Source organism: Bacteroides sp. Phil13 (assembly GCF_001940965.1).
GTDB lineage: Bacteria > Bacteroidota > Bacteroidia > Bacteroidales > Bacteroidaceae > Bacteroides > Bacteroides intestinalis.
On the sequence record NZ_MSHA01000040.1, the window covers coordinates 12,419 to 70,089 of the forward strand.

The 57,671-nt window shown below is 43.1% G+C and carries 41 protein-coding genes and 2 pseudogenes (1 of these 43 cut by a window edge); 16 read left to right on the plus strand and 27 right to left on the minus strand.

What is annotated here, in order from left to right; translation table 11 throughout:
• A partial coding sequence (locus BWI44_RS06860; RefSeq protein WP_286812461.1) for a phage integrase SAM-like domain and Arm DNA-binding domain-containing protein occupies positions 1–647 on the minus strand: 647 nt, incomplete at its 3' end.
• Between the two features lie 328 nt (positions 648–975).
• Between BWI44_RS06860 and BWI44_RS06865 the strand changes: the two are divergent.
• A pseudogene (locus BWI44_RS06865) lies at positions 976–1,443 on the plus strand (site-specific integrase); the annotation flags it as partial.
• A 353-nt stretch (positions 1,444–1,796) separates the two neighbouring features.
• On the opposite strand, the gene BWI44_RS06870 reads toward BWI44_RS06865, so the two are convergent.
• The 4 genes from BWI44_RS06870 to BWI44_RS06885 form a co-directional block, all read right to left on the minus strand.
• Positions 1,797–2,432, minus strand: a complete 636-nt coding sequence (locus BWI44_RS06870; RefSeq protein WP_195209475.1) for a DUF5710 domain-containing protein — start codon at positions 2,430–2,432, stop codon at positions 1,797–1,799.
• 204 nt (positions 2,433–2,636) lie between these two features.
• Positions 2,637–2,930, minus strand: a complete 294-nt coding sequence (locus tag BWI44_RS06875; RefSeq protein ID WP_005800254.1) for a helix-turn-helix domain-containing protein — start codon at positions 2,928–2,930, stop codon at positions 2,637–2,639.
• Positions 2,931–2,979: 49 nt separating this feature from the next.
• Entirely contained in the window at positions 2,980–3,273 is a 294-nt protein-coding gene (locus BWI44_RS06880; RefSeq protein WP_195209476.1) for a DUF3876 domain-containing protein, read from the minus strand.
• On the minus strand, positions 3,260–3,574 hold the full coding sequence (locus tag BWI44_RS06885) for a helix-turn-helix domain-containing protein (protein ID WP_195209477.1): 315 nt from the start codon (positions 3,572–3,574) through the stop codon (positions 3,260–3,262). Before BWI44_RS06885 ends, BWI44_RS06880 begins: the two co-directional genes overlap by 14 nt.
• Before the next feature lie 220 nt (positions 3,575–3,794).
• Here BWI44_RS06885 and BWI44_RS06890 point away from each other — a divergent pair, with 220 nt between their 5' ends.
• Together BWI44_RS06890 and BWI44_RS06895 are read left to right on the plus strand one after the other, a co-directional pair.
• A complete protein-coding gene (locus tag BWI44_RS06890) occupies positions 3,795–4,364 on the plus strand; it encodes a Crp/Fnr family transcriptional regulator (protein ID WP_195209478.1) in 570 nt (189 codons plus the stop codon).
• A gap of 100 nt (positions 4,365–4,464) precedes the next feature.
• The gene (locus BWI44_RS06895) at positions 4,465–4,818 is read left to right on the plus strand and encodes a cupin domain-containing protein (RefSeq protein ID WP_195209479.1); all 354 of its coding nucleotides are present in this window, start codon (positions 4,465–4,467) and stop codon (positions 4,816–4,818) included.
• Positions 4,819–4,849: 31 nt separating this feature from the next.
• Here BWI44_RS06895 and BWI44_RS06900 read toward each other — a convergent pair whose 3' ends face one another.
• On the minus strand, positions 4,850–5,185 hold the full coding sequence (locus BWI44_RS06900; RefSeq protein WP_165017848.1) for a winged helix-turn-helix transcriptional regulator: 336 nt from the start codon (positions 5,183–5,185) through the stop codon (positions 4,850–4,852).
• 127 nt (positions 5,186–5,312) lie between these two features.
• Here BWI44_RS06900 and BWI44_RS06905 point away from each other — a divergent pair, with 127 nt between their 5' ends.
• From BWI44_RS06905 to BWI44_RS06940, 8 genes are all read left to right on the plus strand, one after another.
• Positions 5,313–5,894, plus strand: coding sequence for a cysteine hydrolase family protein (locus BWI44_RS06905; protein WP_195209480.1), 582 nt, complete (start codon positions 5,313–5,315; stop codon positions 5,892–5,894).
• A 78-nt stretch (positions 5,895–5,972) separates the two neighbouring features.
• Complete coding sequence (locus tag BWI44_RS06910; protein ID WP_081030727.1) at positions 5,973–6,212, plus strand: hypothetical protein; 240 nt, start codon at positions 5,973–5,975, stop codon at positions 6,210–6,212.
• Positions 6,166–6,585, plus strand: coding sequence for an RteC domain-containing protein (locus tag BWI44_RS06915; protein WP_353744907.1), 420 nt, complete (start codon positions 6,166–6,168; stop codon positions 6,583–6,585). Before BWI44_RS06910 ends, BWI44_RS06915 begins: the two co-directional genes overlap by 47 nt.
• A gap of 128 nt (positions 6,586–6,713) precedes the next feature.
• The gene (locus tag BWI44_RS06920; protein WP_057282202.1) at positions 6,714–7,046 is read left to right on the plus strand and encodes a helix-turn-helix domain-containing protein; all 333 of its coding nucleotides are present in this window, start codon (positions 6,714–6,716) and stop codon (positions 7,044–7,046) included.
• 284 nt (positions 7,047–7,330) lie between these two features.
• On the plus strand, positions 7,331–7,915 hold the full coding sequence (locus BWI44_RS06925; RefSeq protein ID WP_005679708.1) for a BfmA/BtgA family mobilization protein: 585 nt from the start codon (positions 7,331–7,333) through the stop codon (positions 7,913–7,915).
• Between the two features lie 4 nt (positions 7,916–7,919).
• Positions 7,920–8,798 carry a DUF5712 family protein gene (locus BWI44_RS06930; RefSeq protein WP_195209482.1) on the plus strand — a complete coding sequence of 293 codons (879 nt, stop codon included), beginning with the start codon at positions 7,920–7,922 and terminating at the stop codon, positions 8,796–8,798.
• A gap of 211 nt (positions 8,799–9,009) precedes the next feature.
• On the plus strand, positions 9,010–10,263 hold the full coding sequence (locus BWI44_RS06935) for a DNA methyltransferase (protein ID WP_005679710.1): 1,254 nt from the start codon (positions 9,010–9,012) through the stop codon (positions 10,261–10,263).
• A 13-nt stretch (positions 10,264–10,276) separates the two neighbouring features.
• Complete coding sequence (locus BWI44_RS06940) at positions 10,277–12,061, plus strand: DGQHR domain-containing protein (RefSeq protein WP_005679712.1); 1,785 nt, start codon at positions 10,277–10,279, stop codon at positions 12,059–12,061.
• A gap of 459 nt (positions 12,062–12,520) precedes the next feature.
• On the opposite strand, the gene BWI44_RS22355 is transcribed toward BWI44_RS06940, so the two are convergent.
• The 4 genes from BWI44_RS22355 to BWI44_RS06950 form a co-directional block, all read right to left on the minus strand.
• Positions 12,521–13,036 (minus strand): DUF723 domain-containing protein, encoded by a 516-nt coding sequence (locus tag BWI44_RS22355; RefSeq protein ID WP_502688828.1) that lies wholly within the window; start codon positions 13,034–13,036, stop codon positions 12,521–12,523.
• Positions 13,037–13,406: 370 nt separating this feature from the next.
• The gene (locus BWI44_RS22360; protein WP_007667403.1) at positions 13,407–13,943 is read right to left on the minus strand and encodes a zinc-ribbon domain-containing protein; all 537 of its coding nucleotides are present in this window, start codon (positions 13,941–13,943) and stop codon (positions 13,407–13,409) included.
• 52 nt (positions 13,944–13,995) lie between these two features.
• Positions 13,996–14,295, minus strand: a complete 300-nt coding sequence (locus BWI44_RS06945) for a HipA domain-containing protein (protein WP_007667404.1) — start codon at positions 14,293–14,295, stop codon at positions 13,996–13,998.
• Positions 14,296–15,648 carry an MATE family efflux transporter gene (locus BWI44_RS06950; protein WP_007667405.1) on the minus strand — a complete coding sequence of 451 codons (1,353 nt, stop codon included), beginning with the start codon at positions 15,646–15,648 and terminating at the stop codon, positions 14,296–14,298.
• A 186-nt stretch (positions 15,649–15,834) separates the two neighbouring features.
• Between BWI44_RS06950 and BWI44_RS06955 the strand changes: the two genes are divergently transcribed.
• Positions 15,835–16,611: a glucose 1-dehydrogenase gene (locus BWI44_RS06955; RefSeq protein WP_007667406.1), complete on the plus strand. Its 777-nt coding sequence runs from the start codon at positions 15,835–15,837 to the stop codon at positions 16,609–16,611.
• An 86-nt stretch (positions 16,612–16,697) separates the two neighbouring features.
• Here BWI44_RS06955 and rsgA read toward each other — a convergent pair whose 3' ends face one another.
• From rsgA to BWI44_RS06970, 3 genes and pseudogenes are all read right to left on the minus strand, one after another.
• Entirely contained in the window at positions 16,698–17,753 is a 1,056-nt protein-coding gene (rsgA, locus tag BWI44_RS06960) for a ribosome small subunit-dependent GTPase A (protein WP_195209483.1), read from the minus strand.
• Complete coding sequence (locus BWI44_RS06965) at positions 17,750–18,562, minus strand: class I SAM-dependent methyltransferase (protein WP_195209484.1); 813 nt, start codon at positions 18,560–18,562, stop codon at positions 17,750–17,752. Before BWI44_RS06965 ends, rsgA begins: the two co-directional genes overlap by 4 nt.
• A gap of 206 nt (positions 18,563–18,768) precedes the next feature.
• A pseudogene (locus BWI44_RS06970) lies at positions 18,769–19,395 on the minus strand (HU family DNA-binding protein).
• Positions 19,396–20,536: 1,141 nt separating this feature from the next.
• Between BWI44_RS06970 and BWI44_RS06975 the strand changes: the two are divergent.
• The 3 genes from BWI44_RS06975 to BWI44_RS06985 all read left to right on the plus strand — a co-directional run bounded on the left by BWI44_RS06975 (position 20,537) and on the right by BWI44_RS06985 (position 23,372).
• On the plus strand, positions 20,537–21,472 hold the full coding sequence (locus BWI44_RS06975) for a DMT family transporter (protein WP_195209485.1): 936 nt from the start codon (positions 20,537–20,539) through the stop codon (positions 21,470–21,472).
• Positions 21,473–21,798: 326 nt separating this feature from the next.
• The gene (locus tag BWI44_RS06980; protein ID WP_021967517.1) at positions 21,799–22,638 is read left to right on the plus strand and encodes an RteC domain-containing protein; all 840 of its coding nucleotides are present in this window, start codon (positions 21,799–21,801) and stop codon (positions 22,636–22,638) included.
• A gap of 110 nt (positions 22,639–22,748) precedes the next feature.
• Positions 22,749–23,372 (plus strand): DUF1062 domain-containing protein, encoded by a 624-nt coding sequence (locus tag BWI44_RS06985; RefSeq protein WP_007667422.1) that lies wholly within the window; start codon positions 22,749–22,751, stop codon positions 23,370–23,372.
• On the opposite strand, the gene BWI44_RS06990 is transcribed toward BWI44_RS06985, so the two are convergent.
• The 7 genes from BWI44_RS06990 to BWI44_RS07020 all read right to left on the minus strand — a co-directional run bounded on the left by BWI44_RS06990 (position 23,331) and on the right by BWI44_RS07020 (position 38,135).
• Positions 23,331–23,951, minus strand: a complete 621-nt coding sequence (locus BWI44_RS06990; protein WP_007667423.1) for a CatB-related O-acetyltransferase — start codon at positions 23,949–23,951, stop codon at positions 23,331–23,333. The genes BWI44_RS06985 and BWI44_RS06990 overlap by 42 nt on opposite strands.
• Positions 23,952–24,127: 176 nt before the next feature.
• Positions 24,128–26,488, minus strand: a complete 2,361-nt coding sequence (locus BWI44_RS06995) for a glycoside hydrolase family 3 N-terminal domain-containing protein (protein WP_195209486.1) — start codon at positions 26,486–26,488, stop codon at positions 24,128–24,130.
• 9 nt (positions 26,489–26,497) lie between these two features.
• Entirely contained in the window at positions 26,498–28,759 is a 2,262-nt protein-coding gene (locus tag BWI44_RS07000; protein WP_195209487.1) for a GH92 family glycosyl hydrolase, read from the minus strand.
• 54 nt (positions 28,760–28,813) lie between these two features.
• Complete coding sequence (locus BWI44_RS07005) at positions 28,814–32,476, minus strand: heparinase II/III domain-containing protein (RefSeq protein WP_195209488.1); 3,663 nt, start codon at positions 32,474–32,476, stop codon at positions 28,814–28,816.
• A 12-nt stretch (positions 32,477–32,488) separates the two neighbouring features.
• On the minus strand, positions 32,489–33,886 hold the full coding sequence (locus BWI44_RS07010) for a sialate O-acetylesterase (protein ID WP_195209489.1): 1,398 nt from the start codon (positions 33,884–33,886) through the stop codon (positions 32,489–32,491).
• A gap of 3 nt (positions 33,887–33,889) precedes the next feature.
• Positions 33,890–35,182 (minus strand): glycoside hydrolase family 99 protein, encoded by a 1,293-nt coding sequence (locus BWI44_RS07015; RefSeq protein ID WP_138292761.1) that lies wholly within the window; start codon positions 35,180–35,182, stop codon positions 33,890–33,892.
• A 52-nt stretch (positions 35,183–35,234) separates the two neighbouring features.
• Positions 35,235–38,135 (minus strand): glycoside hydrolase family 2 protein, encoded by a 2,901-nt coding sequence (locus tag BWI44_RS07020; protein ID WP_138292762.1) that lies wholly within the window; start codon positions 38,133–38,135, stop codon positions 35,235–35,237.
• Between the two features lie 226 nt (positions 38,136–38,361).
• Here BWI44_RS07020 and BWI44_RS07025 point away from each other — a divergent pair, with 226 nt between their 5' ends.
• Positions 38,362–39,840, plus strand: coding sequence for a sialate O-acetylesterase (locus BWI44_RS07025; protein WP_044155165.1), 1,479 nt, complete (start codon positions 38,362–38,364; stop codon positions 39,838–39,840).
• 335 nt (positions 39,841–40,175) lie between these two features.
• Here BWI44_RS07025 and BWI44_RS07030 read toward each other — a convergent pair whose 3' ends face one another.
• From BWI44_RS07030 to BWI44_RS07060, 7 genes are all read right to left on the minus strand, one after another.
• Positions 40,176–42,998: a glycosyl hydrolase family 28-related protein gene (locus BWI44_RS07030; protein WP_286812549.1), complete on the minus strand. Its 2,823-nt coding sequence runs from the start codon at positions 42,996–42,998 to the stop codon at positions 40,176–40,178.
• Entirely contained in the window at positions 42,982–46,392 is a 3,411-nt protein-coding gene (locus tag BWI44_RS07035; RefSeq protein ID WP_286812555.1) for a PA14 domain-containing protein, read from the minus strand. The genes BWI44_RS07030 and BWI44_RS07035 overlap by 17 nt, the downstream gene beginning before the upstream one ends.
• Before the next feature lie 568 nt (positions 46,393–46,960).
• On the minus strand, positions 46,961–49,555 hold the full coding sequence (gene xyl3A / locus BWI44_RS07040; RefSeq protein WP_021968425.1) for a xylan 1,4-beta-xylosidase: 2,595 nt from the start codon (positions 49,553–49,555) through the stop codon (positions 46,961–46,963).
• A gap of 15 nt (positions 49,556–49,570) precedes the next feature.
• A complete protein-coding gene (locus tag BWI44_RS07045; protein WP_138292765.1) occupies positions 49,571–51,187 on the minus strand; it encodes a DUF5010 domain-containing protein in 1,617 nt (538 codons plus the stop codon).
• Positions 51,188–51,199: 12 nt separating this feature from the next.
• Entirely contained in the window at positions 51,200–54,892 is a 3,693-nt protein-coding gene (locus BWI44_RS07050; RefSeq protein ID WP_138292766.1) for a glycoside hydrolase family 2 protein, read from the minus strand.
• Between the two features lie 266 nt (positions 54,893–55,158).
• The gene (locus BWI44_RS07055; protein WP_229036208.1) at positions 55,159–55,899 is read right to left on the minus strand and encodes a DUF3823 domain-containing protein; all 741 of its coding nucleotides are present in this window, start codon (positions 55,897–55,899) and stop codon (positions 55,159–55,161) included.
• Positions 55,900–55,920: 21 nt separating this feature from the next.
• Positions 55,921–57,671: the 3' portion of a RagB/SusD family nutrient uptake outer membrane protein gene (locus tag BWI44_RS07060; protein WP_286812571.1), read on the minus strand. The gene runs 313 nt beyond the window's last position; the window shows 1,751 of its 2,064 coding nt (coding positions 314–2,064); its start codon lies beyond the right edge, outside the window; it ends in the stop codon at positions 55,921–55,923.

Here is a 57,671-nt window from a genome sequence, read left to right on the forward strand (position 1 = left end):
GCATAGCCTTTGAACGGGCTGAAAGGGATGATGCCGCGGAACACGGCAAGCATCATCACGCTTTTCAGGCGGTTGATATGTCCGAGGATGGTTCTGGGCATGAAACGCCTTGTCGTGCGCATATACATATCAAACGCTTCGATAAAGTTTTCATCCAGCTGCTTGACAGGCATATCCGACACATGGTATCTCTCTTTCAGGAACTCACCGAGTATCCGGCAGGTGTTCCGGTACTGGTAGAACGTGCTTGCCGCCCTGTTCACCCCTACACGCAGGGCATAGTCGCTGTTATGCTCCGCATAGAGCTTCATGATGGTATCCTGTGTTTCAGCCTGACCTTGAAACACGTTTCTGACTTCCTCTGCTGTCACGACATCCTGCATGTCGGAAAGCTCGTTGAACCGCTTTTGCAACAATAGCAGTACCCGTTCAATCTCCCTGTTTGCCATTGTCGCCACCTTGCTTTTGCCCGTGCAGCGTTGGGCTGTGGCGTTCCACAACCGCACATTGATTTTGAACTTGCACGCAAATTGTGCGATGGAATTGACCTTTCCCTTGATGGATATTCTGCCCATGAGTGGAGAAAAGCCGTCCTTGTCCTGTCCGCCGCGCTTGATGTAGAGCAGCACTTTCATTTCTGTTTTCATGCGTTACTTTTTTGATTGCAATTTTACTCATACTTCGCCAGTCGAATGATATGAGAATCAGGCAGAACGGCGCAATCAAAACCGGACGGGCTAAATCTGCCGGAAATGAGGATGTTTCCCGGATGGAAAGTCATACTCTCTGACTGTTTAACCCTTGATTGACTGCATCTGAATGAAATGAAAACAGGTAATGACTTGGTAGCTGAACAGGTTCGTTATTCCACCTGTCTTTGCTGTTTACCCAACTGTGCAAACCAACGCAATTTTGCTGTATTACAACGCATTGACGTTTGTTTGCTATATTCCTCTATTGGTCGCATTGATAGTTTTCTATCTTTTTACTGGCTTGGCGTTCAGTGATGTGAAAGATTTATCACCCGAACACTTGGTAAAAGACAACAAAGGGGAACTTTGGATAAGGAAGAACCGCCAAAAGACCAAAATCATGTGTAACATTCCTGTGTTACCTGTGGCAGCTTCCATACTTGATAAATATAAGGATGTGGCAGAGTGTACCGGAAAACTTTTACCTGTATTGTGTAATCAACGCATGAACGGTTATTTGAAGGAGATTGCCGATGTGTGCGGAATTCATAAAAATCTTAGCACACATACCGCCCGTCATAGCTATGCTACAAGCATTTGCCTTGCAAATGGCGTAAGTATGGAGAATGTTGCTAAGATGTTAGGTCATGCAGATACAAGTGTGACTAAACACTATGCACGAGTACTGGATCAGAATATTTTCAAGGATATGCAAAAAGTAAATAGCTGTCTGTCGGAATTGGCTATATAATTGAGGCAGTAGCCAATATAGAAAAAGGATTGGGAAGAATGAATTTCATTTTCTCAATCCTTTTCTTTTATTGTAAGTTTTTCAAAACTTAATATGAAGCATTGACAAAGGTAAGTTCCGTATTCAGTCCGTTCAAGTCCGATCCTTCGGTTTAGATGAAAATCTTCCTCTCACTATGTTCGAGCGTATTTTCATCTAAAGACTTGCACAGACTAAATACTTCACTGGAAAAGTCAATGATTCAAATTAAATTCCGAAAAACAATGTTTTCTAAATCTTCTGCAAAAGAAACATTTCCTATTAAATTCAAAACAAGATATACAACAAAAAAACATATGATAAGGATATGGCTATTACCACTGCGTTTTCGGACAATACCTTAAAATATCTTTTTCATTACTTGCCCAAGAATAAGATGCAGTTATTGGTAAATCAAATTTATATGGAAACTCTATTAGAGTTATAGCTTTGTAACCATCCATATCAATAGGAGAGAACTCTCCACCGGGTTCATTATGCATGAAAAAGTCACCTTGCAGAGCATTACAATGCTCACAATGATTCGCCCAATACTTTCCATTAACAGTTTTAGAAAATCCCAGTTTAAAAGTAGGAAAACGTGAACATACAATATCTAAAATTTCTTTCTCAATATAACCAGGCATATAGAAAAAAGAAAAATAATCTTGGAGATACCATTCTTGTAATGCCTCATCGTCATCTGAATATTCATATATCCAAAATTTATTAGATGCAAAAGCTATCACGTCAATCATACTGCCACACTTCCAACAAGTTTTTTGAGTTACCCCTATCCAGAAAGGTGCTTTTGCAATTATTGATACCTTATCTGTGTCAATCCATTGAGAAAATAAATTGATGTCTTTATAATCGGGAACAAACCATGTCTTATTATCTTTATCCCAAAAAGCACCTTTTTCTTTTGCCAAATCTTTTTCGGAATAAGGCACATTTATTTTTAGCGGCATAATTTACATTTTAAATTTAACTTTCATATAAAAGACTCATGCTTACAAAAATAAGAAATTAATAAGATATACATCAAATTAAATTTTAAAATCTAACTAAACAAGATTGAGATTCAAGTGCTTTTAGGTTGCAAAGGTCTAATTTCTACTATAATAAAAAAATGCATCTTTTGAAGATAGTGGAATTCATACTCTTTTAGATAGCTATTCTTTCCAACTTTCAAAGTAATGCTTTTGGAGCAGCTTATCAATATCGCTCTGGCGATAGATGATTTTACCTTTTATCTGGATAAAGGGGATTAGCCCTGTATCTCGCCACTCTTGCAGGGTTCGCAAACTGACATTCAGTTTCTTGGAAACTTCATTATTAGAAAGAAAGCGTTCCCCGTTCAGGTGGGGCTTGTAGTGCTTGACAATAGATTCAATGCCATTCAGCATCAAATCAAGTGAAGAAATAAATTCTTTGACTTGTGGGGTATCTTTATTTATTAGTTCCATGATTGAAAGATTATTTTATTGAAATATTGATTTCAAGATAGCTAGATAGCTAGTTACGCAGATAGTCACCCAGTGATGAAATGCTAAGTACGTCTTTTGCTGAATCATAATCTATATAAATCCGTTTGGATGCAGTGGCAATAAAATACTGGCTACCATCTTGCTGTATCTCATAAGTAGCGGGTGAAGCCTGTTTAGTGGTTTCTGATACATATATAATAGAAAGATGATACTCTTTATCGTTCCGGTAGATAATAACCGTAGGATTCAGATTAACACTTTCCCATGTGCCGACAATGGAAAACAGATTGAAGGGCGGGTAATCTTCTTTAGTTCTTTTCATAAGGCGTGGTTTGTTTGGATAATTGATTTTGTGTTTCACTGTCAGCAATAATTCTTTCAATATCGGAAGACTTATAATAAATCTTGCTGCGGATTTGAGAATAAGCCAGCCGTCCACTACTTCTATAATATTGTAGCGTTCGCTTGCTAAAGCCCAACAACAGGCACACTTCCTGACTATCCAACCAGTTTTCTACTTTCTGGCTATGAGTGCTGCACAAACTTTCTATTCGTTTGGCAAACTCGGTGAACCGTTCGCAGACATACGAAAAGGTTCTCTTTTCAATGGTTACTACTTCCATACTTTTAATTTTTAATGGTTTATAAAACGTGTTGATTCTATTTTCATCGGCAAATGAAAGAAGAATCAAGAGTAGTTTTCAAAACTGTCCAGAAGTGTCTGATAAAGGCATGATTAGGCATATTCTATGCTCTAAAATAGCCTGAATATGGTTTAATTAGAGCCTCACATTTTTCTAATACAATATTATGCCTACTTTTGTAGAACTAATAAGGAACATCATGGACATAAAGAAATTGATAATAGAAGAAATTGAGTTATCAAATAGCTCTTATGAGAGATTGATAGAAGTAACAGAAAGATTATCGTTAAAAAAGAAAGATTTTCTTTTGCAGCAGGGTAAAGTGTGCACTTTTATAGGTTTCGTTGAAAAGGGAACACTTCGCTCTTATATAGAAAAAGATGGTGAAGAATATACTAGTGATTTTTATACAGATGGCTCTTTTACAACATCCTATAGAAGTTTTCTAACCAAAGAACCAAGTATAGGAAGCATACAGGCATTAGAGAGTTCTCTCATACTGAGTTTATCCAAATCTAACTACGAACTTTTGTTACAGGAATCTAATGAGTGGTATAAGCTAGGAAAGTATATTGCAGATACACTCTTTATCAGAAAGTGCCGTAAAGAGTCATCACTACTGATGGATAGTGCATTGGATAGGTATAAATTGCTTTTACGAACGTGTCCGCATATTGAACAGCATGTATCACAATATCATATTGCATCTTATCTTGGTATTAAGCCAGAATCTTTGAGCAGGCTTAAATCTCTTAACATAGGTCAATGACATAATTACCTCATTCACCCTAATTTTGCAGCAAAACAAAGAAATCATGAATAAAGTATTGATATTCGTTTTATTTTTATCACTAAATAGCTGCATTTGTATGAAAAAGAGTACAGTAACTAGAACTGATCTTCTGACAGTTCATTTACATGATAAACAGAGTTTATCAAAAGTCGAAATTAAGAAGATTGTAATACCTCAAAAGGGGAAAGCAGATTATCATCTTCACTCTTGCCCAGTTGTGGGTTATGTAGTTTCGGGAACTTTATTATTTCAAATAGAGGGACAAAGTTCATATCTAATAAAAGCAGGTGAAGCTTTTTACGAGCCTAAAAATCAACCTATTTTACATTTTGATAATGCATCAGATTCAACCCCTCTAATATTTGTAGCTTATTACCTATTAGAAGGTGATGAAGATTTGATTACATTGCTACCACATAAGAAAGAATAAGAAAGCCATTCTATACTCCTGAAAATGAGAATTATTCCAGTGAGTCATCTGCCATTTTTTTATATCCCCAATCAACCAAATATTGAATAAAAGGAATAAGTTCCTTACCTGTTTCAGTTAATGAGTATTCTACTTTTGGTGGTACTTGGGGATACATTTTGCGATGAATCAAATTGTCTGTTTCCAGTTCTTTTAAAGTCTGTGTTAGCATTTTCGTGCTTATATCTGACATTTCACGGCTAAGTTCACCATAACGCAAAACCAAATGTTTAGACAGAGCCCAAAGAATTCGTCCCTTATACTTTCCACCTATTCTTTGGAAAGCATAATCAAGGACGCAAACCTCTTTTTTAGTATTCTTATTCATTTTATTTCAGACGTATTGAACTGATTATCTACATTAGATACATTTTAGTATGTACCATACAATTCTGTACATACTTGATACAAAGGTAGTAAACATTTAATTTTGCAGAAACATTAAGCAGAAATATATGAAAACAAAAATTGCATTACTCCTCATTGATATTCAAAATGACTATTTTGAAGGAGGATTGAATCCATTAGTTGGAAGTTCCGAAGCTGGATTAAAAGCACAAGTAATCTTGCAACACTTTAGATTACAGTCTTTACCCATAATACATATACAACATATTTCTACCAAACAGGGTGCAACATTTTTTCTTCCCAACACTAAAGGAGCGAAAATACATGAAAATGTTGCACCGCTGAAAGAAGAGAATGTTATTATTAAACATACCCCTAATAGTTTTCATCGGACTATATTAGATAATTTATTACGCTCTCAGGATATTACAGATTTAGTTATCTGTGGAATGATGACGCAAATGTGTGTGGATGCAACAGTAAGAGCGGCTAAAGACCTCGGTTATAACTGCATAATAATATCCGATGCTTGTGCAACAAAAAACTTAGAGTTTCAAGATCAAATAATAAAAGCAAAAGACGTACACGCAGCTTTTCTGTCTTCGCTCAACCATTACTATTCAACTATCATTACAACAAAAGAATATATAAATCACCTAACAAACAAGGAGAAAGATGAAAACGATTAGTTTATTTATGCTCACAGTTGTATTTTCACACCCTATTTTTAGCAAAAAACAAAGTAGGACACTTTTTATTAATCAGATATGAATAACATTCTTAAATTGAGATTTTTTCGACTATTGTCGGAATACTCACAGCAGCAAGCACCTGTATTAGATTTTACAGAAGCTATCGAAGAATTGGCTAAACATTTAGCTGATATTAGTATGAATGAACAAGATTATAGCATTTTGTTACGCTATTTTTCTTTTGGACTAAACAGGCTCAAATCGTACCGTGTACAATTTGGGCAAGGGGAAAATTGCACCATTACTACTTATTGATGAAGCAATAGAACTTATAAAAACTGAAATCCGTATCTTGAATCTACGAATTCAATACCCTGAACAATTTCAGAAGCACAAGAAGACACAACCTTTTTCTACTTTCTATTTAACAGACGAAACCACACTAATCAACATAATGGAATTAGTTAGTGGTCTATTCCTATCCAAACGAATCATATACAAGAACGGTACACCTGTACCATTATCTGTTATCACAAAATCTTTTGAAGAACTATTCAATATTAAATTAGGCGATTGTTATAAGAAACATGAAAGTGTAATTTCCCGTAAGCCTACTAAATTAACTGAATTTTTAGATGAACTTCGGAAGTTTATTATCGAAGAACGAGAAAACAAAGAATACAGATAATCAACATCTTATCTACAATTTATAGGGGAGTACCACTGGTACACCCCTAATTAGTTTGCATCCATTTACCGAACTTTGCTTCATCAATCGATTGATAATAATAATGTTGAACTTAAAATTGAAGCAAAATGTATATAGATAACGAAAACTTCGAGAAGTGGATGGAGAAGCTATCCAAAAAACTCACTGAAATCGGACAAGACTTGAAATCTCTTATCAACACCGATACTGTATTCGATGAAAACGAAAAGCTATTGGATAACCAAGATTTAGCTTTTCTCCTAAAATCATCCTTTAGAACTTTACAACGCTATCGGGCGAAAGGTGTACTTCCCTACTTTACCATCGGGCGAAAAACGTATTATAGAGCCAGCGATATTCGGGCTTTCGTCCGGGAATATGCCGACTCTCAAACCTACAAACAGTTTGAAAAAGCCAATCAGTTGGCTAATCAGCCCTGATAGCAAAAAGTAGCAGGGGAAAGAAGCCTGTGTTCAGGCTATTGCTTTGTGCTACCACCCCGATATAGCACAAACTGCCTCACCTATCGGTTCAGCCCGTTTCGCTAAATCGAGCAAGAGGGAACTGGACAAGTCCTGTTCTTCACTCTTGCCCTGCGGGGCAAAGCCTTCGGCTTTAGCGTGTTACAAAAACACGCTGTAATGATACCTGTAATAAGCATTTTCTTTGCAATGCTTATTATCAAGCATTTATCTATTCATATTTCTATAAAAAAGTAATTACCATGCCAAACAACAGTCGAAAAACGATATTCACTACCATTTCCATAGACAAGGAAACGGCAGCTTTGGTAGAGAAGATATGCAAACGCTATTCACTGAAAAAGAGTGAAGTTGTAAAACTGGCGTTCGGATATATAGACAAGGCACATATCAACCCATCCGAAGCACCGGAATCTGTAAAATTGGAACTGGCGAAAATAAATAAGAGACAGGATGATATTATCCGTTTCATCCGTCACTATGAGGAAGAACAACTGAATCCCATGATACGGGCTACAAATTCTATCGCTTTACGCTTTGATACTATCGGCAAAACTATGGAAACTCTTATTCTCTCTCAACTGGAAGCCAGTCAGGAGAGACAAACAGCCGTGCTGAAAAAGTTAAGCGAACAGTTCGGCAATCATGCCGATGTGATAAACAACCAGTCCAAACAGATTAACGCACTCTACCAGATACACCAACGAGATTATAAAAAGTTACTTCACCTAATACAGCTCTATTCGGAGTTATCCGCTTGTGGTGTGATGGATAGCAAACGGAAAGAGAGCCTAAAAGTAGAGATTATCAACCTGATAAATACATAGGCTTATGCACATCGATTTTGCCCCACGCTCGAAAGGAACATACAACAATGCAGGGAGTAGCCGACAACTGGCAAGCTATTTGGAGCACGAAGATTTGGAACGGATGGAAAAAGGTATTTATACCGAAGGCTTTTTCAACCTGACGGAGGATAACATATGTAAATCAGCCGTCATAGAAGATATAGATAGCAATATCGGGCAACTCCTAAAAACAGATGCTAAGTTTTACGCTATTCATGTCAGTCCATCGGAGAGAGAACTCCGAGCGATGGGTAACACAGAACAAGAACAAACCGAAGCAATGAAACGCTATATCCGTGAGGTGTTTATTCCTGAATATGCCCAAAACTTCAATAAAGAACTATCCGCTTCGGATATAAAGTTTTATGGGAAGATTCACTTTGCCCGCAACCGTTCAGATAATGAACTGAATATGCACTGTCATTTGATTGTCAGTCGAAAAGACCAATCCAACAAAAAGAAGTTGTCACCGCTTACAAATCACAAAAGCACCAAGAAAGGGATAATCATAGGTGGTTTTGACCGAGTGAACCTCTTTCAACAAGCAGAACAGGGCTTTGACAAACTCTTTCGCTATGATCGCCAACTATCTGAATCATTTGAGTATGCCAATACCATGAAGAACGGTTCTATATATGAACAGCTTAAGCTACAAGGGCAAGAAGTTAAATTCGATGAAAGAATAATAGAAGTCGATCAGTATAGCAATCAGCAAAGCCTTATTTCTATCGATTTTGAAAAAGACAAAATATGCAGTTCGCTTAATTCTTTCATTTCATCTGAAACAAGTTTTTCATCCCAACATAATGAACACATACCCAAACCTAATAAGAAGAAAAAGAAAAAATCTCTAAGACTATAATCAACACTAACTATTAAATAGCACGATAAAGTTACTTTAGCACACTAAAATCAAGTTGGTAAAACATTTGAAGACAAAGTTATACTACTTTTTTGTTTTTATTTGTATTTTTGTACTCCATAAGTGAAACCCACTTACTAACAAGTCTACATCTAGTAAACTTGTTTAACTGATATAATTTAAATAAGTATACATACATCGTAAAAGAAAGATGGCAAAAAACAAATTAAATCAAGTATACAATATTGACTCTAGGCATATTCTTGAATCAATACCGCAAAATATAGAAATCCAGACTACGATCACATCACCACCGTATTTCGACATGAAAGATTACGGTTCTGAAAATCAAGTTGGCTATGGACAGATATATGAAGACTACTTAAATGATTTGCAAAACATATTTGGACAAATCTTGAAAATCACAAAAGATGATGGTACACTTTGGATTATAATTGATACTTTCAAAAGAAATAATCAAGTAGTTTCTCTACCTTTTGATCTAGCTAATAAACTTAAAGATATAGGTTGGTTTCTCCAAGATATAATTATTTGGAAAAAAGATAAAACAGTACCTTGGTCTACAAATGGATTTATGCAAAGAAAATTTGAATACATATTATTCTTTTCAAAGTCTCCGAAATATAAGTCGAACAAAGATAAAGTAAGAATCTACGACACCTCACAATTAAAAAAATGGTGGGTTAAATACCCAGAAAGATATAATCCGAAAGGAAAAGCATTAGATGAAATATGGGAATTCCCTATTCCTGTTCAAGGATCTTGGGGAGATGAGTATATTCGTCATTTTTGTCCACTACCAAAAGAGTTAGTAGCAACCATGATACAAATAAGCACAGATGAAAATGATATAATATTAGACCCTTTTGCAGGAAGTGGAACAGTGCTAACTCAATCTGCTTATATGAAAAGGAACTACATTGGGTTTGAACTCAATAATGAATATATAAAAATGTTTGAAAATTATATTAAGCGAACGATAAAAAAATACCGGAAAGAATATGAATTATTGGAGCAACAAAATAATCAGAGTAACTTTGAGACACAAATCTTAAATTTAAGGGCACTAAAATTTGCTCGTTTACTTATAAATAAAATTGAAGAAGAAACAGCAAGGGATGATTTTAAAATTTTTGTTACGATAAAAAATAAAAGTAGTAAAAGAAATAAGTCTATAGTTGCCGAATATCAAATTATAGGTGATGCTGAATCAAATAATATTTTAAAACTTATCAACGAAATTATAGTCAAGCCTCCTTTGTCAAAATTTGGAATAGAAGCAATATTTAAGTGCGTAAAAGAAAATAAAGTAAAATCAAAAAATATTTTTGGTTATTCAAAAACTAATTCCTATTCATATATTAAAGATATTGATATATCATCCCCAAAAGTTAAAGTGATAAGCGATATCTGTGTTGATTTAAACGAAAAAGATTACGACTAAATGATTTCCTACTATGGCTAAGAAAAATACAAAGAAAACCAAGAAAAGACTCTCTTCTGCCGAAATTTCTCAACGCAACGAGCAACGAAATCAGAAAAAAGAGATATGCGATATCCTTAAAAATATAGGTTTCGAGAAGCTATCTTATATTGATGGTAAAGAATTTAATTATGAAGGGAGAACATCGGAATTAGATGATATATTTATATTTGAGAATGTTATTTTACTAACAGAATACACCATTGGAGATCCTCATTTGTTAAAGAAAAGTATATTCTATGACAGAGTTAATAGTGATAAAAAAGCCTTCATAAATTTTATGCTGCAAGAAGAAAAGCTTAGCAGTTTTAAAAAGTATTACCAAGATAACATTAAAGATAAATATTCCATTAATCAATTAAGAGTGAAAATCTTATATTGCTCTAAAAAAAGCATATCAGAAGAACATAAAAGTGTTGTTAATGATGTTATTTATTTTGATTATCACATAGTACAATATTTCAAAAGTTTGACAAAAGTAATAAAAAAATCAAGTAAATACGAATTCTTAGAATTTATAGGCATCCCATTTAACGAATTTGGTGAAAACATATTAGGATCAGGACATATTTCCATCAACAAATTCTCTGGACATATTTTACCAGAAGAAAAAAGTTCTTTCAAAGAAGGTTATAAAATTGTATCTTTCTATATTGATGCTGAATCATTAATAAAAAGAGCTTATGTTTTGCGCCAAGAAGGTTGGAGAGAAAAAGAAAACATAGGCTACTACCAAAGAATGTTCGAAGCAAAAAAAATATCAAGTATGAGAAAATATTTGACGGAAAATAGCAGAGTTTTTATAAACAATATTATTTCTACAATTGCAGAAAACCAAATTAAACTATTTGATCGCAAAGGAAATCCTATTATTATAAATGATAAAGGTGAATTTGAAGGAGATAATGCTTCTACAAATGTAACTCCGGCTTTGATAGAGATTAATGATGAGTGTAATATCATAGGACTAATTGATGGCCAACATAGAACCTATGCTTATCATGAAGGAGATGATATCTACGAACCTCATATTGCCAAACTGAGAAAGATACAAAATTTATTAGTTACTGGAATTTTATTTCCTCAAAAGGAAAGTAAAGAAAGCCGATTAAAGTTTGAAGCTAATCTATTTTTAGAAATTAATTTAAACCAGACCAAAGTAAAGCCTAAATTGCAACAAGAAATAGAATTAATGATTACTCCATTCTCAAATATCGCTATAGGTAAAAGAATTTTAAAAGGGCTGAATTCGAATGGACCATTAAGTAATTTGATTGAGCAATACTCTTTTGAAAAGGGCAAAATTAAAACAGCTTCAATTGTCAGTTTTGGTTTAAAACCATTAATTAAACTTGACGACATAAAAAGCAAAGATAGTTTATACAGCTTATGGGAAAATCAAGATAAAGCCAGGTTAAAAGAAAGGAAATCAGAAGAATATCAAATATTGAATGAATATATTAGTTTTTGCATTACGAAAATAAGAGATCTTTTAATTGCATTTAAATCCGAATTAAGCTCAGACAAATGGGAAACATATACTCCTCAAAATCCTAATGGAATGTTAAATGTTACATTTATAAATGGAGTGTTAAATGTATTAAGATTACTAATTGAGAATAATAAAATATCAGATATTCAAAACTATAAAGAAAAGTTAAAAGACATCGACAAATTTGACTTTAAAAAATACAAATCTAGCCAATATAGAAAAATGGGTAAAGATATATATGCAAAATATTTTGAAAATGCCATATGATTCAATGAGAGTTGTCTTTTAACTAAAAACGATTATTTGATCTGTTTTTGATATTTCATTTTATTTTTTCAAATTACTATTTCTCATAAGAGATTTTAAGCTATCTTTGCCCCTAGTATTCTCCATGAGCAAACTACCGCAAAAGCACGTAGCAAATTAGTGGGATAATTCATGGGATATGCTTGAAACAAGAAATATAAAGTTTTAAATATCAGCGTGGTATCTCTGTAAGGAGAATCCCAGGCGGATCACTGAAAAGCTGGACAAAACCAGACAACGAAAAGAAAACTCCCACAATACCAATATATTGTAGGAGTTTTTTCTTTGTATAGCGTCCATGACCCAAGATCTAAAAAAGGTCACAGAAAGACACGCTTTCGTGACCTAAAATCAACGCAAAAGAGTAACCATTATATCCAATAATAAAGCCTCACCAGATGAAAAACGATTACTTCAGCTTCAAAGAGTATCAGAAAGTATAATATACTCCCATTCTAGCCCTCCAGCATGCTTATGTTTAGGATCATTTTTACAACACAAACAGATTGCCGAGCTTATACTATATTTTTCAGCAGCTTCTCTAAATGTATTAAAAATCTCTCCTGTAGTGATACATCTTATTTTCCTGCTTCTTTGTTGTATCGTATTCTTCAATTTGCAACTTTTACAGCCACTTCTCCGCAATAAATTTCCCGGATATGCCTGCCAAGTCTTACCACATGCACTACATTGTACCACTATAGGTTTATGCCTACTTACATAGGTTCCTATAATTTTAATTGTAGGTAATAGCTTTGCGATTTCCTTAACAAAATCATCATGGGTCCTCCGTGCTTTATTGGCACATTTTGGACAGCCGGTTCTATTATGTTTCGCTACAAGATGATAGGGTTGGGTAGACCATATATAGCCGCATACTTTACATTTTATTCTTATAGAAGTATCAATATTGATATATTCTGCCAGAGGGATAATATTGGGCTGTAATAAATTTAATCTTTCAACAAAGTCATTTTTTTCTCACTCACTTGTACCAAGGTCCGAATTTAATCCGAATTCGGAGAGGATATTTTTTGTTATTTCAATCAGTTTATCTGTATTACGGCGAGAAACAAGATCGCAATGTGTCACCAAGCAATTATCGAAAGGAACTGTTGCATCATCATAGTGGTCGTATATAGTTATGAGTTTGATACCTTTATCTTTGCACAATAGATGCTTTTCCCAGTCTTTCGCTACTATATTTTTATGCCAGTGCCACTAACCGGGTTCTACGGCTACTTCTAAATCAGGCACATATATGTCTAATTCAACCCCTATCACCGTTTTTTCTCTTGACATGACTTTAGATTCGCCCAGAATATGAGCAAATGAGTGATTGAAGCGGCATCAGTGTATGATTGTTTATATACGTTGCACCTTCGCTGGCTACAAGATTCGGATCGATTTTATGGAGACGTTCCAAAAATATCTCCATTGTCAAACGCTGAGACGCTCCTTTCTGGGATCGTCCACATTCCGGACATCCCCTGCCACTAAGAACATGTGCAGGAGTGATATCACACTCATGTCCACATTTCAAGAATCTGAATTTAGTTTTTTCGAGTGCCTTCGCATACCGACCAGTTATGATAACGTCATCTCTCTGGGATTTTAAGTCTTTCACAAACTCTGAATGAGATTTCAGTTTGACTCCGGCACACTTGGGACAGCCATGACCGTGCAATAGACTTCCTGCCCTTGGTGACCATTCACAACCACATTTGTCGCATCTTACAGCAATTTTAGAGTTGTAATCCTTGTATATTCCCAAGACAGTAACTTTTAAATTCTTTGCTTTCAATTCATGACAGAAGTCTATATGATTTTTTTTCTTTGCCATATGACTAAAACCGGTCAAGTTATAAACTAAATGATATTCATCAAGCCGGTAATTATCTCAACCTGAATTTTACCATCTTTCTTGCAGCACATTTCTCAGTCAATTCTTCTATAGTCTGAGTTGCATATTGTTCTGATAGCCCTATTTCAGCTGCCAACGTAATGACGTCAGCAAGTGCAAGCTCTCCTTTTCCATTAATAGTCGTGGTATGGTAACCATTAAAACCGTTACTTAGCAAAAGGTCATAAGCCAGCGAAAGTTTCCATGATCCGTTAACCCATTGGAAAAATAAGTTTTTGGCATAATCATCCCTATTTGAAATCAATACATTGAAGTGATAATATATTATCATTTATTTCATCTTCCCCAATATCTTAGGAAACTGCCAAAAGAACAACAGCGTACAGCAAATTGCAGCCGTAGCATCAGATATAGCCTCAGCTGCATATACTCCGATCACTCCCATATAATGCGGCAGTATCAGTGCTAACGGAATCAACAGAATGGCCTTGCGGAGCAAAGCGATAAAAATGGATATCTTAGCCTGCCCCAATGCAACAAACATATTCTGACAGGCACGTTGCAAGCCGAATATGGTCATACCACCTAGAAAGACAGGCATAGTCCAACGAATCGTTCCTATCAACCTTTCATCACTTGTAAAAGCAGATGCAATCGTTGAAGGGAACAAGATCATAAGTAGCATCAGAATCAGATTAAAAGAGAACATGGTGATCAGTGCAATACGGAAACAGTCCTTCACACGCTGCTTATCATCATGGCCATAATTGTAACTTACAACCGGAATAAAGCCTTGCGCAAACCCCGTCAGCGGTACACTGGCAAACTGCATCGAAGTCTGTAATATCGTCAACGCACTAACGTAAATATCTCCAAAATCTTTCAAGCTACTATTCAGCACAAAGCCCACCAAACTCTCTGTACTGGCCATAATGAACGGAGATACTCCCAGCCCCAGCATCGCAATAACAATCCCTCGGTTTAACTTCATATAGCGCCTCTCCAAAGGCAGAGAAGCCTTCCGGGAGAACAGGAAAGACAGTACCCATGCGGCACTGCAAGCCTGAGAAATCACCGTAGCCAAAGCAGCACCTTTCACCCCCATATCAAACCAGAAGATAAATATAGGATCAAGAATGATATTTAATAAAGCTCCGATTAAGACAGAGCACATGGCAATGGCAGGACGCCCCTGCGCATTGATAAAGGAATTCAGCCCGGTGGAAATCTCCACAAAAACAGTTCCCAGCAAATAAATGGAAAGGTAATCGACCGCATAGCCCAATGTATGTTCCGAAGCGCCTGTAAAGAGCAGGATAGGCTCCATGAAGGTATAGGCAATGAAGGAAGTAATTAAAGTAAATAGAATCAGCAAGGTAAAACCATTCCCCAATATCTTTCCGGCACGCTGGCGGTCACCTTGCCCGAGGGCTATGGCAGCCAGTGGCGCACCACCTCCACCTACAATTGCTGAAAAAGAAGAAATCAATACCACGAGAGAAATTGTTACCCCTACGCCTGCCAATGCATCCGTCCCAATACCCGGTATATGTCCGATATAGATACGGTCGACAATGCTATAAAGCAAATTGACGAATTGTGCTGCTACTGCCGGAAGCGCCATTTTGAAAACCAGTGGTAACATACGCTCGGTTCCCAGACGTTCTTCATATTTATTGATCATCGTGATTCTTCTTTTCTAAAAACAAGTGCAAAGGTATGAGAATTTCCACTCGCCCCAAAGGTAATGCGTGCGGCTTTTCCAAGAAACGGAAATAAATCATTTCCGTGTTTATTATTCATAAATCAAATATTCCCAGTCGAACTGTTTTCATGCTCTCATGTTCTTGTATAATATAAAAGCATAACAATGAATATAGATTCTCTTTTTGATCTAAGCGGAAAAGTAGCCATAGTGACCGGTGGTGGAGATGGCATTGGAAAAGGAAGTTGCGAAACACTCGCGCACTTCGGAGCTTCCATAGTGGTAAGTGATCTGGTACTTGAAAAAGCCCAGGCTGTTGCAAATGAAATCGTTAAGAATGGAGGTAAAGCGATTGCTGTAGCCTGCAATGTGCTTAATGACGCAGACTTAGTAAACCTGGTTGATAAAGCTGTCGCAGAGTATGAAACGGTCAATATTCTGGTCAACAATGCCGGTGGAGGAGGTGGCGGACGGGAGAATCCCTTCCAGATAGACATTGCTTACTTCAAGAGGGTATTCAACCTCAATCTATTCAGTGCATGGCGTTTATGCCAGCTTGTTGTACCTCACATGGCTGAATCGGGTTATGGAAGCATCATCAATATCACATCGATGGGCAGTATTAATAAAAGTCCGAATATGAGTGCTTATGCCTCTTCCAAAGCAGCCCTGAACCACATGGCAGGTAATCTTGCATTCGACTTCGGTCCGATGGGAGTACGTATCAACAACGTAGGTCCCGGAGCTACCAGAACCCATGCCTTATCTACAGTGCTGACTCCCGAAATAGAAGCAAAGATGCTGGAACATACTCCCATAAAACGTCTGGGCGAGGTGAGTGACATTACCGGAGCAGTACTCTATTTTGCCGCACCCGTCTCGCAATGGGTTAGCGGACAAACGCTGTTTGTAAACGGAGGGGGTATTCAGACACTCGATTGATATTTACAGATAATTCAAATCATAATTGGACATATAAAACAATGCAGCTATTCTACTAAAAGAATACTGCACTGCCTAAATAGAAATTAGCGATCCGATTTAAGTTTCTTCACCTCCTCCACGAGTTTTGAAAAGGATCTATCCCTTTTACGCTTTTCATGTTCAGAAGTGGAGAAATGCCACACTTCCCGTCGAAGTTTCTGATAACTCTCATAAACCTTACGGTCCAATATACCACTACTTACCGCTTCTAAAACGGCACATCCGGGTTCGCTGATGTGCTTGCAATCCTTGAAACGACACGATACAGCATAATCGGAAATCTCCAACACCTCTGCAAGAGAATCGGTATCATCAATGGCCAAACCAAATTCCCGGACACCCGGAGTATCGATTAATACCCCTGAACCGTCCATCAATACCATCTCCCGACGAGTGGAAGTATGTCTTCCTTTTCCCGTGGACAGGCTGATATCAGACGTTAACAATACCGATTCCCCACAAAGCGCATTCACCAGAGAACTTTTCCCTACCCCCGAAGAACCGACAAACACAACCGTTTCGCCGGCCGATATAGACTCCCGCAATTGGAGAATCGTCTGAGGTTGATGGATACTTGTAAAAAACACCGGTATCTGACGGGCAATGTGCCTGATCTGTTCTTCGACTTTCTGCCTATCAAACCCTAAATCAGCCTTGTTAAATACCAATACAGGATTGATATTCTCTTCCTGCATCTGAACCATGAAACGCTCGGCTCTGCGAACATTGAAATTATCATCAAGACTTTGCACGATAAATGCCTTGTCGACATACGAGGCAATGGCCTGTTTGTCGGAAACCGTTCCGTTTTTCTTGCGATATAGCGTCCGTTCACGAGGCAGCATATCCACTATAATCCCTTTATGTTCGTCGAATGGTTGAAAAAGTACCCAATCACCGGTACAAGGGAGTTCAAAGTCTGATTTTCCATACATCATATTCCCCGTCAGTTCACACTGAAACAGACCGTTTTCTGAAACAACCTCGTAACATGTACGGTGTACGATGGATATACGTCCATGTGTAAGGGAATTGTATGTAGACTCTTGTTTTAGTTGGTGTAACTTGTCATTCCAACCGTAATTATTCAAATAAATCATTGTTCTATCTTTTTTGCGATGAAAAATGTATAGCCGTAGAAGGCTTTATACTTGCTGTACAGTTCTTCTTCATCAAACTGAAGCGAACTGAATTCTTCAGCAATCTTATTTCCCGCATATTTATGAAGGAAGATTTTCTGAGCTTCAATCTTTGCAGCAAAGTAATGCTCTGTCCAGCAATTCTCCGGCAAAATAAATGTAGCGACGGGAAGATAACCAGCTTTGTGTATCTTGGCTATCTGATTGGGAATCGTATCTATTTCAGGATACGCATTCACCCAGAAGTCATTGATTTCCGCAGGACGCTCGTCAGTAAACCACGAACTTTCAGAAACGGCAATATATCCTCCCGGCTTCAAATATCTACGCCACTCATTCAATCCCCGTTCAAAACCAATATTATAAATGGCTCCTTCCGACCAGATCAGGTCTAATTCCTCACTCTGAAAAGGAAGGTTATCCATAGAACCGACAATGCCTTTCACTCTGTCCTGCAAACCTGATTGCTTTGCATTACGATTGAGGATATCAATAAAGTCGGGAAAAAGGTCAAGTCCGGTAATCTGTCCGGTAATATGCCCGGCCAATACCATTGTCTGTCCTCCTGTTCCGCAACCGATGTCGGCGATAAGGGACTTGTCGGTAAGGCTATCTATAAAGCTCAGCGCTTTCAGTGTTACGTCAGGACTTCCGGGCCCTTGGCGTTCCATATTGGAGAAGAAGTCACAGATTAATTGAAGTTCGAAATCGTGAATTGTTTTATTTTCGTTACTCATTTTCTTAATGTATTTTGCATACATGGAAAGCATAACAATGCCTTCATCATTGTACGCAGATTAAACTTGAATTATAATAATAGAAAACTACTCTCGAAAGGAGTTATCCGAGAGTAAACGAAAGGACAATCTGTATCAAAAACACAGATTGTTTATTAAACCAAATCCGATTTGAATGTCTTTGTCATGGTGCAAAGATAAATAATATTTTGATTTACAACAAATTTCGTGTATTCTTTTCACCCCTTCTTCACATAAACCCTGTGTGCTCCACGTCCGGCAGTATCAATGCCGGAATCCGGGAGGGCCGCCCATTCTTTCAGTTCATTCGTAGCAGTGGTGCGCAACAACCCGGTCAATTGCTGATATTCGCTGACAGTAAGAAAAGAATGTGACTCCAGATACTTTACCGCCAGTGCCAAACGCTGCTCCGGAGCATACTTTTGCGAAGAACGACGGGTTTTCCAAGGCGCCCGCTCCAACAGGCAGCGACCGTTGATGCGATACACCAGACTCATATCTACACGGAAATTGACTTTGCCCACCACGATGCTCTGTGCATTGCGATGCTTCGCTTTTTCTCCCGCTTCTTCCCGCTCCTTGCCTGTGCGCAGCATCAAAGCCGGAGTGAAAGTTCCGATGTCATCCAGTTTAACGGAGCGTCCCTCTGCCATCTGATGCGACATTTCGATGGCAAGTTACTTCACAATTCCTATTATATCACCCACATTGAAGCCGCTGCTTTCCGACAGGTTGCGTGCCAGTTGTTCTGTTGAAACCTGGTCTATCATTGCAAAGCGTGGATAGAGAACGCGCTCGCCCGTCTTGTGAATGTCGGGCATTTCTTCCATTACATAGTATGCCATATCTTTTGTTTATCAGACATTAATGAAAAAGTTGTTCGCCATTAAAAGAAAAGCTGCTTTACATTGGGAGAAAAGTTGCTTTACTTATACTGCAAACTTTAGTCAGAAGTTACGGTTTTATAATCAGAACTTTCGGTTATACAATCAGAAGGTATGGTTTTACAATCAGAAGTTTCGGTTATAGTTTTCTCTACGGCAAAGGTAACTTTTACTTTAATGTAAAGCAAGTTTTTGACAGGGATAAAGGAAGTTTTTAGCGAACCTGCCATGCAAGCGGCATTTGACGGATATATAATGAATTCGGCCGATGAAGTTGAAGGAATGATTGAAAAGATAGCAATTTCGGACAACTTTTTATAAAAAAATCATAGGGCATGAATATGCTTATACATTTCTCCCCTATAGCTTTTCACAGTATAGGGGGCCCTATTGTTTTAAGTTCGTCGTAGTCAAGACTCATTTCGTCATAAGCAACATGAAGTTTGTCTAATAACTCTTTATTGAAGGATATTTCGATTTACCTTTACCTCCGTAACCAGGTACTTTCAGACAAATTAAGTAGACTAAATTAAACTAAGTGATAGTATTTTTATTTTCCGAACCTCCATCACCAAGGAGTAAGACATAACAAGAATTGGGATACTGTTTACACAATATCCTCAGATTCATAAACGGAATGTAGACTTTGAAGATTGGGAAAAGGTATTAAGGATAGAATGCCAGGGAATCACTCCGGCTGATGTTTCGGATATGCTACAGACCATCAATATTCACGCAACAGAGTTAGAGTGAAATTGATAAGAATGGTATCATAGGTGTCGGATATAATCACAAAATATTCCCTAATCATTCATTATGGAAAAAGGAGAGTTCTACCAGATTACAACAATTATATATAAGATACCAGTTCGGGGTTCAATACATAGTTCTGATAGATCACGGCACTTCATTTCCGCTCCATTAAAATCTATGTTCGTTCTTTGAAACATTTGAAATATAGCCAGTTAAAATTCAGACATACAGCTAAGCAAGGAAAGAAAAAGCAAAAATTAAGAGATCTGTAATAATAATATATAAAGAAAAGATTTACCTTTGCTCCCCCTAAAAAAGAAAGCCAAAACTAAGAAATAATTTAGTGTTTATGAATACAAAAGTCAAAGGATATATATTGGGAGCCGTTGCTGCCGCCACTTATGGTATGAATCCCCTCTTTACCCTTCCGCTATATAAGGAAGGTATGAATCCGGATTCCGTTCTTTTCTTCAGATATCTGTTCGCCATTCCCATCTTGGGGATTATGCTCAAAGCGAGAGGCAGAAGTTTTAGTCTGAAACGGAAAGAAATATTGCCATTAGTCATACTGGGATGGTTGGTCGCCATATCTTCTCTTACCCTATTTCAAAGCTATAACTATATGGAAGCCGGTATTGCCTCAACGATACTGTTTGTCTATCCGATTTTGGTAGCACTGATTATGGCTGTCGCCTTCAAAGAGAAAGTCACATTACAAACAGTCCTATGTATCTTTCTGGCTTTAAGCGGTATAGGGTTACTTTATAAAGGAGGTGACGGTACAACCCTCAGTCTGGTTGGCGTTGGGTTAGTCATGGCATCAGCCCTCTCCTACGCTATCTATATTGTGGGGGTAAACCGGCCGATATTAAAAGACGTGGCAACACTTAAAGTTACTTTTTATGTATTGCTTTTCGGCCTGTCGCTTTTTTTAGTTCGTGTAGACTTCGGGCAAAGCCTGCACGTTGTCGATAAATGGTATTTATGGGGGAATCTGATTGCATTGGCTATCTTCCCTACAGCTATATCCTTTCTCTGTACGACGCAAGCCGTGCAATACATAGGTTCTACTCCTACGGCTATCCTTGGAGCTTTGGAACCTGTCACGGCTGTATTCTTCGGAGTAACGATCTTCGGGGAAAGCCTGACACCGAGATTGTGTTGCGGAATTGTATTGATCATCATGGCTGTGACGTTTATTATAGCCGGAAGCAATATTACGACGCATTTGGTACGGTTCAGGAAGTTGTTTCCACGATTACCGCTGAAGCACCCCAAAAAATAGACAAAACAAGCTATCTGTTAGAATATCCCTCCAAATCTACATTTTGACCATAGATTTAGGGGATTTACGAAAAAAGAACTATATTTGTTCCGAATTCTTAAAGCAGATATTTTGGGCACAATTCTTAAATTTGTTATTGCTTAATATTAGCCTCACAAACCACAGGCTAATTTCTTTCGTTTGAGTAATCCTACTCGGACAGGTTTTTCATTTTATCATTTTTAGTATTAACTACATTGTCTCTGCAAGGCAATTGTAATTTGCAATTCAGACTTTTAGCAGGTTTCGCAGCAACCGCCTGAAAGTTATGGATGCGCTGAATGCGAATGGAGAATTTCGTAAAGAACATTAAGCAAGATATAGAAGTAGAAATCAAAAGAATTGAGCAACAAGATATTGATATCCTTGATAAGATAAAGCAAATAGTCGGCTTCATACAGACTTCACTCGCCCGACTAAAAGCAACCGTTGCGGATTATCAGTTTATCAATTCCGAGGAGGAAATTCTTTTCTTTAAAGTCCGGAAACCACAAATATCCGGTCTACTGATATTTTATATCCGTCTGTATCAGATTGAAAAGAACCGGATTGGGAAATCACCGTCAGCTCAATATAAATATTTGAAGGAAGAATACGAAAGTCTGAAGAACGTCTCTTCAGACAAGAATTTCTATAACTATTATCAATCCGGTAAAACCGACTCAGATCATCTGTATTTCATGAGAAAGCATTATGATATCCTTGCGGATGTTCACTGTCACTCGTTGGACAGAGATACTTCTTTTTCCACTTTGCATGATTCCAGCGTAGCAGAGATCTTAGCAAATAAGCAACTCACCCATTATCTCTCCACAGAGATTGATGCATTATCGGAAAAACTGCATCTTAAGTTCACCTCCATCATAGAAAGTAAACTATTACAATGGACTGAAAGTAAAGTTTCATTAGTAGAATTCATTTATGCACTATATGCCGGAAAGTGCTTTAATAATGGTAACACGAACCTGAAAGACATTGCTTTCTGCTGTGAAGCTCTTTTTGATATTGAGATTGGTGATTTCTACCGGATATTTCTTGAAATCAGGAACAGGAAGAAGAGTAGGACACAATTTCTGGATAAACTGAAAGAGAAAATAACCCAAATGATGGACAAACTTGACAAGTAAACAAAGAATATTTCACTGCGTCTTGTGACATCTTGTGAATTATGCAAATAGCTAATATCCAACTTTGCCAAAAAATAGCTTAACCCGCAAAGAAAGATAATAGCTTATTTATGGAGACAACAATTACATGGGAAGTAAAGGCGAAGAATCCCCCTTTATTAATTAAGAAGTGCAGTCACTGCGATAGTAACCGATTTTATTGTAGCGACAAGTTCAGGATGAATGCTCAAAAGAAAAATATAGATGTATGGTTGATTTACAGATGCGTGAAGTGCGACAACACCTGTAACCTCACTTTGTTATCACGTAGTAAACCGGATTTGATTGACAAGACATTATTCCATAGCTTTTCAATGAATGATAAAGATACGGCCTGGAAGTATGCTTTTTCTACAGAAATGGAGAAAAAGAATAGCCTGAGACTGGATTATGGTAGCGTAGAATATGTAGTCGTTCCTGATACCTCATTTGAAGATTTGCTGAATCTATCCAATGAGGTTATCAAAATCCACATCAAGTGCGAGTTTGAGTTTGATCTCAAATTATCATCATTAATCAGAAGATGCTTCTCACTCTCTGCCAATCAGGTGAAACGTATGTTCGAAGATGGTATAATTATCATTTCAGGCAACAAACCACCCCAAAAACATAAGGTGAAAGATGGAGATATGATTCTGATACAAAAAGAAGAATTAGATAAGTCTGTCAACCGTTCCCTCCATGATATAGGGTAAGGATCGACGTATTTTCTCAACAGGCCAGTTCCACCATTGTATCTGTTGCAGCTTAGCGATTGTCTCTTCCTCAAATCGCATCCGTATTTTCCTGGCAGGTGTTCCTCCTACTATGGTGTAGGGAGGAACATCTTTAGTTACCACTGCCCGGGCTGCGATGACGGCTCCATCTCCTATATGCACTCCTGCCATAATAACAGCTTCATAACCTATCCAGACGTCATTACCTATAATGATATCCCCTTTATTATCCCATGCTGAGGCTACATTTTTCTTATTCAATCCCCATTCTTCAAAGAATAAGGGGAATGTGTAGTTGGACAAGGATCTCAATGCATGGTTGGCACTGTTAAAAAGAAACTTTGCCCCACAGGCAATGGAACAGAATTTTCCGATAATCAAGCGGTCTTGATTGATAGGATAATGATAGAGAACATTATTCTTCTCAAATTGGGTCGGGTCATTTACAAAATCATTGTATATGGTATAATCACCAACTATAATATTCGGATTATTGATAATGGTATTCAGATAAATAGTCTGATAATCATTGGTACGTGGAAATGTTTTCGTATTCATTGTAATTACTTCTTTTTGTATGTTTAGTATTTTAATATCTTGTGACGGAAACGGTCACAATTAAGTTGGGCAACAAACTTAACTATTGCCCTATCATACTAAACGAAGCTATTTACAAAGTTGCCATTTCATTGTGATTAAAGACTATGGTTCATATCGCATAGCAAAGGTAGCAATTATTTCACTTCAAACTTCCCTTGCAACCTAATATCTTGTGAAGAGCTTCCCACCATTACAGCAAACGTACCCGGCTCTACTACGAAGTGATTATCCTTATTCCACAATCCCATCTCTTGCGGGGTGAGTATGAAATCAATCACTTTTTCTTCGCCCGGTTCCAGATGGATACGTTCGAAGCCACGCAGTACTTTTACATACGTAGTAACAGAACTCATTTCGTCATGCAGATAAAGTTGAACGACTTCATCTCCGGCAACTTTTCCTGTATTCTTCACTTTACAACTCAGCTTCACACTACCTTGTACACCAATGACCGGATTCTCTATCTTTAAATCACTATAAGCAAAAGTAGTATAACTCAAACCATATCCGAAGGGATAAAGTGTACCGGTAACACGTACAAAACCTTTTGAATCAGAACCTGGTTTAAAAGGAAAAGCAAAAGGTATCTGCCCTACCGAACGAGGAAAAGTTACCGCCAGTTTCCCACCCGGATTGTAATCACCGAAAAGTACTTGTGCCACAGCATCTCCCATAAATTCTCCCGGAAACCAAGCATGTACAATACCCGGAATATAACGCTCAGCCCAGTTGATGGTGGCGGCACGTCCGTCTACCAGTAACAAGATCACAGGTTTGCCCGTTGCGTATACAGCTTGCAACAGTTTTTCCTGTCGTCCGCACAAATCCAGATTGGTACGGGAATATTCCTCACGCACCGTCTTCTCATTTCCTCCCAGTACCATGATGGCTACGTCCGATTCCTCTGCCAAGGTTACAGCCTCATCCATCATAGCCTGTTCTTCCTGATCCAATGGTACTTCGTAAAGCTCACTCTCCGGAAAATATTTATCAATAATGTCTGTTCCTTTTGCATAGCGAACCTCTGCATCAGGCAAATACTCTTTTATTCCCTGATATACCGTCTTTATCGGAGCATTAGCCGGACCATAACGACAAATCAAGTTCTGCACTTCATTCGCATTAGGACCAATCACTGCTACTTTCTTCAAATCTTTGGAGAGTGGCAGGATATTATTCTCATTCTTCAATAAAACGATAGATTCTAAAGCCGCTCTCATGGATACTGCCTGATGTTCCTTGCTATGTACCACCTTTTCAGGATGTTTGGCATCTCCCTTATAAGGATTATCAAACAACCCCATCCCAAACTTTACCCGCAATACATCTGCTACACGGCTATCAATAGTCTGCATGGAAACCTTTCCTTCACTAATAGCCTGCCGAAGCGGACGAATGAAGTTCTCGGGCAAAGTAAAGTTAGTACGCACATTCAGTCCCGCATTTACTACCTGGGCAGCTCCATCTACAGCATCGACAGCCACCTGATGCTTGGAATAAAGAAATTCTACCGCTTCACTGTCAGACACTACATAACCTTTGAAGCCCCATTCGTGACGAAGTATTTCAGTAAGGAAATGATAGCTTCCGGTAATCGGTTCACCATCATAGTCATTATACGAACTCATAACTCCCAATGCTCCGGCTTCGCAGAAAGCCTTGCGGAAAGGTTCGATATAAAGAGTCCGCATCTCGCGCGGCGCTACGTGTGGATCGGTACGGGTACCAGCATCACGCCCACCGACAGGGATACTATATACTGCAAAGTGTTTGGGAGTGGCAACCAGCCCTTCTTGCTGAAGTCCTTTAATCATTCGCTTTCCAAGCTCTCCCACCAGAAAAGGATCTTCTCCATAACATTCTACTACACGTCCCCAACGCGGATCTTGTGCAATATCCAGAATAGGAGAATAAATATTAGTATAACCTAATGCCTTTGCCTCTTCAGCGGTGACCTGTGCTATTTCACTGATCAGTTCCTTATTCCAGGTAGCCCCCTGTCCGCACTGGGCAGGGAACATGGTGGCCCGGTCATGGCAAAGCCCGCGAATTCCTTCATTGGTAAAATCGACAGGTATTCCCAGACGGGTCTGTTCCACAAACCATCGCTGAATGGTCTGCCGATTTTCTACACTATTCACATAAGGATATGATAAAGAAGAACCGAAACGTCCCAAACCATTGGCCTGTTCATCTATATTGGCTATACCGTCCTTCCAGATTTCATCTTTCCACTTCTCAGTAGGAAGAGAATCTTTCAGTACACGGCCGGACCCGTACAAGGTAGCCATCTGACAAGTTTTCTCCTCCAAGGTCATCTGCGACAGCAGGTCTTGTACTCTTGCCTCTATCGGTGCCGAAGGATCTTCGTAGATATCCTTCACACCGTTCTTGTTAAAATCAATCCAGCCTTTCTTATATATACCGGGATTATTACCCGCATACACACCCGCACAAAGCGATACAGCAATACATAAAGCGATTCTTCTTTTCATAGCATCTTTTTAGTTTTCCATTTCAAATATTAGTTCTCCACCCTTCATCAAGTCGAAATGAGAGAATCTCGGTTCCGCCAAATCTTCACCATTCAACTTCATGGAGCGAATATACTTATTTTCCACACTATTATTCTTCGCTTGGATTACAAAATCTTTCCCATTACTCAAATGAATAGTCACTTTATCGAATATCGGACGACCAATTTCATAAACCGGACGGCCCGGACAGAACGAATAGAATCCCATAGCACTCAATGCATACCAAGCAGACATTTGTCCAACATCCTCGTTTCCGGAAAGCCCGTTAGGATCATTATGGTAGAGTGTACGAAGAATATGGTCTACTAAAGCCTGTGTCTTGCGAGGTGCACCGGCATAATTATAAAGGTATGGAATATGATGACTTGGCTCATTGCCATGTGCATACTGGCCAATCATTCCGGTAACATCGGCAGCGGCATTCGGATCACCCGTCAGTTCGGAACTTGTAGTAAACAACGTATCCAGATGTGCTTCGAAATATTTCTGTCCTCCAACCAGTTCCATCAGTCCTTCTACGTCCTGCGGCACAAACCATGCCCATTGCCATGCATTTCCCTCTACGTAATTACTGGGACGCTGCACGGATGCCGGATCAAAAGGAGTAATCCAACTGCCATCACTCAGACGTCCCCGCATCAGTTTAGTTTCCGGATCGAAATAGTTCCGATAGTTCCTGGAAAGCTCCATATATTTATCATAAAGGTCTTTACGGTTATGCTCCTTCATCATCTGGGCTATCAACCAGTCATTATAAGCAAATTCCAGTCCTTGTGAAACAGAACCACCTACCTTATCGCAAGGAATATATCCCAGTTCATTCTTATATTTAATGGATACAGGCATCAGTTTCCCATTCAGAATCTGGCGATCCATCATCGGCGTAACACCCGTAGTATCATATACCGATGAACGTATGCACGCTTCCAGTGCCTTCTTTACATCAAAATCGCATTGTTTCTTCATCATAGCATCGGCTATGACAGAAACGGCATGGTAACCGATCATAGTACCGGTTTCATTAGAAGCCAGTTCCCATTTAGGCAAGATGCCACCTTCATCATACTTACGAAGCAGGGAACGAATGAAAGCCTGATTCTGCTCCGGTGTAACGATGGTATAGAGAGGATGAGCTGCACGGAAAGTATCCCAAAGAGAGAACACCGTATAATTTGTATAAGAAGCATCCTGCTTAATCTCATGTCCCATTGTACGGTAACGTCCGTCTACATCGGATGCCAGGCTCGGCTGTATGAATGCATGATACAGTGAAGTGTAAAATACAGTACGGCTATCATTATCTGAAGTTTCGATATCAATCTTTCCAAAGGTTTCATTCCAGACAGTATTTGCCTGTTTCATGACACCTTCAAAGTCCCAATTGGGGATTTCAGCCTCTACATTCAATCGGGCACCCTCTTCGTCCACACTTGAGATACCTACCTTTGCCAATACGCGTCCGTCAGCAGGGAGATTTCTAAAACTCATCACTGCCTTAGCGGTATTGACTGTTACCGATGTACTATCCGATTGATACTCAGTTCCCGAATACAATTTATAATCAAACGGATTGGAAAACACTGCATAGAAATATACATAGTGATGCTTAGCCCAGCCAACAGTATATTTCATTCCTGCTATGGTAGAATCATTTACCACACGAATCTGAGTAACAGGATGCTGATGACCATGAATGGTAGGTTCCATATCCACAATCAGACGAGCATCACTTGCCTTAGGGTAAGTATACCGATGCAGGCCTGCACGCAAAGTAGCGGTCAGTTCCACATTGATAGAATCATCCTGCAACAGTACTTGATAATATCCCGGCCGGGCACTCTCTTGTTCATGCGAGAAATGAGAACGATAGCCTTCATCCGGGTTTTCTGCTGTCCCGGCAATCAAAGGTTTCTCACCGACTACAGGCATAAAGAGTATATCGCCATAATCTCCAATACCCGTTCCACTAAGATGGGTATGGGTAAAGCCCATGATAGAAGTATCGTCGTAATAATAGCCGGAACAAGCATCCCAGCCAAAGAGACGGGTATCCGGACTCAACTGTACCATTCCATGGGGTAAAGTTGCACCAGGGAAAGTGTGACCATGTCCACCAGTCCCTATAAATACATTCACGCTATCGGTATACTCCTTTGGGAGATTCTGTTCTGCACAGGAAAACAATCCGATTCCTGAGGCCAACAACAGCATGCAGAGTTTATTCTTCATAAAATTATATGTTTTTGTTATAAAAGCAAATATTTATATGTTAACAATCAGTCGTTACTTGATACGTGTAAGATTCCAATTAGCTTCAACCTTCATAGCCTTCCCTTTCATGCGGATAATCAGTGGATAACAAGGCTTTACTGCTACATCTCCCGCACCCGGTTCATCTTTAACGGTTGGATTGGCCGGTATTCCCGAAGCCTCGCCCAATACCACTTCCATCACTTCTCCCTCAGGAATATCGAATTGTACGGAAGCAGAAGAAGTGCGGCAAGTAAAACCAGATTTATGAGGATAGGAGAAAATATTATGAATCCGTTCATGTACCTCGCTGCCTGTCAATGTAGTTGCTGTCGGCTGTCCATCCATAAGCGGTTTCTCATTGAACAGGATGACATATTCGTATAAATGAGAAGAATCGGATGTACAAGTATATACATCTTGCAAATGTGTACCTTTTAAGTCCAGGCTCCGTTTCATCCTGACTCCGGGATAAGCTGTAGTGGTTTCTGCCTCAGCATATCCTCCGTCAGAACGGGGATTGAACTTCAAAAGTTTACCAACACTCCTTTTCTGATCCTTAGCATTCACAGTCACCGTATTGTGCGAAAGAGTACGCTTATACCATTTCAAATAATCCGGAACTCCATAACCGGAAGTTCCGAAGTCAGATACCAGCTCATTCTTACCATCATGAATCGTAATGGAAAGTTTATCCGGATGACCGTGTCCGATACCTTCTCCACCAAATTTCAATACAACGGTGCGTGCATCACTACGTAATAAGCAGAAACCGGAAGTATCAAACGAATAACTCTTCTGTAACAGACTCTCTCCGGATGCTTTTATCAACTGGTTACTTAGCAAAGCTTCGGGATCCAGTCTCTTTTTCTGAGCATAAGTCAGTTCCAGTACACGTTTCAGGAAAGGATCGTTATACCGGGCATTTCCTACTTCATACAAAGCTGATTGAGACAGAAGATTAGCCCCATACCATCCGTCGCTATGTGCCGGAAAAGACAAATCGGGATAAGTGCCCTTCACCGGTTCCACAAACATATCGTGCAAATCCTTATCAAACAGTTTTATCCCCCGGCATTTTACTGCATTAGCAGTGAACAGCAAGGCTTCCAACGGATAATAATGATAATGGGGAGACCCCTCATTTATCCAGCCATCGCTATTTTTATGTTTTCCAATCAGGTAATGGTAGCCATACTTATCCTTATTGATTGCTACATCGACAATAGAATCATTTTCCAAAGCAATGCCTAAGGCAGCCAATCCACTATTATGCCACATCTGCCAGTTAGCCCCCGCCGGACGATGCAACAATAAAGTAGCCGCAGGTTGCAGATATCCTTCTTCTATCGCTTTGACCTCCTCTTTCGACAAAACAGATTTAATAGCCATATAGGCCATTGCCACTTTAGTAGCCCAGTTGGCTTCATCCAGACTCTGAGCAAATGCTTTTCCACTATGTTGATCCGTAGCTTTCCTGCCGGAGTTATGCTCGAACCAACCGGCATACTTACCCGCATAATCCAATAACATAGTACGGATATAATCAGCATATTGTCGTTTTCCGGTGGCCAGATAAAGGTACATACACTGATACATATAATCCCTGTTCAGCATGTGTACTTCATAAATCCACGCCCAGTCATAACGATTGTTTCCAATCCACTCTTTATCGCAAGCCGAGCAATATTGTGCCAAAGGCTTATCCCAACGGAAAGTAAATTGCAGATTATGTACCGGACAGAAGTAATCATGAAAATGTCCTCCTTCTTCTTTAGGTACTTCCAACGGATGCTTACGTCTTTCTTTCACTTTCTGTTCCAAATCGGCTATGATTTTCTTTCCCCACTGTGTTTTTGCCGATGAGCGAATAGCAGCAACGTCTTCATCAGAGAAGAAATAAAAACCTTCGTTACCTTTCTTGGCTATAATTGACCAATCGCCGGAATAATAAGCCTGATTCAACAAACGAAGTTTCGCCTCATCTCCCTGCCGGACAAACAGATTCTCCAAATCCTTATATAAATAGAATTGCAACCAGTAACCACGGTTATATTTCTCGCGAGTAGTGGAGGCTTGCATCCATTTAGCATACCAAAGAGGCTCTACTCCATATTGGCGTGCCACCTGAATGGCTTGTCCGGCATTCTTCCAGATACCTTCCGACATCCGTTTACCTAACGCTACATAATCATTATAGGTAAATTTTGAAATATCAATCACCTCACAGGTGTCGTCAATACCCAGTTCCTTGAAATTTATCACAGTCTCCATCTGCATGTCACCATCCAGATCATACTCTATACGGTCGAAGAAACCATTGTTGTCACGGTCACTATAAAGTACAGTAGCAAAGCGCTTCGGGTCGCGGAAGTCCATCCACATACGATCCCATCCCTGAAAATATTCTGCATTCTGGTCGATACGCCAAACACCGGTTTCCGCTCCATAAAGATGTAGACGTCCGTCGAAACGGCTGATATAGAGCTGGGCATTTCCAGAGTTATCCATATCCCACTCACCCCGGTCACCGGCGGCATCACTCTGTTTGTTGTTGTCGATACCACCCTTATTCCATCCTACTTTAAACGGATCTTTAGGATCATAGAACTCTACACGTTCCCAACGGCTGCAATCGTCATCTTCATCATATACAAAGTTTATCCGATTCCATTTGCCACGCTGGAAGATGAGTTCCTGTGCACTGTCATGGTCGGGATAAATCAGCTCCGTCAACTGGCGATAACGGGGGTCCATAAAGAATTTATCGGCCTCCGGCATTCCACGCAGATTTTTAACAGGATGAACCTGATCCATATAATCGAATCCTTCTCCCTGGAAACCAATCGTGAAATCAAAGTCGAATTCATTTCCGGTAGTGTTATCATTATCCAGATCAACTGCCAATGAAACCCAGTCCACCCGTCCTTCCAACTGGCGGTTTACATAACTATTGGAAGGTGCATTCGGATCATGAATCTTGGGCGAGTCCACCATACGGATAGCCATTTCCGTCAGATGGTCTCCATCCGGATCATAGAACAGGAAAGGGTTCTCCCAGTTCAAACGCAAATCCTTCATATCATACGTGGAAGTATGTATCTTCATGAAAGCCGTACGGCCGCTGTAATCCTCATAGAAATCGGACAAGCCACTGCGATCCCAGCACTGAAGGGTAAAATTATTCCAATTGATATAATTGAAGACATTGTCATGATCCAGATCGAGCATAATCATATAATGCCCGTTGGGCCATACCTCTCCCGTACGTTCTTTCGGATACTCTACAACAATCTGCATATCCGCTTTCCCGTCTCCATCCGTATCTACCCAGTCGATAATCAAGTCGCCCTGACCTCCATAAATGCCATCCTTGTTGCGGTCAATCAACAGGCAATCATTCACCATATCACCTTCCAGATCCCCTTCTTTCATATTGCCATCATCATCCAGCCACAAGATGGGTATATCGTTATGAGTGACAGACTTAATAGCATCCGGTTTCCCGTCTCCATTCAGGTCCAGATTCTCCGGTTTATAACCGGGTGGCGGAGGCGGCAAGCGTAAGGGCGTCAGTTGGGTACGCAGATTCCAATAACTCTTCTTTGTCTCTTGTGCCCAGCTTTTCCCGGCTACTCCTACCCAAAGTAACAGAACGGCACAAGCTATTTTAAATAAATCGTTTTTGTTTTTCATGATATTTCCTTATTACCAGTTATCTGTTCTGAATGAAGATGCCGGAAGACCGGACATATTATAAAGGCAACCCTTTACATAATCCTTAAAGGCATAGCGCACCGCGACAGGATGTTCCACTTCCGGGCTTGAGACAATAACCGTTTGCGCATCTTTACCAAAACGTGCATGGGCCGGATGAAATACTCTATCCTCACCGGCTAGTTCAAAGCCATTCAAGGGTTGCCGATAAGTAGTCAATCCTTTACCCATTTCATCAAACGACAAGATAATCTTGTTACCCTCCGTCTGCATAGATTTATACAACGGCCCCGTTACCGAAAAGCCCTTCTTACCATAAGTACGCCCCAAGGCCAGATAAGCAAACCGATTGCCCACCGTTTCTTTCTCCATAGGGTGTATAGTGCGGTCATCGCCAACATCCGTCAGCACAATCATACCCGAAGAAGGAATAAGATGAAGGCATTTCACTTGCGCTTCACGCAGGTAAGCCGAATTCTTGCCTTTTCCCTCTCCTTTATTATAATTGAACGGAGCAATCTGGGCATAGTAGAAGGGGAATTCCCCTATTCCCCATTGTTTGCGCCAGTCGCTCACCAATGAGGGAAACAACTGCATATATAAATCAGGTGCATCCACATTTGCTTCCCCCTGATACCATAAACATCCCCGAATGCCATATCCAACCACAGGACTCAACATCCCATTATAGAGAATAGAAGCATTATGCACATCCGGCAAGTCTTTGTAAGGCGCTACACCTTCTTTACTCATCCAGGCTTCCACCCGTGAGCCTCCATAACTGGCATGGATAATGCCCACGGGAATACCCAACACCTGATTTAGTTTACGTGCAAAAAAGTATCCCGCAGCCGAAAACTCGGGAACTGTCTCCGATGAGGCTTCCTGCCACTCACCTTTACAATCAGTCAACGGTTCGGAGGTCATTTTGCTTCCTACTGTAAACATACGTATTCCGGGATTTCCTGAAGTCACAATCGCATCCAACGAACCCATCACCGGATCACTGTAACGACCGCCTACACGCATATCCATATTAGACTGACCGGAACAGAGCCAGACCTCACCAATCAATACATCATTAATTCGTACCGTCTCGCCGTCATTCACCTCAATATGGTAGGGACCACCATATACCGGTGTTTCCACTTTTACTTTCCAGCTACCCGATTCATCAGTCGTTACTGTATATTTTTTGTTATTCCACGAAGTCTTTACAGTAACCTTCTGTTGTTTCCGGTCACTGTTTCCCCAAATGGCAACTGAACTTTGTTGCTGTAATACCATCCCATCCGAGAAAAAGGAGGGTAATGTTATTCGTGCCTGTACCCCGCCTGCCCAGAGCAGGAAAGATACAAACAGGACTATTATAAAGCAGGATCGTTTCATAAGTTATTCTCTTATGGGCATCTTAAACGTCAGTGGAATCTCTTTCCTGAGCATGCGGGCAGCCTCACCTGTCAACCACAGATAATGGTCGGAAGGCTGTCCGTCCATATCAATAAATTTAGCCACATCACTAATCGGATGGTCTCCCGTACATTTAAATATGGCAGTTCCCTCATCCACTTCATCAAACATGGCCACATAAATCATCTCGGCGCCCGCCAACATTGCAGTAGAAAGCTGTTGCCAATAGAAGCGTCCTCCCTGACGGGGAATACTGCCAACAGGCTTCACGTCATCCGGGAATTCCAGTTTACTAAGATTGTGCCAACTGAATCCGGGAGTTACGGCAGGAACATAAGCTACGCCATTCTCCTTACACCAACGGATATCTTCAATCACCAAGTCACGGAAGCGGTCCATGTCGTTATGCAACAAAGGAGAAAAACGCTGAACAGTCCATGGCAGAACTATATCCGCTTTCTTAATCACTGTATGCAGATAGGGGTCATTGATACAATCAGCCTCCAGATTACGCCAGAAAGTAGGAACCCCCAACATCACCGTGCAACCACCATAAACAGGATCATTCTGCAAGAAGTCAATCAAACGGTCTAAACCGATGTTCCTGATATTATAAGGGCGGTCGGGAAAACCGACTCCCCATATAGCCACCACTGGCTTTCCATTATGATGCAGATAAGTCTTTTTTCCAGCCTGATTAGTTACCTTCTGATTGTCTACCAGTCTTTTCCAGTCTTCTATAATCAGGGAGCAATCTTCACCTGACTTTTTCAACCCGGACAAATCATACATGACAGCTATTGCACGGTCATACTTTGAAGCAGCTTCCAAGGCATTCGCTAAAATACGGTTAGGTACCGAGTTTTGCTGGTCTCCGCGGGTATAGCTAAAAAAACGTTGCACGAATACTCCATCCACTCCATACTCCTTCATCCACTTGAAGTGCAGGTCGACAGTAGACTTGTCCGCTGAACTGAATACACGTGCCTTTCTTCCATCGGCATGCTTGAAAGACGTCTCATAGGTCTTTTCATATTCACTGACATCGGGCCATGCGTCGATAGTGCAATGTTTCTCATCAAATAGCTTTCCGGTCCCATAATGGCCATAGCCTTGATTGGTTCCATCCTGCGGGCCGCGAAACCAACCTTGGTATCCTGCCATAATCAATCCTTTGTAACTTGGATAAGAAGTCTCCTGAGAATGTTTGGGGCTGGCATAAGTCAACATGCTCATGCCGAGGATGCCCAAAGTAACGAATAACTTATTCTTCATAATTCACTTTAATATATCTGTTATTAAAAAAACGTTCTACCTATCTCTTTAATCAATCTGTGGGGCCATCCATCAGTAAATCATGCTCCTTTTTCTTTGTATTCCCGTTCTGCGTATCCGCTTTGTCCACCTCAATACCCATTACCTTGAACAGGGATTTCCAGAAAGCACTTGTTTCCTTCGTCCACAAGCGATAGTCGATAACGGAAAGAACCATATTTACATTTCCGAAAGCGTATGTGGCGAGGGCCGCTCCTTCCGGTTTCTTCAAGGCTTCGTACAGAACCACCTGTGCACACTTCCAGTGTTCGGGCGTGTTGTTGAACAAAGTCCAGTCCGTACGTGAGGCACTGAACACGGTGTTTCCTTTTTCTATCAGTTCTCCGGTCATGCCATGTTTCAGGATATAGCGGTCGCCGTCCATTTCACCGAAATAGAGGTCGGGGAGTTCAAAGTAGCTTCCCCAAGCGGTATTCTTATTGGTTTCGAGGGCCGATGCACGACGGTCTGTCAGCTTCACATCTTCCGGCAACCATTTACAGAAGGCATCACTCAACTTACTGCCGGAACTCAAGGCAAGCAGCATACCGCCCTTTTTCTGCCATTTCTTCAGCACGGGCTGAAGCTTCTGCAAGTCTTCCGCCGTCACGTTTTCGACATCAATAATCCAGAGATTGGCTTTTTGGGGAGTATCGGTCAGGGATACACCAACTTTCGCAAGGAAATCAAGCAGTTCCGGCCGGACGGTGCCAAGCATATAGGCAGCCTTGTAGAGCGGCAGGGGCATTTCGGGCTTTGCCGGATGCTTCACTTCTTTGTAATGTGCCCATGTGCCGCCTTTCAATGCAGCCTGCAAGGCTTTGAACATAGGCAACGGTTTGTATAGAGGAAGTTGTGGGTCGAGCCCCGGATTGAAAGTGGTGACGTAGGGCGGCACGCGCTCATACTGATAGCCCGGCTTGCCTTCTTCGTAGAGTTTTCCGGCAAAGACGCCGTCCGTCATGTCTGGCAGGCGGTTGAAGTCATGGTAGCCCAGGTTCATGTGTTCCAGTCCGAACCAGCAGACTTCCGAAGGTGAGTAATAAGAAAGGTATGGAAGGACCATCTGCTTCACATTCTGATATACATCTATTGCCAAGGCTTCGCTGCGGCCTTCGTAAGACAAGAAAGCCCGTTCGCCGATAAAGGGGTAGAGCTGGATGGGGCGTCCGTAGTAGGTGGCGCCCGACTCGCCGACAATCAGGGGTTTATTCAGGTCCTTGGGCAGGTCTTCCAGTTTCAGGCCATGCGAGAAGTGCTTGCTCCACACGGGCAGGCGTCCGTCCATATCGCGGTCGCCGTCCAATGTGATAAAGTCACGGGTGGAATCGATTTTTTTGGCACTCAACGTCAGTTCCACTAACTTGTCATCCCAAACGGCGGCCACTTCTTTCGTCGGCTTGTTGAGCAAGGCGATGGCGAAGGTTTCATTTCCGGCACTCCAACCGATGACGGAAGGATGGTTCCGGTCGCGCAGAATCAGTCTTTTCAGATGCTCGTGCGAACGCTGCCAGGTGAGGTCTTCTTCAAAGTTCAGGCGGATGGAGCTGCCGAACAAGGCGGTTTCATCCAATACCATCAGACCCATTTCGTCTGCCAGGTCGTAGTACACCCGCGGCCAGGGCTGTGCATGTGGACGGACGGCATTGCCTCCGAAGTCCTTTATCATCTGATACCACGCATACGCAAAACGCCGCGAACAGATATAGGCACTGAAGGGATGCTGAATATCTCCGAAGCACTGTATCTTCTTGCCGTTCAACTGAAACTCATCGCCCACCAGCTTGAGCTGGCGCCAGCCGAAGCGGGTGGCTTTACAGTCGTACGTCTGCTTCTTGTCGCCGAGGCTTAGTAATAAGGTATATAGGTTGGGGGTATCCGGAGTCCAGTATTTCAAGTTATTGTCCACCTTCTGGCGCACGGTGACGGTCTTGCTTTCGCCTGCGCGGAGGGTTATCGGTTCGGAGGGGATGGTGAGAGCGGTCTCGCCCAGACTCCAGTTTATTTCGGGAGCGGTCAGCACGTCTTTGCCGGCATGGTTCACCCATTCCTTTACTACGCCGTTCAGGGCAATCTTCTTATTCTTGGAAGAGAGATTGGTCAGGGCAATCTCCAAAACCAGTTTATTCCGGTCTACCCAGGGCTGCACGAATACGTCTGTTATCCGCACTTCGGGCACTCCGAACAGATAGACATCCTGCCAGATGCCAATCAAATCATCGGTGTTGGAACCTGTGGGGTAAATGGCACCCATCTTCGTATATACAGGGTGCGATTTATCGAACAACTTGGTGTGGCGTACACCGACCAGCAGTTCATTGTCGGCATCACGGTTTACGTAATCGGAAATATCGGCATTGAAAGGAAGGTGCGAATCGAAGTTATGGCAGACTTCTTTGCCATTCACAAGCACCACGCAGTCTCCGGCAACGGCTTCAAAATGAAGCAAGAGGCGTTTCCCGTTCCAGCCGGCAGGCACGCGGAAGTTCTTACGCAGCCAGCCCATACGGGTGTGCTTCCAATTGTCCGGATAGCTTGGGTAGTAAACGGAGCTGGGCGTGTAGGGATTTCGTGTACCTTCGCCTACGTTGCTGCCTCTTCCCCAGTCGTTCACATTGATGGCGGAAGGTATTTTTATCTTCACCGTTTCCCATTTGTCAGCTTGGGGGGCGGGTAGTTCTGGGGCAATCCCCGTACCGCCTTTCCAGGAAGAAGGAACAGGCACACATTGCAATTCCCAATATCCGTTCAGGCAGACTTCATCACGATAAGGTTTTTCTTGTGGAGTAATCAGCCCTTCAGTCGGTGAAAAGTCACGGGGAAATATTACTTTTTGAGCTTTTGTAATCGCTATCCCAAAGAACAAAAGAAAAATATTTAGTAAAGTAAATTTTAAGAACGCACTATCATTCATAATTATTAGATTATAATTTTATGATGGCAAAGTAAGTCCCATGCACTTAAATTATTACCCCATCTACAATTAATTACATATTAAAATCATCTTAAAAACCACTTTTTAAAGTTTATTAAACCAGATATTGGATACAATTAAGACAAAATTAAGCGAAAGGTAACACCCCGGACTTACTTTTGCATGTAGTTTATAGCTCTCTAATTTAACTACTAATAAAAACATCATGAAAAAATTATCCTTAAACTGTATGAATGAAAATTCATCATTGCACTTTCCGCTTCTTCTGATAGCACTCCTGCTTTTCTCAATCTCCGCAGAAGCCAAAGTAAAACTCCCCGCCGTGCTTGCCGACAACATGGTGCTGCAACAGCAAACCGACGTCAAACTCTGGGGACAGGCGCAACCCAAAGCCACCCTGATCGTTAAGACCTCCTGGAACAACAAAACGTATAAGGCGACAGCCGACAATCAAGGTAAATGGGAACTAAGCGTCGCCACTCCCCCCGCCGGAGGTCCCTACGAAATAACCTTCAATGACGGCGAACCGCTCACCCTAAGGAATATACTGATAGGTGAAGTATGGTTCTGCTCCGGACAGTCGAACATGGAAATGCCCATGGGCGGCTTCGACCGTCAACCGGCGCAAGGCACCAACGACATCATAGCCAAAGCCAAAGCATCCACTCCCATCCGCATTTATAATACAGACTCCAAAGACGGAAGATGGATACGCCAGTCCAGCAAGACCCCGCAGGAGGATTGCCTGGGAGAATGGCTGGAGAACACTCCGGAAAACGTGTCACATACCAGTGCGGCGGCTTACTACTTCGCCCGGTACATCCAGGAAGTGCTGGACGTTCCGGTCGGCATCATTATCTCCACCCTCGGCGGTTCCAAAGTGGAGGCATGGATGAGCCGGGAAGCCATATCCCCGTTCAAGAGCATCGACCTCTCCATTCTCGACAACGACGAAAAGATAAAGAACCTCACCAATACTCCCTGTGTGCTCTACAACGCCAAGATTGCCCCTTTCCTCAACTTTGCCATCAAGGGCTTCCTCTGGTATCAGGGAGAAAGCAACCGTGACAATGCCGATTTATACAAAGACCTGATGCCTGCCTTCGTCAAAGACCTGCGCAGCAAATGGAACCGGGGTGAGTTTCCGTTCTATTTCGTGGAGATAGCTCCTTTCAATTACGAAGGTGCCGACGGGACTTCTGCCGCCCGCATGCGCGAAGTGCAGTTGCAGAACATGAAGGATATTCCAAACAGCGGCATGGTGACTACCCTGGACATAGGCCATCCCGTCTTCATCCATCCCATGGACAAAGAGACCGTAGGTAACCGCCTGGCACTTTGGGCACTGGCGCAAACGTACGGACGCAAGGGATTCGGCTATGCAACTCCCATCTATAAATCAATGGAAATATCGGGAAACAAGATATATATTAATGTAGAGAACGCGCAACGGGGACTTTGCCCCATGTGGACTTCGCTCGAAGGATTCGAGATAGCCGGTGAAGACAAGGTTTTCTATCCGGCTTTTGCAGAAATAGAAACTAGTACCACCCGCCTGGCGGTATCGAGTGACAAAGTGCCGCACCCGATAGCCGTGCGCTATGCTTACAAGAATTATACGACGGCAAGTGTATTCAATATCTACGGTCTGCCGTTGGCTCCTTTCCGTACCGATAATTGGTAAGAGCTATGAAAAGATAATTCGGGAAATCAAAACGGTAAGAAATTATTCGAAAAAGAAAGGACTGAATAATAAAACGGACTAAGATTTTACGCATATTATCACCATTCCTGGAAAAGATATGTTTTTTTATCATTTTGTATGTAGCATCATCACCATTCGCATTAAGCATTTACAACAGCTGACCTATATCTGTAAACTTGTCGGCATAAGCCGTCCGAGTTACCAATATAGGTCAGTAGTTATTAATACCTAATGGATGGAATGTCTGTCCTAATATATAAGTGGTATATTATATCACCATCGATATTATAATAAACAATACTTATCTTCTTTATTTACTTCTTATCAGAACCGTAAATCAGTCCCGTCCCCGCCTTGCTGAACCGGAATCCGGAGACATAATAATTGTTAGTCAGTTCTATTGATTTACCCTGTTCGCCGAGCTTTGCATACCCATCATCTCCGGTAGCCGCCCTTCCCATTCGTTGGGCAAAATAAGAAGTGTACACATGCGCTTTGCCACCTCTTACATCCACGCCCTGACCGGAACGTGTGAAGTTGGCCTGCTGGAACGATACGATACCATTGTTTATTATCGCCCCAAACACAGGACTGCCCCAGAATGCACTGTTGTACAACACCAGTTTGGCATTGGGATGCACCTTGTCCGTGTTCACCTTATCCCCCATAAGGACGTACGATCGAACCGGCTCGTTCGGAATCTGCGTATTGACCAGTTCCGAGTTGATGGCAACTATCTTGGTATCCTTGTCCGCATCTTCCACAAACAGAGAATAAGTACATCCGTCGGAGCCATGTCCTATTACGGTCATCTTGCCCGGATACTTGCCCGTGATGGCATCTTTCAGGAAATGTATTCCATATACCGAACCATAAACAAAGTTATTGAAGATAGTCTGGTTCTTGACGTCCGCAAACTTAAGCGCACTGCAATTAGACTGTACAAAACGCATCATGGATACCCTCGGATACCCCTGTCCGCCTTCCGGAAGTCTTGAGCCATAGTGGGGATTGAGCTGCATGTTGCGGATGAACCCGCCTTCGGCTCCACCGCCAACCCAGATACCTGCCCTCAAAGGCACACCACCCAGATAATCTACATAATGCCCGCTGGTGTCATACGAAGCCAGGTCTATACCTTTGTCGCCCACCGCTATGGTTACGTTGATGATGTACACCTTCGGCCCCTGTCCCTGTATCATGAACGGAGTCTTTCGCGGATTTGCAGCCGTGAAACCATCGGAAGCGATGTTGAGCTGGGCCAGCGTGATGCCCCTGATACCGGCACCGGCCTCGAGCTGTATGAGCGAAGCGCCGCTTTCGCCTGCCGCACCACCGTCATAATTGGTAAACAGGGCCGTACCGCCGCTTTGTGTGTGATGCTGCACATCCCAGGAACCTCTCAGTTCCACTCCCGCAGGAACTTTGATGGGTTGGTCCACCAGATATCTTCCGGCAGGCAAGTATAGCGTACCTCCACCAGCAGCTTTCACGGCATCGAGTGCGGACTGCAACTCGGCCGATACATCCCGGATGGGGCGATTGTTATTGTAACCCGTTGCCCTTGCCAAGTCTGCTTTCAGCACATTGTCCGATGCAGGTTTCGGATGCACGGCGATATTGGTCTTTATGTTTTTAGGAATCGGGTCGAAAGCGTATTTCTTTCCGGTGATAACCTCCACGTCGGCAGCAGTGCTGTGGTTGTCAATCTGCAATTTGGACTTATAGCCCGAATTAACCGACTTCAGCGTATGCGTATCCGCACCCAGGTACACATGTCCGGTGCTCTTCTTGAAGTCGCATTGCGACAGCAGTACATTACCGCTGTTTATCTTCAGGGCATAGTCGGGATATTCATTGAATGTGCAGCTTTCAAACGAAATGACTCCGTCGCGGCCGTCGCTTACGATAGGCCCGTTGAAGTCCACTCCGTTGAATTGCACGGAGGTGCTGAAATCCTTGTAGAAGTACACGGCATTGTCGCCCTCACCGGCGGCAAAAGAAGAGTTGGATATAAGTATGCCGTAGGGGTTGACGTCCTCAACGTACAATCCGTTTCCGCAACCGTCCACGTGCACCTCGTACAACTGGGCGTTCGGCGCATCGGCAAAGCCGGGTTCGCGCCCTATCCATACGCCTGTCTTATAGCCCGATACAAGCAGGTCGGACACATATTCCCAGTCCGAACGGTGCATTTGGTATCCCGTGCCGTTCGCCTTGGTGTAGGCCGTCACGTCGGCAAGGGAGGGTACACCCGGAAGGCCGGACTTGGCCCAGTATTCGGGGCTGATGCGGACATTCTCGATACGGCCGATGTCGGTACATACGTGCACTTCGATGCCTTTGTTGAGAGCGGTCATGTAACTGTCCAGCACATAATGCAGTTCGCTCGGTGCGGAGTTGAAACCGTTGTAAGCATTCACAAGGGTGACGTGCTCTATCGTGGCGCAATCTCCCTGAGTCTGGAAGAGCGTCCACGGATAGGGTTTCACATCCTTGATGTCCTGTTCGGGATACCAGATGGAGAGATTCGTAACTCCGGTACCCGCGTTCATTTCTATGAACCGGTCGGCAATGCTGGTATAGGTAGTGCGCAGCGCATTGCCCGCCTGTCCGTCGTTCCACCAGCTTTCCACGCTTCCGTCGTGATTAGGCGCATCCTTGCCCACACGCACCTCTAGGATGGTTCCGAGCACTTTCCCGTCGTTGGAAGCGGGGTCGGCCCAGTCGCCACGAAGCTGCACACCGGGATGGAGGCGGAGAACGAACTCGAAGTGGAATTCCTTGTTTTCCTCCGAACGCCCCCGACGAACCCTGACGTTCTTGACGCCGACCTGCGTGCTACGGAACTCGTAGTTTCCGGCGGGTATATAGACCACACCGCCGCCATTCTTGTAGGCCGCGTCGATAGCCGCCTGGAAGGCAGCCCGGTTGTCAAATCCCGGCACGGCTTTGGCACCGAACTCAGGGGCAGTCACGACAAAGTCGGATATGGCCCAGTCTTTTGTGGGATAAAGGGTTTTGATACTTTGTTGAATCACTTGCTGCTTTTGCGCCCGCACACAGGCCACATTTGCAGGAAGCACCGTCAAGAGGGCCATCATGGCCGCCGTTCCTAACTTAGAAAATGTTTTCATGAGAAGAATATTTGATATAGTTACATAATATTTTCCTGGCTACTTCTGCAGGCCCGGAGAGGTCGTTCAGATTATCTGCAATGTCCAGTGCAGAGAAGATGATTTTGCCCTTGCCGCAGGGAATGACGCCTACGGCGGTGCCCAACTCGAACGGAGTACTCCGGTAGGAGCCTACCACCAAGTCTTCTCCCTGCACACGGAAACCGAATCTGCGGTCACCGTTCCGCACCACCGACTGGTAGGGCCAGTTCAAGGCAACATCCACCGGAAGGCCGTCGAACAAAAGATGCTTCTTCACGAAATGGATTCCGCCAATCCAGTCTTTCCCTACGTTATAATAACCGTTATAGGCAATATGGGTATAGTCTGCCACGGCCTGCATCCAGGTTTCGGTAGCGCCGAGGAGGATTAATGTTGTTCCGTCATTCTTAACCCGGTCGAACAGTTTCTCCGGAGCAATGGCGGTTGCACTCGGCTGCGACCATTTCAGCTGTATCTTGCCCGACTGACGGGTCTGGCGATATACCAGCCGCACTTTTACCGGTTTGCCGGCTTCCATTATCACCGGTCTATCCTGCTTGATGGGGGATTCATTGTAATATTCGTCAATCAGCTGCTGACCGTTGACGTACATGCGTACACCACGGTTCGTTTCAACCCCAAGCAGATACTGGCCGGACTCGGACGGATAGAGTTCCCCTTCCCATACCACAGAGAAAGGCTGATTGGCAGGAACGGAGGCATCGGGTTGCGCACCATCTACAAATGTACGATTAATATCCATATCCGGCTTCACGGAGGCCACAATATTCATGTCTCCCTCGCTGTACCAGGTCACTTTCAGGGTTGAGTTGCCATCCTTGTCCTTGAAATAGGCGGGAGGAATAACCACCGGTTCGTCCAGCAACGGACGGTTGACAACCAGCCAGTCCAGTTTGCCCTGTCCGGAACTGAAAGCGGGAAGTTCCTTGCCCGTTTCTTTTTTATAGAAAGCGGCCACTTTGTCATCGCCATCTCCATAATAGGCCCCGTTGCCGGACAAATCGGATGCCTGCCAGCCGACGGCAACCACCTCATCATGCCCACGGGCGCATATCTGCCGGTTGTCCGCCTTGATGGCAGCTTCTATGCGGTAGGTACCTTCCTGTGCGTTGACGGGAATCTCCACATTCTCCAGCAACAGCTGTCCGAAGGTTTCACCTCCCTTGAGGTTTACTTTCTCCTCTCTGGTATAAACCACCTTCCCGTCGGGAGCAATCATCTGGATTTCAAGAGTATGATTGCCTTTCAGGTCTTTCTCGTTCACGATATAGAAGTCCACCGCTGCGCTTCCCGGAAGCCGCACCACCTGGTTGCGCGATGCAACAGCCACATACAGAGGCTGGTTATAGTATGCCAGGATGGAGGCATCTCCTTTGGGATTACGATAGATGTCCACAATGCCGGAATGATTGTCGTAAGGCATGGCCTCCCAGCCGTTCACCATGTAGGCATCGCCCAGGTTCTGCATTCTCAGGCCTTCGATGCGTCTGCCCTGATGCTCGAATGAGACGTTGCCCATCACCCGCGTCAGAGAATCGAGCATGCCGAAGTGGGGCGCAAGCCCTTTCCGTTGGAAGTAGTCGGTGAAAGCCTTGTACTGGCTCTTCCAGAAAAGGCCGTCCCAACCGGTTTTGCCGCTGTTTGAAATCTGATTGTATATCATCTGGATGCGGGGAGGCGTGGAAATAGCTCCTTCCTCACCGCGCACGTAGATTTCCTTGCGGTTGGTGGTGTACATGATGTTATCTTTAGGGCCTTTGTAGTAACTCTCCACGTAGGTTTCGGGACCTCCGGCACGGTGGTTGTCGAACCAGCCTTTCCGGTACAGCGTCGTATCGAACGGCAACATGTGCGATTTGGAATCTTCTTCCCTATCTTCGCTTCCCGCCCAGCCGGAGGTGAAGGTCATAATTCTACTGGGGTCCACGGCATGAGCCTCGCGCATGTCATTCATTCGCTTGGCAACAAGCTCCTTATCACGTGACAACGGACCGCCAAACTCATTAATCAGATTAAAGATGATAAGACTCGGATGGCTGCGGTCGCGGTGTACCATGCGTTTCAGTTTCTCGTTCACGATGGTACGGATAAACGGGTCGTGATTGGCGGAATGGAACGAACCCGGTTCCTCATAATAAAGTAACCCCAGCTCGTCGGTCTTTTCCAGCACCACGGGACTGCCGATGCAACGGTGGAAGTTCAGCATATTCAAACCCAGCTTCTTGGCGGTGAGGACTTGCTTCTCGGCCATTTCGGGTGTGGCTATCAGTCCCGCAACCGGGAAGTAGCCCCAACTGATGGCGCTTCTCAGCATCACGCGGCGACCGTTCAGGCGCAGCACTGCGTCCGTGCCGACACCTTCCGCAGAGAACCAGCGGAAGCCGAAGTTCTTCTTATCTCGGTCGAGGGTATTCTTGCCTTTCTTTATCTGAATGTTGCAGGTGTAGAGTTCGGGCGTATCGAGGTCCCACAGTTTGGCATCGGACACGCTTACCGGAATCATCATTTCACGCTTTCCCGGAGGAAAAGAGACGTACTTCAGCAGTTGGCGGAACACGACTTTATCCGGACGGTTCTTCTCGCTTACCGTCAGCTCCACATCTTGCTTCACACTTGATGGGGTTTCGTTGGTAAAGGATATGATGGCGTTCACCTTGGTCGGCTCCGGGGTATTCTGCATATAAATATCGGAAATGAATACGGGGTTCACACTTTCCAGTTTGACACGGCCGATGATGCCGCTGAAGCTTCTGGCAGGAGGGATGTTGTATTCTCCCCACTTCTGTATGTCGAAGTCCTGCCAGTGGAAGTTACCGCCGGGGTTAGTGACGCGTACGGCAAGCAGTTGCTCCGTTCCAGGCTTTGCCTCCCTGGTGATGTCCACGTGGAAAGGAGTCTCACCAATCAGGTCGTAAGCCACGAGCTTGCCGTCGAGGTACACCTCGGCGCGCATCCTGACGGATTCGAAGTAAATAAGGTGGCGTTTATTCGCCTGGTCGGCAGGTATCGTAATCTTGCGATACCACCAGCTTACTCCTTTGAAATCTTCCGGACGGGGATTGTCCGAAGTGGTGAGATACTCCTCTACCGTGCCGGGTACTTCTACGGATACAGCATCGAGGTTATCGTTCAGAGCTTGCCAGCCGCCTGTGGGTGTATTCACAGGCAGCAATGATAGGTCTGTTATCTCGTGGGGAAGGTAAAGGCGGTCGTTCTGCCAACTTGCTTCTTTGTCGAGCCACAGCGACCAGCCGCCTCCCGTCAATGGAAGCGTGTATCTTCCCTCACCCGCATAAGCCGAAACGGCGAAGAGCAGGGAAAAAAGGAAAGCCAAAGGAGAATACTTTTTCATGGATATTGGTATTAAAGGTTTAATAGGTGTTCATCATTAATCAATGATTAGAAACACTTACTGAATCTGTTGACGGAATTAAAGCATTACTGGAGGGTTATGAATGAAATGACAAAAGAATTATTTTTAGACAAAAGAACATATTCAGAGTATAGTACGGCTTATATTTTCTTATTTGTTCTTTTGTTCTTATGTCTAAAAAATAATAATCTGTTTAACTCTGTACCGTTATGGGTTATCTTACTTCAACCTTTATAAGTACACAGTCGTTTTTCCCTTTCATGAAAATTCCGTTTACCCCAAATGGTAACTTTGTTCACGCCACACGATAACTCCATTTACATACCGTGGTAAAGACCGTTACATGCCGCGGTAAAGGTCGTTACAATAAGGGGTAAAAGCCGTTACATACGGTGGTAAATGCTTTTACATTTTGAAGTAAACAGTCGGTAAATGCTATTTATTGATTATCAGTAAATTAATAAAAAAGTTCATCGACAATCTTTAGTTCATTTCTGTAGGGTTATAAATTAATTCCGCCAACAGGTTACTGATTATTTTTCTCTTTTTACTTCTTCAACGTGACCGCCACCTTCTGTAAAGACTTCCCGTCCGAAGTTCCGCCATAAAGCAGTTCGTAGTTTCCGGGGAGGATTTCCATCCGGTTGGTGGCCGGATTAAAGCACTCGAATGTGGAGGCAGGCAATTCAATCTGAATATTCTCCGCCTGACCGGCTTTCAAAGAAACTCTGCGGAAAGCTCTCAACATCTTTATCGGGCCTTCTTTATCAGCAGGATTGCGCAGATAGACTTGCACCACTTCATCACCGTCCATCTTTCCGGTATTCTTCAATGGTATGGTCAGAGTCATGCTATCACCGGTCTTGATGCTCTTCTTGTCCACCTTGGCCTTGCCGTAGTCAAAGGTTGTATAGCTCAATCCGTATCCGAAGGGGAACAACGGTTTGCCTTTGAAGTAACGGTAGGTGCGGTTGCTCATGTTGTAGTCTTCAAAATCGGGAAGGTCACTGTCCGAAGCATAGAAAGTAAGCGGCAAGCGTCCGGCAGGGTTATAGTCGCCAAACAGGACATCGGCCACGGCTGTGCCTCCCTGCTGACCGGGATACCATGCTTCGAGCATTGCATCCAGATTTTCGGCTTCCCAGGGCAATGCCAACGTGCTGCCCGAACATACAACGAAGATAACTGGTTTGCCGGTCTTCTTCAGAGCTTTCAGCATTTCTTCCTGTACGCGGGGCAGGTCGATGTTAGTGCGGTCGCCTTTCTTGAAACCGGGAAGATCCACAGGCATCTCCTCACCTTCCAATGCGGATGAAAGTCCGCCTACAAAGATGATTGCATCGGCTTCGGCGGCTTTGGCAGCCACCTTATTATAATCTATCTCTTTCTTAGTACCTATATCGAACTTCAGGACAGCTTCTCCACTGGCCTGGTAGAACTCCAATACAACCTTATAACTCTTGCCTTTCACAGCATTCAGACTATATTCCTTATCTTTTGAGAATCCGTCTTTCCAGTCGGAGATAACTTCTTTTCCATCAATGTATAAACGGGCACCGTCATCGGCGGAAACGATGAAAGATACTTCTCCCGATTCTTTCGGGGTAAATACCGATTCAAAGCGTGCCGAGAAATCGGTTAAGTTCACACCAGGCATAAACACCGTATTGCCACCATTGCCGAAGTTGAGCGGTTCGCTGAAGTGACCGGTAGCCGCGGGAGCGCCTTCCAACTTCTTATTATTCCAGAAAGTAGCTTTGACACCTTTCTTACCATTGTACGAGCAGCAGTCGAAATCGCTGAACAGGGTTTGGGTGCTTACAAAATCGCAACCTTTCTCATAGTACACGGCACCTTCCGGGAGTTTGCTCCTGATACCTTCAAGAATGGTAACGGACTTGGTGGGGAAACCGTTATAGTTTGCCCAAAGCATTACAGAGTCATTGGCATTGGGTCCCAGCACCGCCACCTTACGGATGGATTTGCTCAATGGCAAGGAATTGTTCTTATTAGTCAGCAATACCATGCTCTTACGTGCCATCTCCAAAGCCTTGTCCACGTGTTCCTTCGATTCTACAACCGAGTATGGAATCTCGGACCAGGACACGAGTGTATCGTCATCGAACATGCCCAATTGGAAGCGGGCACGCAGCAAGCGAAAGACGGATTCGTTTATCTTATCTTCCGTAATCAGTCCTTTCTTTACGGCTTCATTCAAGGAAGAATAACTGCCGCCACATTCCAAATCTGTTCCTGAAACCACGGCATCGGCAGAAGCTGCCTCAGCCGACGGATGGGTTTCGTGGTGATTGGGGTAGTAGAAATCTCCGATGGCCCCACAGTCGGAAACAACAATGTCATCATATCCCCAGTCTTCGCGCAGGATACGAATCAAGAGTTGCTTGTTGGAGCAGCAAGGCTCACCTTCAAAACGGTTGTAGGCACACATCACCTCTTTTACTTTTCCTTCCGTCACCAAGGTTTTGAAGGCGGGCAGATAGGTTTCCCACAAATCGCGTTGAGAGATATTCTTGGAGTCGAAACTATGCCTGTTCCATTCCGGACCGCTATGTACGGCGTAATGCTTGGCACAGGCATGGGCTTTATCGTATTTTCCGGCACCGTTGCCTTGCAGGCCTTTTACCACGGCCAGTCCCATGAGAGAGGTCAGATAAGGGTCTTCCCCGTATGTTTCCATACCGCGTCCCCATCGCGGGTCACGGTAGATATTGATGTTCGGAGTCCAGAAAGTCAATCCTTTGTAACCACCCCGCTCGCCTTTACGCTGGAAGTCATGGTATTTGGCACGGGCTTCATCGGATACAATGTCGAAGGTTTCATAAACAGCCTGATTGTCGAAGGTGGCGGCAAGACCTATGGCCTGCGGAAAGACGGTGGCCTTTCCGGCACGTGCCACTCCGTGCAGTGCTTCATTCCACCAGTCATACGCCGGTATTCCGAGGCGTTCGATAGCCGGTGAGCCGTTCTTCATCTGACTGATTTTCTCTTCCAAAGTCATACGCTTCAGCAAGTCCCATGCCCGCTCCGAGGGTGACAGGTTCGGGTTTCTGTAGGGCTCATTTTGTGCTGTAGCCACCAGGGCTACAGCACTCAAACAAAAGGTTACAAAAAATTTCTTCATCATATATTCTTGTTTTTATTCCGCAACAATTGTAAAGTAATTCAAGTCTGCATTACCCGAAATAATATTCAGCACCACTTCGCGCCAACCTTTCTTTTCAAAGTTTACCGTAGCTGCATCTATCTCTTTCCAGGTTCCGCCGGTAGCCGGCAATTCGACTACACTGCCTTCTTTCTTATCAATGTCAAAACGAATCTTCACGGCAGACAGGGCACTATAACGTAACTTGACAACCGAATTGCCCGCACTGAAAGGAAGTTCCACCCATTTCAGCCATTCGCCGGATTCCGTAGCCGTCACACACCAGCCTTCGTAGACATCGTTACACTTCTTTATGTCCAAATCTCCTTTGCGGTATTGCCCGCCACTGTTTCCCGAAGATTTATCTTCAAAGTAGTCGCACGCCTCAGCCTCGACCTTGAACTCTTTCGGATAGGGGTTGCTGCTCCATTTCCGCAAAATATTCAGGCGTTGGTTGGGATAGTCGTAATAGACTTCATCTGTACTTCTCCAATAAGCTGCATTTTCCAGCACATCGGTAAATCCTTCCAGGAATATCAGATTGGCACGGTTCTTCACAGAGTAAGTCAGAGCCTTTTGCAATAACCGTCCATGGTCTGCATCGACAAACATCTTGTTTCCTTTCTTATCGTTTACAAGGAAACCGGGAATACCCACCCCAATCGTCAGGTCCTTGAAGGTGCGCACAGTATAGGGATTATCCATATTGAACCAGTTGTTTATGCCACCGACAACTTCTGTTGCGGCAGTCAGCGTATTGTCGCGCTTACCCCAGTCCTGGTCGATGATTAACAACGGGTCCATGCCGAACTCTTTAATACAATCTTCGCGCACACGTTTCAGGATATATGACAGTTTGCCGGGCACATCTCCGACAAAGCTACAACCCCAGAAATAGACTACCGGACGTCCGTTGTATTTAAAGATATACTTCTCCGGAATATTCTGAAAAGCCAGACGGATATTGTAATCCCAGATATACTGATAAATGGAATCCTGGAACTCTTTGGTATCAACCGCAATATCTTTCAACGGATAGGGTTTGCGCTGTCCCGGATTATCGGCACTGTAACCGGCATAACCGCGCCCTAAATCTTCGTTACGCGCAGCTTCCCACGAGGCAGGGCAGTCATCGAAAATGGCTACCTTAAACTTGTCGGCCACACCACGGCGTTCCATGGCTTCTATCAGTTGCTTTATGTGGGTAGGGTCACCATGGTCTACATACTTTTTAGGATAAGAAGGCTGCAAGCCACGGCAGTTGGCAGCAATATAATCCAATCCACTATATGCGATTTCCTCTACCAGATTATCCCACCAGCCATCTTCCGAGCCTTCGGGTACCGCCTCAAACAGGGGGACATTGTAATAAGTAGTCGGCCTGTCTTCGCCTTTATAATTCTTTCCTTTGCGCAAATCGCCTTCAAAGCCACATAAAGAGCCCAGGATGGCGTTATGTTCCGGTATATCATCTTCACCCGGTTTTTCGGGTTCCGGCTCCGGTTCTTCAGTATCCGGTTTCTTTGGGGGATATGTGTCGTCATTACTATCCGAACATCCTATAAATAAAACGGCTGCAATAAGCAATATATATTTTGTTATTTTCTTCATGTCTTTTTACAATTAATCATTCACTAAAGTGTTAATCATATTCACTAAAAGCTTTCCTGCTATCGGGTCAGTATCAGCTTTTTCCGTGCACAATGTTGAAACGGTGGCTGTTCCTTTTCCATCCTTTATCTGAAGTAAAGTCAGTCCACGCATACTTTCTATTTTCTGAATACGGTCTTCCGGCTTGCCACCATCAATGTAGGCATGAATTTTCATCTGTCCGGCCAGTTCAGTCACATTCTCATTACGGTTTGCTTTCAAGGTAGCATGACAAGCCAACGGAATTTCACGCTTGTTGTTATTGAAGTAGCGCAGGTCGAGTACACCGATACCATCGAATACCGGTGCATCGTCACGTTCCATGACTACGATGTCGCCTTCTGTTGGTATAATCCAGCCAGTGATGTGTTCTGGATAAACCTTCTTTGCTATCTCCTTGCTGTTCAGCAACAGTAACTTACCGCCCTTCTGCTGATAAGTACGGAGCAGTATTTTTTCGTCATCTGTGCACTCCTTCAGGTCGGAAATGATGCAAAGGTCGGCCTTCCTCTTGATTTGCACCAGCTCTTTCACTGAAGATACTTCCTGATACTTCACTTGCAGAAAGTCGAGAACAGCGCTCGTGTTGTCTTTATCCAACAAAACAATCTTTTTGTTCTCGGATACTTTAGCAATATTCCATCTCTTATTCGCCAGTATCAGGTCATATTCATTCTGCGACAATGTCTGTCCGTTCTCTACCAATACCAGTTTCAACTTAACATTCATTTTATCAGACGGCAAGATAGACGGTATCACAATGGCAGGCTCGATATATTTACGGCCATAATACTCCACAGCCGGAAATTGCTCCGTACCTGATGCCAGAATCTTTCCTTTTTCATCCACAATACTCCAGTTCAGTGCCATCGGGAGCAAATCGCGTCCGTCTTCACTATCATTCACCACATAGATGCGGGTATGGAGTTTTTCTCCGGCATACAAGTTACGCCCCCACAATTCAGCACTGACCAACACCGGCTGCATGGCACGTTGCATGGCGTAATAAGTGGGATAAGGCTGTATGTTCTTATAGTTGTAGCATTGGCGGAACCAAGTCATATAGGCAAAGTGCATGATGCCCGATACCTGTTCGTTGGTGCGACGCAGCGTCTCGGCCAACTCGCCCGTAATGAAGGATTGGACTTTCAGGAAATGCATAGGGTCTGCCCAGTCGTATGCCTCATAACCAATTAATGAATAGGGATTCTGATGAATCAGCTGATAGGAACGGGTTGGATGACCGGTCTCTGCATTGGGATACCCCGTACTCATTTCCTGGCTGATTAAAGGACGTCCCGGAGACTTGAATTGCTTCTGGAATTCACCGTTAAAGAAGCGGAACAGCGAGAAATCATACCAGTTATAGTAAGCATGGTTGTCATCAATATCTCCATCATCCACCGTATTTAGGAAATCCTGTCCAAAACGTCTCAGTGCTTTGCTGTGCAGATAGTTGGAGTCAAAGCATACCGGACGTGTAGGGTCGAGCTCCCGCATGCCCTTCACAACATCCGATACGATGCGGAACTTATCTTTCGAACGCTCCGTGTCGGCGTCTAGGTCGTAGAACTTCATTTCGTTATTCACAGTCCAGAAAAATATGGAAGGATGGTTCCGGTATTTCTTCATCACGCGTAGCCATTCACTGCTCCAAAGGTCCAGTACGTTCTTGTCCGGTATCGGGGTGGAGTGAATCATCAGCCACGACCAAGTGCCCTCGAAACTAATGGCAATGCCGTTACGGTCTGCCGCCGAAACCCACAATTCATTCCAGGGAGTGGTATGTGTACGAGTAGACTGCACGTTGCCGGCCTTCATCAACTGCATGAATTTATCTGCCAGGATGGAGTCGTTGGGACAAATGGCAAAGGGAATATGGTTTCCTCCGCGCATCCAGAACTTACGACCGTTCAGATAGAGGAAGCCGTCTTTGCTCTCGAAGGTACGGAAACCCGATGTGACGGTCAGACAGTCGGCTACCTTGCCCTTGCTTTCCGTCACGCTGATGCGGAAATCGTAAAGGTTAGGGGTTGTCGGTGCCCACAACTTGGGCTTGAGCCCGCCAATGCTGCAAGTATACATATTTTCCCCGTTTGCGGTCAGTGCCAACTTAGTCAGTACAGGTGCTCCATACAAGGTCTCTCCCGTCTGCTTATCCACGATGTCCACTCGGATGCCGAAGTTTTTCTTCCTAGCGGAATGGTTCTTCACGGTGATATCCATGGATGCACCGTCCAGAGCAGGCTTAATAAACACATCTTCCACTTTGAGCGGATTGCTGATGACGAGTTTCACCGGTTGCCAGATTCCGGCCGGATTATCTCCATAGAATCCATGGGGAATATCGGTCAGCACCTTTCTGTTGGTACGTTGGTCATTCTTGTTTTCTTCCACTCCCTTGCGCACGGACGAGTAGTAGTTCTCCATGGCGTCACTGGTCTGTGCGGCTGCTCCGTTAATGTCGCGCGTCACTTTCACCACCACGACATTGCGTCCCGGATGCAGGAGGTCAGTGGCATCCACTTGGAAATCGCCGAACATACCCACGTTGAAGCCTGCCAATTGCCCATTGACATACACTTCCGCCATTTTAGAAACGGCATCAAACGATAGGGTCAGTTGTTTTCCCTTGATGTCGGCAGGCAGTTCCAACCACTGGCGATACCAAGCCGCACCGGTTTTACGATAATCAAATGTATATCCCTCGCAACGATCGGTTTCCTGCTGATAGTAGGTATCGGAAACGCCTTTGGGATTCGGTCCGTTTGGAGTAGGCATCGTTTCGCCGTGCAGCCAGATGCGAATGGGATTCCAGAAGTTGGGAACCTGCATGACGTGCCAGTCCTCATCATCGGTTGTTGCAGATAGCGCTTTGGCTTTGTCGTCCAACTGGTACTCTGGCATGAAGAGCCAATCTCCATCCAGTGAAATCTCAGTACGATCCGGCTTTATATCGTTCACCATGACAGCCTTATAGTTTGCTCTCTCCCGGCGACGTTTAGCTTCCTTCTGCTGTGAAGTTGCCGCCATGCGATATTCCGCGGCTTTCACATTCTTCAGATAGTTATCGGGCAAGAGAGTTACAATCAAGTCATCAAATTCCGTCTCAATCCATCCGCCGCCCAGTGTCACTTCACCCGAGGGAACCAGATTGGCATTTTTGTCCACAACGTCGATATACGGTTCCTTCTCCCCGTTCACAAAGACACGAATGCGATTGCCACACACCTCCACTTTCATACTATACCATTCGCCAGGCACCGGATGGAATCCCAGTGGACGGACACCCATAAATTCGTCGGTTCCCATGTAACCGGTACGCATTAAGTATACATCGTCCTGCAATCCGCCTTTGATACCGGCAACATAACGATCGAAACGGTTGTATGCACGGAATCCGGCCCATATTTGGACTTGTTCCGCCCCCTTCGGGGCGCGTGCCTTGAAAGACATGCTGTAGTTCTTCCATTCCGGATTTCCAAAGCAAGCATACGAACCTTTCGAACGGAACACTCCGTCGGCAATACTACATTCTCCCCTGCCTACTGTTTTCAATATTTCTCCTTGATTGGAGAAATCATTTTGCCATTGGGATTGTGTATGGCCGGGCAATGACACCAACGAGCATGCTGCAACCCAAAAGGCTGTATAAAGTTTCTTCATGATACTGTTTAATAAAATAAGTTATGCAAATGTAATCGGACTACATTAACAGAGAGTCTAATAAAAGATTAATCAGACATTAAAAAGTAATTAATCCTGCTGGTTTTGCCAGTATATAGTCAAAGTAGTGCCACCTCATTGGCAAAGACTTGCCACAGGCTTGGCAAAGTTTTGCCAATGAGGTGGCAAAACACAAGCAATAAATAAAAGAAGGAGGACCCTTGCCTCTTTCAAAGCAAACATCCTCCTTACCTAACCTACCTATATTATCTTCCGAAACCCTTTGCGTCAATAGTCTTCACATCCGTATAACAAGACTTTTGATATTTGTCTTTACAGTTGGCACTAATACGCACGAACAGTTTTTGATCAAACTCAATCTTTGCTTTAGACTTCAACTTAATGACGTCACCTTCCTGAATGTTAGTAATGGCCACCGTATTATCTGTATAGCGTCCGTCAGCAGCACAGCTCACAGTAGTACCAATTATCATCTGCGCCTTTTCCACATCGGGCATGTCATAACCTTCTTTCGCATTACGCGTAAATTTGAAAGAAGCCCAAAGGAATCCGTCTGCATCCTGATAAGGCGCATCCACCCATTCCAATGTAAGATAAGGAGTGATAGTGAAATCCACCTCAGCGGTTTTTCCACTCTTCAGTTCCACAACCTTCATCTGCTCTTCTTCACAAGGATAGCCACAGGTTTCAAACGGCCACATCTCATATGTACCTTTGAAGAGGCGGGTATTCTTGAATGAACCATCCATCATCATATTCAGGTTCTGTTCAGTCACCACTATATTCGGGTCACCATTTGCATAGCTGATTTCCTTTATACGAATCTTCATATTACCCTGCCCGAGTGCTGTCTGTAATGGCTTACCGTTATGGTCATAAACTTGTCCAATCACAGCAGCATCAGGAGCATCATAGTTATCCATCTCGCACGCACCGAAGCACACAACCAAAAGGGACAACAAGAATAAATTTGCTATATTTTTCATAATCATTCCAATTTTAATTGATTAATACATATCATTCTGCTCGAGCAACGGATTTACCTTACGTTCTGTATCAGGTATCTTCTCATAATAGTATTTCTGATCAAAGTTGTGCTGACCACCGTAACTATCGGCTACACGTGTATCGAAAATATATTTACCATGAGGAATTCCACTGTCTGGATCCACCTCTGCCGTACTGGCAAACAGATACGGTGCAAGCATTCTCCAACGGAATTCATAGATTTGCTCACGAGCCGTAAACCAACGGCGAAGGTCCCAATAAAGCTTATGCTCAACAGCTAGTTCCTTGTAGCGCTCTACGCGTACAATCTGAAGTCCCTTAGTAGGAGCAAAAATCATAGAGTTCTTACCTGTGCCTCTTACATTGGTGGGAGCTGTCATATCAGCCAACTGTGCCGTACTTGTTAGTAGTTCGGCTCCAGCTCTTTCGCGTACATCATTGATACACTTCATGGCATCCTCCAACAAATCTGCACCATTATGAGAAGCAACTCCGTTCTGAGCCAGTTCAATAGCAGCTTCAGCACGTGCCAACAAGATTTCAGCATAACGGATATCAATCCAAGACTGTGTACTTCTATGCAATTGAGTTTCACCGCTAGCCAGATTACGTTGCAACCATTTTACACCGTATATACCTGTTGTACACATGTTAGATGAAGAAGTTGCAGGTCCGTCAAAACCACAAATTGCAATTTTCGTATCCACACCACCAATTTTATACGTTTCACCGTCATTAGGTCTTTTGGTTGTACGTATAGCCACTTTCTGACCATTAACCTTAAACGACTCAGCAATCTTATCCCATCCTGTAGTTGTTTTACCATCATCTGGAATTTCTTTCTTAATTTTCTGAGAAGGATCTACTGAAGGATCAATCAATCCCCAACGCATATCCAGTTCATATCCTTTGTAAGTGTCACCCGGAATCATGATACTTGCTTTCAAACGGGGCTCTGCATTATCAAAGATACCGTGTCCGCTATCATAAACAATGAAATTACCGTCGTCATCCGTCGTTTTCAGATGTCCCGTTTCAGAATCAAGAGGAAGTCCGTCAAACAACTCCACCCAATCCAAAGGAACAAAGTAACGACCACCATAACTAAAGCCTACCATACGTTCGGGAGACATCAGTTTGTCCCAGCTATGAACATAGTTGTTAATGTCATATTCACGAATGAATATTGATTCAGGACTAGTCGTAGCCTTATCAAACACTTCATAGAATGCTTGACGTTTGTCAGCCCCATTATTCAACTGATAGCCACCTTTTGCTACTTCCAGGGTTGCCTCATAGGCCTGCTTGAAGTAATCATTCGCTTTAGAAGCAGGTACACCCGTCAGCACCACACCACTTTTGCCTGTGTAATTGTACAAACTGCCATAGCGTGCCACCGAACCGGCATAAAGAGCCACACGCGCTTTTACCGCTGCTGCTACATATTTATTGGCACGACCGTTTGTCTTCTTATCAGTCATATACTGCATGGCATAGTCCAAATCTTCCAGAATAAAGTCAATAGATTCTTCATGGCTATTACGTGCAACATTCAAAGCTGAGCCATCATCTGTGATAGGTTGTGGTTCTTTAACTAAAGGTACACCACCATATCTTTTCACCAAGGCATAATAGGTATATGCACGGATGAACTTCGCCTCTGCAATCCACTCTTCAGCACCTTGCAATTTACCGACATAATTAGGCAAGTCTTGAATTAACACATTTGCCTGACGTATAATTTGATAAG

Bases quoted from the DNA above. Each gene is read 5' to 3' on its own strand.
- BWI44_RS06870 (WP_195209475.1), bottom strand. From the start codon at position 2,432: ATGCCGCTAAAAATAAATGTGCCTTATTCCGAAAAAGATTTGGCAAAA.
- BWI44_RS06875 (WP_005800254.1), bottom strand. From the start codon at position 2,930: ATGGAACTAATAAATAAAGATACCCCACAAGTCAAAGAATTTATTTCT.
- BWI44_RS06880 (WP_195209476.1), bottom strand. From the start codon at position 3,273: ATGAAAAGAACTAAAGAAGATTACCCGCCCTTCAATCTGTTTTCCATT.
- BWI44_RS06885 (WP_195209477.1), bottom strand. From the start codon at position 3,574: ATGGAAGTAGTAACCATTGAAAAGAGAACCTTTTCGTATGTCTGCGAA.
- BWI44_RS06890 (WP_195209478.1), top strand. From the start codon at position 3,795: ATGGACATAAAGAAATTGATAATAGAAGAAATTGAGTTATCAAATAGC.
- BWI44_RS06895 (WP_195209479.1), top strand. From the start codon at position 4,465: ATGAAAAAGAGTACAGTAACTAGAACTGATCTTCTGACAGTTCATTTA.
- BWI44_RS06900 (WP_165017848.1), bottom strand. From the start codon at position 5,185: ATGAATAAGAATACTAAAAAAGAGGTTTGCGTCCTTGATTATGCTTTC.
- BWI44_RS06905 (WP_195209480.1), top strand. From the start codon at position 5,313: ATGAAAACAAAAATTGCATTACTCCTCATTGATATTCAAAATGACTAT.
- BWI44_RS06910 (WP_081030727.1), top strand. From the start codon at position 5,973: ATGAATAACATTCTTAAATTGAGATTTTTTCGACTATTGTCGGAATAC.
- BWI44_RS06920 (WP_057282202.1), top strand. From the start codon at position 6,714: ATGTATATAGATAACGAAAACTTCGAGAAGTGGATGGAGAAGCTATCC.
- BWI44_RS06925 (WP_005679708.1), top strand. From the start codon at position 7,331: ATGCCAAACAACAGTCGAAAAACGATATTCACTACCATTTCCATAGAC.
- BWI44_RS06930 (WP_195209482.1), top strand. From the start codon at position 7,920: ATGCACATCGATTTTGCCCCACGCTCGAAAGGAACATACAACAATGCA.
- BWI44_RS06935 (WP_005679710.1), top strand. From the start codon at position 9,010: ATGGCAAAAAACAAATTAAATCAAGTATACAATATTGACTCTAGGCAT.
- BWI44_RS06940 (WP_005679712.1), top strand. From the start codon at position 10,277: ATGGCTAAGAAAAATACAAAGAAAACCAAGAAAAGACTCTCTTCTGCC.
- BWI44_RS22360 (WP_007667403.1), bottom strand. From the start codon at position 13,943: ATGGCAAAGAAAAAAAATCATATAGACTTCTGTCATGAATTGAAAGCA.
- BWI44_RS06945 (WP_007667404.1), bottom strand. From the start codon at position 14,295: ATGATAATATATTATCACTTCAATGTATTGATTTCAAATAGGGATGAT.
- BWI44_RS06950 (WP_007667405.1), bottom strand. From the start codon at position 15,648: ATGATCAATAAATATGAAGAACGTCTGGGAACCGAGCGTATGTTACCA.
- BWI44_RS06955 (WP_007667406.1), top strand. From the start codon at position 15,835: ATGAATATAGATTCTCTTTTTGATCTAAGCGGAAAAGTAGCCATAGTG.
- rsgA (WP_195209483.1), bottom strand. From the start codon at position 17,753: ATGATTTATTTGAATAATTACGGTTGGAATGACAAGTTACACCAACTA.
- BWI44_RS06965 (WP_195209484.1), bottom strand. From the start codon at position 18,562: ATGCTTTCCATGTATGCAAAATACATTAAGAAAATGAGTAACGAAAAT.
- BWI44_RS06975 (WP_195209485.1), top strand. From the start codon at position 20,537: ATGAATACAAAAGTCAAAGGATATATATTGGGAGCCGTTGCTGCCGCC.
- BWI44_RS06980 (WP_021967517.1), top strand. From the start codon at position 21,799: ATGGAGAATTTCGTAAAGAACATTAAGCAAGATATAGAAGTAGAAATC.
- BWI44_RS06985 (WP_007667422.1), top strand. From the start codon at position 22,749: ATGGAGACAACAATTACATGGGAAGTAAAGGCGAAGAATCCCCCTTTA.
- BWI44_RS06990 (WP_007667423.1), bottom strand. From the start codon at position 23,951: ATGAATACGAAAACATTTCCACGTACCAATGATTATCAGACTATTTAT.
- BWI44_RS06995 (WP_195209486.1), bottom strand. From the start codon at position 26,488: ATGAAAAGAAGAATCGCTTTATGTATTGCTGTATCGCTTTGTGCGGGT.
- BWI44_RS07000 (WP_195209487.1), bottom strand. From the start codon at position 28,759: ATGAAGAATAAACTCTGCATGCTGTTGTTGGCCTCAGGAATCGGATTG.
- BWI44_RS07005 (WP_195209488.1), bottom strand. From the start codon at position 32,476: ATGAAAAACAAAAACGATTTATTTAAAATAGCTTGTGCCGTTCTGTTA.
- BWI44_RS07010 (WP_195209489.1), bottom strand. From the start codon at position 33,886: ATGAAACGATCCTGCTTTATAATAGTCCTGTTTGTATCTTTCCTGCTC.
- BWI44_RS07015 (WP_138292761.1), bottom strand. From the start codon at position 35,182: ATGAAGAATAAGTTATTCGTTACTTTGGGCATCCTCGGCATGAGCATG.
- BWI44_RS07020 (WP_138292762.1), bottom strand. From the start codon at position 38,135: ATGAATGATAGTGCGTTCTTAAAATTTACTTTACTAAATATTTTTCTT.
- BWI44_RS07025 (WP_044155165.1), top strand. From the start codon at position 38,362: ATGAAAAAATTATCCTTAAACTGTATGAATGAAAATTCATCATTGCAC.
- BWI44_RS07030 (WP_286812549.1), bottom strand. From the start codon at position 42,998: ATGAAAACATTTTCTAAGTTAGGAACGGCGGCCATGATGGCCCTCTTG.
- BWI44_RS07035 (WP_286812555.1), bottom strand. From the start codon at position 46,392: ATGAAAAAGTATTCTCCTTTGGCTTTCCTTTTTTCCCTGCTCTTCGCC.
- xyl3A (WP_021968425.1), bottom strand. From the start codon at position 49,555: ATGAAGAAATTTTTTGTAACCTTTTGTTTGAGTGCTGTAGCCCTGGTG.
- BWI44_RS07045 (WP_138292765.1), bottom strand. From the start codon at position 51,187: ATGAAGAAAATAACAAAATATATATTGCTTATTGCAGCCGTTTTATTT.
- BWI44_RS07050 (WP_138292766.1), bottom strand. From the start codon at position 54,892: ATGAAGAAACTTTATACAGCCTTTTGGGTTGCAGCATGCTCGTTGGTG.
- BWI44_RS07055 (WP_229036208.1), bottom strand. From the start codon at position 55,899: ATGAAAAATATAGCAAATTTATTCTTGTTGTCCCTTTTGGTTGTGTGC.